Annotated in this window: 54 protein-coding genes and 1 tRNA gene (1 of these 55 running past the window's edge); 21 read left to right on the top strand and 34 right to left on the bottom strand. The window is 33.0% G+C overall.

Annotation, left to right across the window (positions count from 1 at the left end):
* Window positions 1-133: the final stretch of a thioredoxin-disulfide reductase gene (trxB, locus tag BOW57_RS12455; RefSeq protein WP_089054099.1), read on the top strand. It extends 815 nt beyond the left edge of the window; only the last 133 of its 948 coding nucleotides appear in the window; its start codon lies off the left edge, out of view; the stop codon is at window positions 131-133.
* A 128-nt stretch (window positions 134-261) separates the two neighbouring features.
* Here the strand turns inward: trxB and BOW57_RS12450 are convergent, their stop codons facing one another.
* The 5 genes from BOW57_RS12450 to BOW57_RS12430 form a co-directional block, all read right to left on the bottom strand.
* Window positions 262-1,122 carry a GIN domain-containing protein gene (locus BOW57_RS12450; protein WP_164973703.1) on the bottom strand — a complete coding sequence of 287 codons (861 nt, stop codon included), beginning with the start codon at window positions 1,120-1,122 and terminating at the stop codon, window positions 262-264.
* Window positions 1,123-1,208: 86 nt separating this feature from the next.
* Window positions 1,209-1,943, bottom strand: a complete 735-nt coding sequence (locus BOW57_RS12445) for a head GIN domain-containing protein (RefSeq protein WP_129054657.1) — start codon at window positions 1,941-1,943, stop codon at window positions 1,209-1,211.
* Window positions 1,944-1,946: 3 nt separating this feature from the next.
* A complete protein-coding gene (locus tag BOW57_RS12440) occupies window positions 1,947-3,668 on the bottom strand; it encodes a PspC domain-containing protein (protein WP_129054655.1) in 1,722 nt (573 codons plus the stop codon).
* 3 nt (window positions 3,669-3,671) lie between these two features.
* The gene (locus BOW57_RS12435) at window positions 3,672-4,004 is read right to left on the bottom strand and encodes a PadR family transcriptional regulator (protein WP_008464689.1); all 333 of its coding nucleotides are present in this window, start codon (window positions 4,002-4,004) and stop codon (window positions 3,672-3,674) included.
* Window positions 4,005-4,132: 128 nt separating this feature from the next.
* Window positions 4,133-4,588, bottom strand: coding sequence for a DUF4870 domain-containing protein (locus BOW57_RS12430; protein WP_164973702.1), 456 nt, complete (start codon window positions 4,586-4,588; stop codon window positions 4,133-4,135).
* A 254-nt stretch (window positions 4,589-4,842) separates the two neighbouring features.
* Between BOW57_RS12430 and BOW57_RS12425 the strand changes: the two genes are divergently transcribed.
* A complete protein-coding gene (locus BOW57_RS12425) occupies window positions 4,843-5,295 on the top strand; it encodes a DUF4442 domain-containing protein (protein WP_129054651.1) in 453 nt (150 codons plus the stop codon).
* A 325-nt stretch (window positions 5,296-5,620) separates the two neighbouring features.
* Window positions 5,621-9,016, top strand: coding sequence for a polysaccharide deacetylase family protein (locus BOW57_RS12420; RefSeq protein WP_129054649.1), 3,396 nt, complete (start codon window positions 5,621-5,623; stop codon window positions 9,014-9,016).
* A gap of 213 nt (window positions 9,017-9,229) precedes the next feature.
* Here the strand turns inward: BOW57_RS12420 and BOW57_RS20635 are convergent, their stop codons facing one another.
* The 7 genes from BOW57_RS20635 to BOW57_RS12395 form a co-directional block, all read right to left on the bottom strand.
* On the bottom strand, window positions 9,230-9,388 hold the full coding sequence (locus tag BOW57_RS20635; RefSeq protein WP_164973701.1) for a hypothetical protein: 159 nt from the start codon (window positions 9,386-9,388) through the stop codon (window positions 9,230-9,232).
* Window positions 9,389-9,519: 131 nt separating this feature from the next.
* Complete coding sequence (locus tag BOW57_RS12415) at window positions 9,520-11,757, bottom strand: multicopper oxidase family protein (RefSeq protein ID WP_129054647.1); 2,238 nt, start codon at window positions 11,755-11,757, stop codon at window positions 9,520-9,522.
* A 9-nt stretch (window positions 11,758-11,766) separates the two neighbouring features.
* Complete coding sequence (locus BOW57_RS20990; RefSeq protein ID WP_256371873.1) at window positions 11,767-11,892, bottom strand: hypothetical protein; 126 nt, start codon at window positions 11,890-11,892, stop codon at window positions 11,767-11,769.
* A 265-nt stretch (window positions 11,893-12,157) separates the two neighbouring features.
* Window positions 12,158-12,718, bottom strand: coding sequence for an AraC family transcriptional regulator (locus tag BOW57_RS12410; RefSeq protein WP_089054107.1), 561 nt, complete (start codon window positions 12,716-12,718; stop codon window positions 12,158-12,160).
* Window positions 12,719-12,720: 2 nt separating this feature from the next.
* The gene (locus BOW57_RS12405; RefSeq protein WP_129054645.1) at window positions 12,721-13,251 is read right to left on the bottom strand and encodes a DUF3347 domain-containing protein; all 531 of its coding nucleotides are present in this window, start codon (window positions 13,249-13,251) and stop codon (window positions 12,721-12,723) included.
* A gap of 153 nt (window positions 13,252-13,404) precedes the next feature.
* Window positions 13,405-13,791 (bottom strand): hypothetical protein, encoded by a 387-nt coding sequence (locus BOW57_RS12400; RefSeq protein ID WP_241687440.1) that lies wholly within the window; start codon window positions 13,789-13,791, stop codon window positions 13,405-13,407.
* A 71-nt stretch (window positions 13,792-13,862) separates the two neighbouring features.
* A complete protein-coding gene (locus BOW57_RS12395) occupies window positions 13,863-14,696 on the bottom strand; it encodes an AraC family transcriptional regulator (RefSeq protein ID WP_089054110.1) in 834 nt (277 codons plus the stop codon).
* Window positions 14,697-14,798: 102 nt separating this feature from the next.
* On the opposite strand from BOW57_RS12395, the gene BOW57_RS12390 reads away from it, so the two are divergent.
* The 4 genes from BOW57_RS12390 (at window position 14,799) to BOW57_RS12375 (ending at window position 23,224) form a co-directional block, all read left to right on the top strand.
* Window positions 14,799-15,965: an MFS transporter gene (locus BOW57_RS12390; protein ID WP_129054643.1), complete on the top strand. Its 1,167-nt coding sequence runs from the start codon at window positions 14,799-14,801 to the stop codon at window positions 15,963-15,965.
* A 615-nt stretch (window positions 15,966-16,580) separates the two neighbouring features.
* A complete protein-coding gene (locus BOW57_RS12385) occupies window positions 16,581-19,811 on the top strand; it encodes a TonB-dependent receptor (RefSeq protein ID WP_129054641.1) in 3,231 nt (1,076 codons plus the stop codon).
* Window positions 19,812-19,828: 17 nt separating this feature from the next.
* Complete coding sequence (locus BOW57_RS12380) at window positions 19,829-21,622, top strand: RagB/SusD family nutrient uptake outer membrane protein (RefSeq protein ID WP_129054639.1); 1,794 nt, start codon at window positions 19,829-19,831, stop codon at window positions 21,620-21,622.
* 27 nt (window positions 21,623-21,649) lie between these two features.
* A complete protein-coding gene (locus tag BOW57_RS12375; protein ID WP_129054637.1) occupies window positions 21,650-23,224 on the top strand; it encodes a DUF5123 domain-containing protein in 1,575 nt (524 codons plus the stop codon).
* A 93-nt stretch (window positions 23,225-23,317) separates the two neighbouring features.
* Here the strand turns inward: BOW57_RS12375 and BOW57_RS12370 are convergent, their stop codons facing one another.
* The 5 genes from BOW57_RS12370 to BOW57_RS12350 form a co-directional block, all read right to left on the bottom strand.
* Window positions 23,318-23,890, bottom strand: a complete 573-nt coding sequence (locus BOW57_RS12370) for a pentapeptide repeat-containing protein (RefSeq protein ID WP_129054635.1) — start codon at window positions 23,888-23,890, stop codon at window positions 23,318-23,320.
* 33 nt (window positions 23,891-23,923) lie between these two features.
* Window positions 23,924-24,124, bottom strand: a complete 201-nt coding sequence (locus BOW57_RS12365; protein WP_164973700.1) for a hypothetical protein — start codon at window positions 24,122-24,124, stop codon at window positions 23,924-23,926.
* A 71-nt stretch (window positions 24,125-24,195) separates the two neighbouring features.
* Window positions 24,196-25,116 carry an AraC family transcriptional regulator gene (locus BOW57_RS12360; protein ID WP_129054631.1) on the bottom strand — a complete coding sequence of 307 codons (921 nt, stop codon included), beginning with the start codon at window positions 25,114-25,116 and terminating at the stop codon, window positions 24,196-24,198.
* 2 nt (window positions 25,117-25,118) lie between these two features.
* On the bottom strand, window positions 25,119-25,682 hold the full coding sequence (locus tag BOW57_RS12355) for a DUF6642 family protein (protein ID WP_089054118.1): 564 nt from the start codon (window positions 25,680-25,682) through the stop codon (window positions 25,119-25,121).
* Window positions 25,683-25,883: 201 nt separating this feature from the next.
* Entirely contained in the window at window positions 25,884-26,342 is a 459-nt protein-coding gene (locus BOW57_RS12350) for an Lrp/AsnC family transcriptional regulator (RefSeq protein ID WP_089058378.1), read from the bottom strand.
* Window positions 26,343-26,505: 163 nt separating this feature from the next.
* On the opposite strand from BOW57_RS12350, the gene BOW57_RS12345 reads away from it, so the two are divergent.
* On the top strand, window positions 26,506-27,414 hold the full coding sequence (locus BOW57_RS12345) for a DMT family transporter (protein ID WP_164973699.1): 909 nt from the start codon (window positions 26,506-26,508) through the stop codon (window positions 27,412-27,414).
* A gap of 61 nt (window positions 27,415-27,475) precedes the next feature.
* On the opposite strand, the gene BOW57_RS12340 is transcribed toward BOW57_RS12345, so the two are convergent.
* From BOW57_RS12340 to BOW57_RS12320, 5 genes are all read right to left on the bottom strand, one after another.
* Window positions 27,476-27,802: a multidrug efflux SMR transporter gene (locus BOW57_RS12340; RefSeq protein ID WP_089058376.1), complete on the bottom strand. Its 327-nt coding sequence runs from the start codon at window positions 27,800-27,802 to the stop codon at window positions 27,476-27,478.
* Between the two features lie 67 nt (window positions 27,803-27,869).
* On the bottom strand, window positions 27,870-28,433 hold the full coding sequence (locus tag BOW57_RS12335) for a Crp/Fnr family transcriptional regulator (RefSeq protein WP_099720517.1): 564 nt from the start codon (window positions 28,431-28,433) through the stop codon (window positions 27,870-27,872).
* Window positions 28,434-28,579: 146 nt separating this feature from the next.
* Entirely contained in the window at window positions 28,580-30,049 is a 1,470-nt protein-coding gene (locus BOW57_RS12330) for a glycoside hydrolase family 130 protein (RefSeq protein ID WP_089054123.1), read from the bottom strand.
* Between the two features lie 359 nt (window positions 30,050-30,408).
* Window positions 30,409-30,666 carry a hypothetical protein gene (locus tag BOW57_RS12325; protein ID WP_089054124.1) on the bottom strand — a complete coding sequence of 86 codons (258 nt, stop codon included), beginning with the start codon at window positions 30,664-30,666 and terminating at the stop codon, window positions 30,409-30,411.
* 134 nt (window positions 30,667-30,800) lie between these two features.
* A tRNA-Met gene (locus BOW57_RS12320) sits at window positions 30,801-30,874 on the bottom strand.
* A 150-nt stretch (window positions 30,875-31,024) separates the two neighbouring features.
* On the opposite strand from BOW57_RS12320, the gene BOW57_RS12315 reads away from it, so the two are divergent.
* Both BOW57_RS12315 and BOW57_RS12310 read left to right on the top strand, forming a co-directional pair.
* Window positions 31,025-31,417: an START-like domain-containing protein gene (locus BOW57_RS12315; RefSeq protein WP_026984135.1), complete on the top strand. Its 393-nt coding sequence runs from the start codon at window positions 31,025-31,027 to the stop codon at window positions 31,415-31,417.
* Window positions 31,418-31,471: 54 nt separating this feature from the next.
* Entirely contained in the window at window positions 31,472-32,308 is an 837-nt protein-coding gene (locus tag BOW57_RS12310) for an aminotransferase class IV (protein ID WP_129054627.1), read from the top strand.
* Here BOW57_RS12310 and BOW57_RS12305 read toward each other — a convergent pair.
* The 6 genes from BOW57_RS12305 to BOW57_RS12280 all read right to left on the bottom strand — a co-directional run bounded on the left by BOW57_RS12305 (window position 32,305) and on the right by BOW57_RS12280 (window position 38,267).
* Entirely contained in the window at window positions 32,305-32,865 is a 561-nt protein-coding gene (locus tag BOW57_RS12305) for a YqgE/AlgH family protein (protein WP_089058371.1), read from the bottom strand. The two genes, BOW57_RS12310 and BOW57_RS12305, sit on opposite strands and share 4 nt — an antisense overlap.
* A gap of 128 nt (window positions 32,866-32,993) precedes the next feature.
* Entirely contained in the window at window positions 32,994-33,266 is a 273-nt protein-coding gene (locus tag BOW57_RS12300; RefSeq protein ID WP_042567273.1) for an HU family DNA-binding protein, read from the bottom strand.
* A gap of 180 nt (window positions 33,267-33,446) precedes the next feature.
* Window positions 33,447-34,394 (bottom strand): methionyl-tRNA formyltransferase, encoded by a 948-nt coding sequence (fmt, locus tag BOW57_RS12295; protein WP_129054625.1) that lies wholly within the window; start codon window positions 34,392-34,394, stop codon window positions 33,447-33,449.
* A complete protein-coding gene (locus tag BOW57_RS12290; RefSeq protein WP_089054128.1) occupies window positions 34,394-36,289 on the bottom strand; it encodes an ATP-dependent DNA helicase RecQ in 1,896 nt (631 codons plus the stop codon). Before BOW57_RS12290 ends, fmt begins: the two co-directional genes overlap by 1 nt.
* A 64-nt stretch (window positions 36,290-36,353) precedes the next feature.
* The gene (locus tag BOW57_RS12285; RefSeq protein WP_129054623.1) at window positions 36,354-36,887 is read right to left on the bottom strand and encodes an AAA family ATPase; all 534 of its coding nucleotides are present in this window, start codon (window positions 36,885-36,887) and stop codon (window positions 36,354-36,356) included.
* Between the two features lie 462 nt (window positions 36,888-37,349).
* The gene (locus tag BOW57_RS12280; protein WP_129054621.1) at window positions 37,350-38,267 is read right to left on the bottom strand and encodes a S9 family peptidase; all 918 of its coding nucleotides are present in this window, start codon (window positions 38,265-38,267) and stop codon (window positions 37,350-37,352) included.
* A 286-nt stretch (window positions 38,268-38,553) separates the two neighbouring features.
* Between BOW57_RS12280 and BOW57_RS12275 the strand changes: the two genes are divergently transcribed.
* The 4 genes from BOW57_RS12275 (at window position 38,554) to BOW57_RS12260 (ending at window position 41,962) form a co-directional block, all read left to right on the top strand.
* Window positions 38,554-38,850, top strand: coding sequence for a DUF493 family protein (locus BOW57_RS12275; protein WP_129023575.1), 297 nt, complete (start codon window positions 38,554-38,556; stop codon window positions 38,848-38,850).
* 3 nt (window positions 38,851-38,853) lie between these two features.
* Window positions 38,854-39,573, top strand: a complete 720-nt coding sequence (locus BOW57_RS12270; protein ID WP_089058366.1) for a DUF4290 domain-containing protein — start codon at window positions 38,854-38,856, stop codon at window positions 39,571-39,573.
* Between the two features lie 90 nt (window positions 39,574-39,663).
* A complete protein-coding gene (gene murA, locus BOW57_RS12265) occupies window positions 39,664-40,974 on the top strand; it encodes a UDP-N-acetylglucosamine 1-carboxyvinyltransferase (protein WP_089054134.1) in 1,311 nt (436 codons plus the stop codon).
* Between the two features lie 112 nt (window positions 40,975-41,086).
* Window positions 41,087-41,962 carry a cation diffusion facilitator family transporter gene (locus tag BOW57_RS12260; RefSeq protein ID WP_129054619.1) on the top strand — a complete coding sequence of 292 codons (876 nt, stop codon included), beginning with the start codon at window positions 41,087-41,089 and terminating at the stop codon, window positions 41,960-41,962.
* Window positions 41,963-42,045: 83 nt separating this feature from the next.
* Here the strand turns inward: BOW57_RS12260 and BOW57_RS12255 are convergent, their stop codons facing one another.
* The 3 genes from BOW57_RS12255 to BOW57_RS12245 form a co-directional block, all read right to left on the bottom strand.
* Window positions 42,046-44,535: a DUF5686 and carboxypeptidase regulatory-like domain-containing protein gene (locus BOW57_RS12255; RefSeq protein ID WP_129054617.1), complete on the bottom strand. Its 2,490-nt coding sequence runs from the start codon at window positions 44,533-44,535 to the stop codon at window positions 42,046-42,048.
* Between the two features lie 70 nt (window positions 44,536-44,605).
* Window positions 44,606-45,019, bottom strand: coding sequence for a type II 3-dehydroquinate dehydratase (aroQ, locus tag BOW57_RS12250; RefSeq protein ID WP_129054615.1), 414 nt, complete (start codon window positions 45,017-45,019; stop codon window positions 44,606-44,608).
* 130 nt (window positions 45,020-45,149) lie between these two features.
* On the bottom strand, window positions 45,150-45,716 hold the full coding sequence (locus BOW57_RS12245) for a porin family protein (RefSeq protein ID WP_129054613.1): 567 nt from the start codon (window positions 45,714-45,716) through the stop codon (window positions 45,150-45,152).
* 283 nt (window positions 45,717-45,999) lie between these two features.
* Here BOW57_RS12245 and BOW57_RS12240 point away from each other — a divergent pair, with 283 nt between their 5' ends.
* The 4 genes from BOW57_RS12240 (at window position 46,000) to BOW57_RS12225 (ending at window position 49,968) form a co-directional block, all read left to right on the top strand.
* Entirely contained in the window at window positions 46,000-46,554 is a 555-nt protein-coding gene (locus BOW57_RS12240; RefSeq protein ID WP_129054611.1) for an outer membrane beta-barrel protein, read from the top strand.
* Between the two features lie 200 nt (window positions 46,555-46,754).
* On the top strand, window positions 46,755-47,324 hold the full coding sequence (locus BOW57_RS12235; protein ID WP_129054609.1) for a porin family protein: 570 nt from the start codon (window positions 46,755-46,757) through the stop codon (window positions 47,322-47,324).
* Between the two features lie 84 nt (window positions 47,325-47,408).
* A complete protein-coding gene (gene xerD, locus BOW57_RS12230; protein WP_089054141.1) occupies window positions 47,409-48,305 on the top strand; it encodes a site-specific tyrosine recombinase XerD in 897 nt (298 codons plus the stop codon).
* Between the two features lie 142 nt (window positions 48,306-48,447).
* Entirely contained in the window at window positions 48,448-49,968 is a 1,521-nt protein-coding gene (locus BOW57_RS12225; RefSeq protein WP_129054607.1) for a PAS domain-containing protein, read from the top strand.
* 76 nt (window positions 49,969-50,044) lie between these two features.
* Here BOW57_RS12225 and rny read toward each other — a convergent pair whose 3' ends face one another.
* From rny to BOW57_RS12210, 3 genes are all read right to left on the bottom strand, one after another.
* Window positions 50,045-51,604 (bottom strand): ribonuclease Y, encoded by a 1,560-nt coding sequence (rny, locus tag BOW57_RS12220; RefSeq protein ID WP_089054143.1) that lies wholly within the window; start codon window positions 51,602-51,604, stop codon window positions 50,045-50,047.
* A gap of 210 nt (window positions 51,605-51,814) precedes the next feature.
* On the bottom strand, window positions 51,815-52,108 hold the full coding sequence (locus BOW57_RS12215; RefSeq protein WP_089058357.1) for a cell division protein ZapA: 294 nt from the start codon (window positions 52,106-52,108) through the stop codon (window positions 51,815-51,817).
* A gap of 5 nt (window positions 52,109-52,113) precedes the next feature.
* Window positions 52,114-52,404, bottom strand: coding sequence for a hypothetical protein (locus tag BOW57_RS12210; protein ID WP_089054145.1), 291 nt, complete (start codon window positions 52,402-52,404; stop codon window positions 52,114-52,116).
* A gap of 179 nt (window positions 52,405-52,583) precedes the next feature.
* Here BOW57_RS12210 and BOW57_RS12205 point away from each other — a divergent pair, with 179 nt between their 5' ends.
* The 3 genes from BOW57_RS12205 to BOW57_RS12195 all read left to right on the top strand — a co-directional run bounded on the left by BOW57_RS12205 (window position 52,584) and on the right by BOW57_RS12195 (window position 57,614).
* Window positions 52,584-54,278: a M23 family metallopeptidase gene (locus BOW57_RS12205; protein WP_129054605.1), complete on the top strand. Its 1,695-nt coding sequence runs from the start codon at window positions 52,584-52,586 to the stop codon at window positions 54,276-54,278.
* A gap of 11 nt (window positions 54,279-54,289) precedes the next feature.
* On the top strand, window positions 54,290-56,755 hold the full coding sequence (locus tag BOW57_RS12200; RefSeq protein WP_129054603.1) for a TonB-dependent receptor plug domain-containing protein: 2,466 nt from the start codon (window positions 54,290-54,292) through the stop codon (window positions 56,753-56,755).
* Between the two features lie 133 nt (window positions 56,756-56,888).
* Complete coding sequence (locus tag BOW57_RS12195; RefSeq protein ID WP_129054601.1) at window positions 56,889-57,614, top strand: hypothetical protein; 726 nt, start codon at window positions 56,889-56,891, stop codon at window positions 57,612-57,614.
* Window positions 57,615-57,671: the final 57 nt, after the last annotated feature.

The raw sequence follows: 57,671 nt of genomic DNA, 5'->3' as shown, positions 1-57,671 counted from the left end.
TAAAACAAATGTTGAAGGTGTTTTTGTTGCTGGAGATGCTGCAGACCATGTATATCGTCAAGCAATTACTGCTGCTGGTACGGGTTGTATGGCTGCGCTTGATGCTGAAAGATATTTGGCTTCAAAGGAATAAACTAAAAGGATTATCTTTCATGTTCTTTGAATATGAAAAATGCAAATATGAAAAAAGTCCCATTCTTAATTGAATGGGACTTTTTTGTTTATTGGTTTCTTCTAAATTTTAGTGGTTTAGAAAGCTATTTACAATGTTGTTGTTTTTGCTTTTGGTGCACCCGGTTTTTTAATCAGTTTTGCTTCTTCGCTAAAGCGGGTAAGTTCTATTTTTGGATCTCCCAATAATGAGATTTCAGATTTGTCTCCAGCTGCTATTGCGATACTCGTTTCTGCTAAAATAGAAGCAATGGCAGAGCCTTCAGTTGTAACATTTGCTTCTTTTAAAGTGAATTTTGTTCCTGTAAAAACAGAATTGTTGTCTAAACGAATCGCAGCTTTTTCGGCAATTCCTTCAATTGTGGCATTGGCTTTTTGATACAAATCGCATTTAAATTTCATAGCAGAAACTAAGGTTTTTATTGAGGCATATTTGCTTAATTGTAAACTAGCTTCATCTGATTTTAAATTTAGTTCTGTTTTTGATCTGTCATCCGCAATTAAACTGAATTTTTTTGAGTTTACATTCAGCAATAATTTTGAAAAATCTATGCTCTTAAAAGTAATATCATCTAATTGAACTTCTTGAATTGCATATACAATTGCATCATTTTTAACACTGACTTTAGTCAGTGAATTTGTGTATATAACATGTACAGCAAGTTTTTTAAAAATGGTACTTTCTTTTGTAGTGAATAAACGCAGAGTTTTTTCCTTTAAATCTGTTCCAATGATATCATGAATATTATCATCAGCTTCAATTTTAATTTCGTTTTTTTCTCCTTTTTCAAGGTAAACTTCTATATTGTCTTCTACTTCGATGGCATCAAAACTTCCTACTTCTTTAATTGATGTAGTAACAATTTTAGAACCTTTTATTTTTTCTTTTTTTTGAGCAAAAGTTAATGTTGTAACTAAAAGCAATAGCAGCAGTGCAGTATTTTTTTTCATTAATTCTAGATTTGATTTTAGCAAATATAAAAAAATCATCCACTTTCGATGAATGATTTCTTTTATATTTAACAGTTAAGGGCAGCTTAACGCTGGCTTACACTTCCGCCTGAGCTTACATTTTTTTCGATTGTTTTAGGAGCAATATCATAATCAATATCACCTCCGCTCGATGCGTCTGCTTTTAAACTCACGATTGGGTGTGCAGTTATGCTTCCGCCGCTTGAAGCTTTTGCCTGCACCTCGTTTGCAAGTAATTTCTTCGCGTCAATGCTTGAACCGCTCGAAGCTTTTGTTTGAACTCGCAATGCTTTTCCTTCTATCTTAACATCACTTCCGCTGCTGCAGTTTATAATGATGTTGTCTGATTCTATATTAAGATTCATGTTTGCAGCACTTGAAGTTTCAAGCTCGATGTTTTCTCCCTGAATGATATTTTTACCTATTACAGATGATGCACTGGAAGCCTCTAATTTATTAATAACAGGCATTTTTACAGTCACCTTTTTCATCGTAATGTTTCGGAAAGAATTGAATTTGCAGTGAATAACTAAAGTTCCATTCTCAACCTTTGTGATGATTTCTTTCTGTAAATTATCATCGGCTTCTACTACAATTTCTGTAGCATCAGATTGTTCGATTACCAAGTCAATAGCATTGCTGACTTTTACGTTCTGAAAATCCCCTTGAACAATTCTTTTTTCGATGGTTACGTGTCCGCTTCCTTCAATTGTCTTCATGTTAAAATTACAAGAGGCAAATAATAATGCGGTGATAGTCGCAACAATAAATTTTGTAATATGAATGATTATTTTGATCATGGCTTAGTTAATTTTAATTACAACTCCGTTTTTATCAGTGGTTAGCTTTCCATTAGTTTTTTTTCCGTTAAGAACTTCTTTTCCATTTATTTTAATAGAAACTTCTTTTACTGTATCATTATCAATTTGGTTAACTTCCTCTACATCGTCATATTCATTTTCGTCAGCTGGGCAGTTTAAACATTTAATTTTTGATCCTTCAACTTTGTAGTTGTAGTTTCCGCTAAAATGCAGATTAAAAAAATCATCTTCAGAATCATCATAATCTTGTACAGATGCGTCTGGTTTAAATAACTGCCCTTCTGGTAAGTATAAGTATACGTCAACTTCTTGGCCTCTAAATTTGTTCTTTACATCTGTAAGAAAATAGTTGTCCAAAATTAAAGAATTTCCTTTAACTTGAAATTTATAGTCAATTTTTTCTGCTCTTTGTTTTGCTGCAATAAATGAGTTACCTCTTGCGCTTTTTTCTATTTGAATATATGGAGCAGCTTCATCAGTGTGTAAAACATGTAAGCGAACATCATTAGAATAGATTAATTGATTGTTTGCTGAATCTTGTACAAATTCAAATTCGCTGCGGTGATTCAGATCTTTTGCATAATAATCATTGTATCTGAATTTTACAAACAAAGTATCTTTTGTACTAATGTTAAGTGCTTTTTTCTCTACGGTTTTATTGTCGTATGAAATTTCAGTAGCTTGTTTAATTCCAATGCTGATTGCGATTGCAACAGCAATAATCCAAATTGCCAGCAAAGTGTATTTTGTGATGTTTCCGATTGATTTTAAACTTGGAGACAATAGTTTGAATCCTAATAAAGTCAAAAAGAAAAACGGAATCCCAACTGCAAAGAACATTAATAAACCAAACGACCATATAGGATAATCTGTAAAGTTCCCAGCGTCGACGAAGTTTTGCCAAGGAAAGTCAACAAAAACATTAGTTCCAAGAGTAAAAACTCCAATCAGTAACATAATCAAAACACTAATTCCAGACATGATTAAAATTACGCCTAAAAATTTAGCGAAGATTTTAAAGATGGTCATGACAAAGTCTCCAAATGAACTACTTATTCTCTCAGCTCCCGACTTTACTTGGTTTCCCATTTTGTCATAATCTGCATTTTTAAATTTATCAGATAATGAATCAATTTCTTCACGTACTTTTTTTTCGATGTTTGAAATGGTTACCGGCTCACCTGTCATCTCCAATTTTTCCGAAGTTGTTACCGCTTCAGGAGTTACAACCCATAGTACGAAGTACGCTAGAATTCCAGTTCCAAAACCTGCAAAAACAAATACTAAGAATAAGATTTTGATCCATACAGCATCAATTCCAAAATAATGTCCTAATCCAGTTGCTACACCGCCAATCATACCTTTTTCTTTATCACGGTATAATTTTTTGTGTTTTCTTGCACCGTAATTATTAAAAGATTGAGATGATTTTTCTTCGTCTTCAATGATGTAGTCTTCAGGTTGTCCCATTACCGTAATCACTTCGTCAACATCTTTTAGTCCTACAACATGTTTTTCGCTTTTTTGTTTTTCTGTTAATAATTCAGAAACGCGCATTTCGATGTCTTTGATGATTTCATCTTGACCAGACGAATTATTAAGAGATCTTTTTATAGCGTCAAAATAGCGTGTCAATTTTAAATATGCATCTTCATCGATGTGAAAAAACATACCGCCTAAGTTAATATTTACTGTTTTGTTCATGACTTATTGATTTTGATTGGTGATTAGATTTACAGCATCAGATAATTCTGTCCAGGTGCCGCTAAGTTCGTTTAAAAATGTTTGTCCTATCTCGGTTAATCCATAATATTTTCGAGGCGGCCCTGAGGTCGATTCTTCCCAGCGATAATTTAGTAAACCGTCATTTTTCAGCCTAGTTAAAAGTGGATATACAGTTCCTTCAACAACTAGTAATTTTGCGTTTTTTAAAGTGTCTAATATTTCAGATGTATATGCGTCTTTTTCTTTTAATACTGATAAGATGCAAAACTCAAGAACACCTTTGCGCATCTGTGCTTTTGTGTTTTCAATGTTCATAATTTCATTTTGTTTTTTTTAGATTGAACAATTCGTTTTTTGATTGATGATGATTGATTGATGATTGAATTCGAAACCATTCTTGTTGATTGCTTGTAAAGTTTCGACTATAACTTTTAATTTGTTGATTACTTTATAAAAGGAATCGTGAGCGGATATTTATATAATTCTCCGTTTGAAGCTTTTATTGAAGCATAAATCACTAAAAAGAATTCAACAAATTTTAAAACTCCAAAAAGTAAAACTGCTGTTAAACCAATACTTATTAATCCAATGTTTCCTTCGAAGTTGAAATTTCTGATGACAAAATTGTCGTCATTAAAAACTGCTTGCATTGGAATGTTCTGCAGGATAACGGCAAAGAAAATTGGAATTGCAATTAAAGCTAAAACTAAAGTGTAAAGCAATAAACTCAATTGAAAATTCAATGTCTGCTTTCCGTGGTGATTTACAAATTCTGATTTGTCTTTGTAACTCGTCCAGATTAATATTGGAAAAATGTAATTTCCAAATGGAATAATGTACTGAGTTAACGTACTTAAATGTGTGAACGTTGCAGTGTTCTTTTCTGATGTTGTTTCCATGATGAGTGGTGTTGTTGTTTCCATGATTAAAAGTATATAGTAATTTCTTATACAAATATATGGCTAAAAGACAGTATCTTGTTTTGCATAGTACCAAATATTAACAAAATTTTAACAAGTTTCGGATTTTAAAAATACCTATAAAAGACTGAAAACCATTCGTAAGTCCTGTTTTTACTGCTGATTTAGGAAAGTAAAAGCAATTTATTGTGCGCGCATAGTTTTTTTGTATTTTTACAAAAAAAATAAATTCTATGGCTGTATCAGTTTCTAAACTCAACAAATTTGTATTATTCAAATTACCATCTGCATACATTTGTGGTGTACGTGTAAAGGCAATCGACAAAGACAGATGTATAGTAAGTGTTAAACACCGTTGGATAAACCAAAATCCTTTCAATTCAATGTATTTTGCAGTTCAAGCAATGGCTGCCGAATTAACAACGGGAGCTATGGTAATTTCTCAAATACAAGAAAGCGGTAAAAAAATCTCAATGCTTGTTGCTAATAATAAAGGAAACTTCACCAAAAAAGCAACTGGCCGAATTACTTTTGTTTGTAATGACGGGCACTTAATTGCCGATGCAATCCAAAGAACAATAGAAACAGGCGAGGGACAAACGTTTTGGATGAAATCTATAGGAACAAATGAAGATGGAGTTCAGGTTTCGGAAATGGATTTTGAATGGAGTGTTCGACTTAAATAAAATAGCAATAAAGAAATATTATATATGACCTGTTCTAAACAGGTCATTTTTTTTGCGTAATGTTTTGTAAGATGCTGAATTTTATTGTTTTAGTTTGTTTTTTGCAGGATTTACTTTTGTAATTTTATTCGAAATTACTGCTGTATATAAAATTAGTTTATTAATGCGATCTTCATTTAGTAATAATAATTTTATAATTTAAAGAATTGTCTTTATGTCGTAAGTGTTTCATTTATAATAAGATATAGGATTTTATTGATGTTGTTGAAGGCTTTAAAGATTTCAGATTAATTTTTTAATGGCATTTATCTAAAAAGAAAAGTTTATGGATGGTAAAAAGCAAGTATTTCAGACCGTAACTCAAAAACGCTGGAAAACTTTTCAATGGTCAAGTCGGCTTATTTTGTTTATTCTTATTTTAATGGTTCCCATCTTTTTTATCACTTTAAAAAGAGGATTAAAGCCGCCATTACCGCTTTTAGCCAATAGCAGTCGGGCAGGACATAGTTTAGAAAATCCTGTTACGCCTAAAAATCTGACAGATAAAGAACTTAAAAAATTTAAAGGTTTTGATTATTTCTTACGAGCAAAAAGCAAAATAGATAAATTAAAAAAACAGTCTGCTGTTGCAAAAACAGCTTCAGAAGTTAGAGCTGCTTTTTATGTAGACTGGGATCCGCAAAGTTTATTTTCGCTTCAAAAAAATATTGACAAACTCAATATGGTCATTCCTGAATGGTTTTTTATTGATCCTAAAACGGATTTATTGCGAACAGAAATTGATACAGCAGCATTAAAAGTAATGAAAAAAGGGAAGGTTAAAATTCTTCCTCTAATTAATAATATAAATGAATCTTTAGGCGAAGGTGAATTTGACGGGGATCTTATTCATCGCATTCTTCATGATACAAACAAAAGGGAAAGACTTATTAATGACATTGTAAAGGCTTTGAAAAAATATGATTTGCAAGGAATAAATATCGATTTTGAAGAATTTAAGGAAAATGCAGACGAACCAATAATTGCTTTTCAAAAAGCATTATATGAAAAACTGCATCCAATGGGATATCTTGTCACGCAGGATATTATGGCAGGTGATGATGATTTTAATGTAAAAGCATTGTCAAAATACAATGACTATATGTTTCTTATGGCTTATGATGAGCATTATGCTAATAGTATTCCCGGAGCTGTAAGCAGTCAAAAATGGATAGAACGAATTGTAGATAAAACGGCAAAAGAAATTCCGTCAGAAAAAATCATTTTATGTTTTGCGGGTTATGGATACGATTGGCAGGAAAAAGAGGAGGGAGAAACCATCACGTATGATCAAGCAATTGCAATTGCCAAACAATATAATGCCACGATAAAGTTTGATAATAACAGTTACAATAACTCCTTTAAATACACAGACAGCAACGGAAAAAAACATGAAGTAGATTTTGAAGATGCCGCGACAAATTTTAACACGATCAGGTTTAGTGACGAATACGGTTTGGCAGGAACTGCTTTATGGCGTTTAGGCAGCGAAGATCAACGTTTATGGACTTATTATCATCGAAGTTTAACAAACGAAAGTCTTAAGAATAAGCCTTTTGATTTTAAAGTGATGAAACGTGTCAATACACGAATAGAAAGTCCTGCCTATATTGGCGATGGAGAAATATTAAATGTTATTGCTGATCCCGCGCCTGGAAAAATTGAATTGGAAATCAATAAAGAGGAAACAATCATTACCGAACAGAGATATGTAGAATTACCAACTAAATACGTAATCAGCAAATTTGGAAACGTAAACAAACAAGTTATTTTAACTTTTGATGACGGACCTGATCCTATTTATACACCAGAGATTTTAGATATTTTAAAGAGAGAAAAAGTACCAGCCGTTTTTTTTGTCATTGGTATTCAAGGAGAAAACAATATTCCGTTGTTGCAAAGAATTTACAAAGAGGGGCACGAAATAGGGAATCATACTTTTACTCATCCCAATATTGCTTTGGTAAGTCCGGAAAGGGCTGCTAAAGAAATGGAAACAACACGATTGTTAATCGAAGCAGTTACCGGAAGAAGTACGGTTCTTTTTAGAGCGCCTTATAATGCAGATGCTGAGCCAACCACAGAAGCTGAACTCAAACCAATTGCTTTAAGTAAAGCTCAAAATTATTATACAGTCGGCGAAAGTATAGATCCTAACGATTGGGAAAAAGGTGTCAGTGCTGATTCTATTTATAAGAGAACAATATCGCAATATGAGGCAAATCCTGATAAAGGTATTATTTTGCTTCATGACGCCGGCGGAAACAGAGAGGCTACTGTTACCGCTTTGCCGCGAATCATTAAATATTTTAAAGACAGAAATATTCAGTTTACAACAGTTTCTCATTTGCTGGGTAAAACTAAAGAGGAGATTATGCCGGAAGCAAAGGGGCCGTTTATTTCATTGGATAATTTTATTTTCGATTTTGGATATTGGTTTGGACATTTTATTACAGCGACATTTTGGGTTGCCATTTTTCTTGGGTTCTTAAGAATTGCGTTAATGGCTGTCATGGCTTTTATAAAAAAATGGAAAGATCACAAATATCCGCCAGTTTATAAAGACTTCGAAGGTGAGCTTCCAAAGGTAAGCATTATTGTTCCTGCCTATAATGAAGAAATAAATGCTGTAAAAACAATCGAAAATTTATTGGGTCAGGATTATCCTTTCTTTGATATTGTTTTTGTTGATGATGGTTCTAAAGACAAAACTTTTGCAATGATCAAAGAAGCTTTTGCTAATAACCCGAAAGTAAAAGTACAGACGAAACCAAACGGAGGAAAAGCATCGGCATTAAATTACGGAATTGCGTTAACTCAAAATGATTATGTAATTTGTATTGATGCTGATACACAACTAAAAACGGATGCTGTTTCGCAATTAATGAAAGGATTTAGAATTCAGTTAAAAAACAATGAAGAAATTGGCGCTATTGCAGGAAATGTAAAAGTAGGAAATGAAAATACAATGCTTACGAAATGGCAGAGTATTGAATATACGACGGCACAAAATTTTGATAGAAGAGCTTTTGATTTAATCAACGGAATTACGGTTGTTCCTGGAGCAATTGGTGCGTTTAAAAAAGAAGCGATAGAAAAAGCCGGAGGATTTACAACTGATACTCTTGCAGAAGACTGCGATTTAACGATTCGTATTTTAAGAAACGACTACCATATTATAAATTGTATTGAAGCGGTAGCGGTAACAGAAGCTCCCGAAAGTTTGAAGGAGTTTATGAAACAGCGTTTTCGCTGGAGTTATGGTATTATGCAGGCTTTTTGGAAAAATAGAGATGCTTGTTTTAATCCAAGATATAAAGGGTTAGGAATGGTCGCTTTGCCTAATATTCTGCTTTTTCAAATTGTGCTGCCTATTTTTGCACCTTTGGCAGATTTAGTTCTTATTTTAAGTTTATTTTGGAATTATAATGATCCTGACAGTCTTCATAAAATACTAATTTACTATATAGCATTTATGTTGGTTGATATGCTGGTTAGTGTAATAGCTTTTATTTTTGAGAAAGAAAAGCTGACCAAATTAATATGGTTAATTCCACAGCGATTTGTGTACAGACAATTGATGTATGTAATTTTATTTAAAGCATTACGAAGAGCAATAAAAGGCGAAAGTCAAAGCTGGGGAGTTCTCACACGAACAGGAAATGTGGCAATGGTAAAATAGTTTTTGAAGTTTTTTGCCACAGATTAAAAGGATTTCTTTATCAAAGTTGGTTACGAGTTTTCTCGCCGCGAATTTCACGAATTAGCACGAATTCTTTGTGACAATTTAAGCGTACTTTAAATTAGTGTCAATTCGTGAAATTCGCGGCGAAAAAAAAAACATAAAAAAAGGCCTCAAATATTTGAGGCCTTTTGCTTTTAATAAATGCTGCAATTATTTTTTAGAGCAGCATTTTTTGTCTTTTTTATCATCTGCTTTTTTAGAACAAGATTCTTTTTTAGCTTTTTCTTTTTTCGGAGCTGGTTTTGTGTCTTGTGCTTGTGCACCAATTGTAAATAAGGCGATTGCTAAAAGGGTAAATAATTTTTTCATTTTTTGTGTAATTTAATTGTTAGGTAATATTCTTTTTTTGATTGAAAAATGTTAAGTCAAATATAACACGATTTAGTTTTGAAAATTGTCAACAATAAGTTAATGAGAGAAAAAAAGCATTAAAATTAGTGTTAATAATTCAAATTAATTCCAAAACCAATTCCCATATCGCTGTCATAGTGCGTTGTGATCCCAAAGTTTCTGCCCGCTACATATTTTAAACCCGCCATATATTCCTTGTCCGTATTCCACATTAGATTCATTCGCAAGCGTCTTGAAAGAGGAATATCTTTTCGTTCAAACTGTATTCTCACATTACCATCAGTGTAAACCTCAACTTGTGCTTTTACAAGCATTGGTAAAGTATATTCGATACCAGCGCTAAGAACCGAACGATTGTCTTTGGTATTCTTTTGACCAAACATATTTTGTTCCTGTTCATCCATTCCCATTTTTCGGTATCGCCAGTCAAAACCTATAAAAGGCATAAACCATTGCATTTTTCCAATGTATCGGCCAATGTGTGTTTCGGTTTCATAACCATGTTTGTCATTATAACCTAATCTCCATTCTGTTCCAATGCTCCATCTTGTGTTGCCAAGCATTGCTTCTCCATCGTTTCCATTTGAAGCAAAATCATTTTCGGCCATAAAATGAAACATACGATCGTCCATTTTTAGCATTTTGTCCGCCATTTTAGGATCATGAATCAACGGATTTGGAGCTGAATTTTCATAAGTAAAAATACGTCCCATTCCTGCCATCATATGATACAAAATGTGGCAATGAAAAAACCAATCGCCATCAGTATTTGCCTGAAATTCGATTGTGTCTGTTTCCATTGGCATAATGTCGATAACATTTTTCAGCGGAGAATAATCGCCGTGTTCATTCAAAATTCTAAAATCATGTCCGTGTAAGTGCATTGGGTGGCGCATCATTGATCCGTTGTACAATACAATACGTACGTTTTCGCCTTTTTTGATTAAGATTTTATCTGTTTCAGAAATTACTTTGTTGTCTAAACTCCAAACATAGCGATTCATATTTCCAGATAACTCAAAACGTAATTCTTTTACAGGAGCATCTTTGGGCAGCGTTGTTATTGTTGGAGATTTTAGCATTCCGTAATTTAAAGTTGTGATCTCGGCAGTTTCAGTCGTATCACTTGACATTTTCATGCCGCTCATATCATGTTTCGAATGATCTACTTTTTTCATTGATTCCTCTTCTCCAGAAATTTCAGGATACATCACAGCATTCATGTCCATTTTGTTGAGAGACATTTTCATACCCATATCATTCATTTCGCCGTTCATTTTCATCATGTCATTCATCATTTGCATACCCTCAAAATATTTCAATTTTGGAAGATGTGAAACAGGCTGTTTGGCTCCTGCTCCTAAAAACAAAGAAGCTGATCCAGTTCTGTCTTCGGCTGTAGCCAAAAAAGCAAAAGATTTGTTGTTTTCAGGAATTGTTACAACTACGTCATAAGTTTCAGAAACAGCAATAATCAATCGATCGACTTCTACAGGTTCAACATCATTACCATCGCTGGCTACAACCGTTATTTTCCCGCCGCCATACGTCAGCCAGAAATAACTTGAAGCACCTCCGTTTGCAATTCGCAGTCTCACTTTATCGCCTGCTTTAAATTGCGAAAGCTGATCTTCGTTTTTCCCATTAATCAAAAACTTTTCATAATAAACATCACTCACATCCATGGCATTCATGCGTTTCCATTCGTTGGTGACTTTTGTCGAGAATTTCCCTTTTTGAATTGCCTCGGCATAACTTTGTGTTGTTCCTTTTTTTATAGCAAACCAATCGTTAGCATTGTGCAGCATTCGTTGTACATTCTCTGGTTTTAAATCAGTCCACTCGCTTAAAATTACTGGAATAGTGGGTAAATCATCAATGCCTTTTCTAAAAGTAGGATCGTCTTTCTTTTTGTTGATAATAAAGAGACCATATAGACCTATTTGTTCCTGTAAACCTGAATGGCTGTGATACCAATAAGTTCCGTTCTGGATTATAGGAAAAGTATATTTATGAGTTGTTCCCGGTTTTATAGGCATTTGTGTTAAATAAGGAACACCGTCTTCTTTATTTGGCAAAAATAAACCGTGCCAGTGCATTGCTGTGTTTTCCTTTTTTAAATCATTGTGCACATAAATTTCGGCAATATCACCTTCGGTAAAAGTCAAAGTCGGCATTGGGATTTTTCCATTTACAGTAAGTGCACGTTTTTCTTTTCCTGAGAAATTTACGATCGTGTCGCGAACGTGTAAATCGTACCGAACTACTTTTTGTGCTTGGGCACTAAAGGCGATCAAAAAAGTAATTATAATAGTATATAGTTTCATATTGATTTTTTAAAGATTAAGATTTCGTAATTGTAAATGTTGTACGATTGCAGAAACCGAACTTAAACTCATTGCTGAAGCGGTCTGAATTCCTTCAATAATGTTTAAGGTTTTCTGACTTTTTACGATAATCATTGCATGACATTCTTGAAGTTATATATTGATGAGTCATTGTTTTATCTTTTTTAGTTATTACAATGCAAATGTCCGAAGTAAGGTTTATTTCGGGTTGTATAATTATAAGAATGATTTGTAATATTTAGGAAAAGGTATTTAACCGCAAAGCACGTAAAGAATATCATTTTTTGTATAATTTTCCGTTTCTCGAAATGACAAACGATATGTTTAATTAATTAAAAAAAACAACATGTTTCTTTGCGTGCTTTACGGTTTTAAAAAATTACAAATTCTCAATATGAATACGTTTTTTATCTTTCAATTGTTTAAAATTAGTAGGTGTGTAGCTTGTTACTTTTTTGAACTGATTGCTTAAATGCGCTACATTACTGTAGTTTAGCATATCAGCAATTTCGCTTAGCGAAAGTTCATTGTAAATCAATAACTCCTTTACCTTTTCTATTTTTTGACAGATAAAATATTTTTCAATCGTGGTGTTTTCAATTTCTGAAAATAAATTGCTCAATGAATTATAATCCTGATTTAGATTCTCTGCTAAATAATCAGATAAATTGGTTTTGAGTTCTACATTTTTGTGATGAACTAAATCAATAATAAGATTCTTAATCTTCTCTATTGTTTTACTTTTTTTATCATCGATTAAATCAAAACCTAAAGATTGAAGATTCTTAAGTAAAATTTCTTTTTGATTTTCAGTAATGACGTCTTGTAATTTGACTTCGCCTAATTCTACAGAAATAGTTTGAAGTCCAAGTTTTTCAAGCTCAGACTTCACAACCATATTACAACGAGCGCACACCATGTTTTTGATGTAGAGCGTCATATTTATTTGATAGTTTCTACTACGTTTCCGCAAGTTAGCATTGAAGAGCCATAATATGGATTTTTAACCGCTTTTTCTTTGCTCAACCAATCAGCATCAGCCATTGGGCAATGTTGTTTGTAAACAACTTCATTAGATTTTGAAACTTTGATTAAATCATAAGTGTTTTTAGTCAACGATTTAAAAGTTTCACGTTGTTTTTTAAGGTCGCTGGTTGTAGAAATGCTTTTTGCATCAGCAGTCATTTTTTTTACTGCTTTCATCCAAACATTATGTTCTTCATTTTTCAGTTTGTCCATTTTAACTTCTGTAATTGCAGCCAATAAATCTTTTGCTTTCGCCGAAGTTAATTTGGCATCACTTTTTATTAAAGCGTCTTTTACTGCAAAATAAGCGTCATAAACAGATTGTAATTGATTTGAATCAGCAATCTCTGTTGCAGTTGATTCTGTTGCGATTGTATTGGCTTGCGCAAAATTTACAGAAAATAATAATGCGATTGCTAGTGCTATTGTAGATGTGAAATTTTTCATTTTTTCTAAATTTGATAAAAAGGATTTTAATTTTTCCTTTTAAATTTAATATGTTTTTTTTTAAGTCTCGATATTAAGTTATTTGCGTCTTTTGTATGAAAAACCATATATTGGAGGCTGGTTTAGATCCAATTATGGCTGTCGCAAATACAATTATTTTATTTTGGGCAGGAGCCAAATAGAAGTAAAACCATCTGAAATAGCAGCGGTTTTGTGAAACGAGATTGATTTCTCGGTAGAGAAATTAAACAAATCAGTGTCAAATTCAAATTCATTAAAAGCGATCAAGCTAAACGATAAAGCAGTTGGTGTGCATCCAGAGTGATCACATTTTCCGTTACAGCCATGTTGATCTTTTTTAGGACTTTGATCTTTTTTACAGCACTCTTTCTTGCAAGTATCAAGGTTTTCCTTTTTTGAAGAAGTACTTTTTTCATGTGAAGTTTTTTCAGAAGAGCGTCCACAAGCATAACTCTCAGCTGACATCAAAAAGACACCAAGAGTTAAAAATAGATATAATATGTGGATTTTTTTCGTCAATTAGAATTGTTTTATAAGTACAAATTTAAAGAAATTTTTTAAGAGCACCTATATATTTAAGATTTTGAATGTTACGTTTTTTTAAAATCTGTGGGATTCATGTTTTTTCTCTTTTTGAAATAATTCGATAAATGACTTTCATCTGTAAAACCGAATTCGTAGGCAATTTGTTTAATAGGTAATTGATTATTGTGAATTCTTTTTTCTATTAAAGTAGTTCTCAGATTATGTATATAATCTCTGTAACTTATAGAAAAGGTTCTTTTAAAATAAGCACTGAAATAGGTTTGCGCTATATTAAAATGATCCGCTATAACTTTAATTTGAACAAGTTTTGGCTGGTAAATATTTTGATGTATATAAGTTGCTATTTGTTCATTGTCGATATGAGCCGATTTCATTTGCAAGTTCATTCCTCTGATTGTTTCTTTAATCAAACCAAATATGGAAAGAATTTGATAAAAGACAATAGGCGAAGTAGTAACATCTATCTTGCAGTTGTAAGCCGTAATGTTTTCGACTGTATTTTTTAGAATCGTTTTGCAAGGATCATCTAATTTTAAAACAGTTTCTTTTAGGAGTTTATCCCGCATAAAATCCTCCGGCGTATGTAGGAGCAAATCATCGCAAAAAAGATTTTTATTTGAGTTGAAATAATTATCGGTAAACTTGATATAAACAAATCGAGTTGTTTTTTTTATATCAAAGTAATGCTTGTCTTCTGGCGAAATTACAAATAGATCACCTGATTTATAAGGAAGCAGGTTATTGTTCAAATGATGAACTCCGTTTCCTTTTTTGATATAAATGATTTCGTAGTAAGTATGCGTATGTGGAGGCAGGTGAAATTTGTCATCTTCAAATTCATCAATAACCAAAGTTTTGAATTGATTTAATTTTGGCATAACTTAAATTTACAAGTTTATATCGCAAATGTACAATTTTCATTCAAACGTATAGTGTTAAATTTGCAACATAGAAAATCTATTCCTTTCTTATAAAAACAAATGAAAAAAAGTCTTATTGCGCTCTCATTTGGAGGCTTAACTATTGGTATTACAGAATTTGTAATGATGGGTCTGCTTCCAGATATTGCTTCAAATATGAAAGTGTCGATTCCGGTTGCTGGATATCTTATTTCGGCATATGCACTTGGTGTTGTTATTGGAGCACCATTACTAGTAATTCTTGGAAGAAACTTTCCGCCCAAAAAAATGCTCTTAATTTTGGCATTAATGTTAACTGTTTTTAATGCGCTTTCAATTATTGCTCCAACCTATAACTTTTTGTTTGCTTCGCGATTTTTGTCTGGTTTACCGCACGGTGCCTTTTTTGGTGTTGGTGCTGTAGTAGCAAGTCGTTTGGCTGATAAAGGAAAAGAAGCTCAGGCAATTGCTATTATGTTTTCGGGTTTAACTTTGGCTAATTTAATTGGAGTTCCAATAGGAACTTATATAGGACATCACTTTTTATGGCGCTATACCTTTGTATTGATTACAATTGTTGGACTGCTCACTTTTTTATTCATTTATTTATGGATGCCGAGTTTAGAAAAAGGAGAGACTGTTAATATGAAAAAACAATTGGAGTTTTTCAAGAAAACTGAAGCTTGGCTGATTATTGGAATTACAGCAATTGGTTTTGGAGGATTGTTTGCTTGGATTAGTTATATTGCTCCCTTGTTGATTAATGTTTCTAAATTCTCTGAAGGTGATGTTTCTTCTATTTTAGTTTTGGCGGGGCTTGGAATGGTGGTCGGAAATTTTGCAGGTGGTAAACTGGCTGATAAATTTTCACCCGCGCCAACCACATTGGCTTTACTGTTTGTTATGTCAATCGATTTGATTTTGGTTTACTTTTTCTCTTCAAATCAATACGTGTCGTTGTTTTTGACATTTTTAACTGGATGTATTTCTTTTTCGGTAATAGCGCCAATTCAAATGCTTATGATACGAACTGCGAAAGGTGCTGAGATGATTGCTTCTGCTGCGCTTCAAGGAAGTTTTAATATTGGAAATGCTTTGGGAGCGTTTTTAGGCGGACTGCCTTTGACGGCCGGTTATAGTTATGCTTCACCAAATTTAATAGGAGTAGGAATGTCTATTGTGGGAATGCTTATAACGATTACTTTAATAAGAGCACATAGGAACAACTTGAAACTTCAAAGAATCTAATTGTTTCTTTCTTTTTAAATTTTATTTAAACCCTTAGATATTTTCTGAGGGTTTTTTTATGGCTTTATATTATTTGTTGAGGTCGAAAAGTGTTTAATGTTTTAAAAGTTTATCTCGAGTATTTTACTGCTGTCTTTTTGTAAAGAAAAACTTTGTAAAAAAAGGAGAGCGATATAAAGTTTGGTTTTGTGCTTTTTGTTTTTTAAATGTTAAAAATACACTTAAAAATATCTTAAATTGTAAACGTGTAATCGATTGTTTTTTTTGGAAAATCGCAATGAATTCTAAAATTACAATAATATATTTAATATTTATACATCGATTAAATTACACATATTGTATAAAAAGTCGATTTTATTTTGCTTATATAATTTTTATTATGAAATTTTTATGAATTTTAATTTTTTGTATAAAAAAAATATCTATGTTTGTGCAATCGATTACAATTTTTTCAAACTGTTAAAAATACTTTGGTTTTTAATAGCAATAAAATGGATAAAACCTCTGATTTTATTGAAAGAAAAAGAAAAAACGTTTGCAAAAGCTGTAATTGTAAATTAAAAAAAAACCACAAAAAACCACTTTTAAAACAATTAATAACTTAAACAATCAACCATGAATTTTAATGATTTATTAAACAAAGGAACAAATCGTTGCTTTGCTGTTGTTTTCTTATTGTGCTTACTGATGGGCAATCGAGCGCATGCTCAGACTGTGACATTAGAGGGAACTGTTAAGGATGCGGCAGGACTTTCTCTGCCGGGAGTTAATGTTCTTGAAAAAGGGACAAAGAATGGAACTTCGACAGATTTTGATGGACACTACAAGATTAAATTAACAAATCCGAAAGCAGTTTTGACTTTTTCTTTCATAGGATTTGTAACTAAAGAAGTTTCGGCGGCAGGTAAGACTAAGGTTGATGTATCGTTAGTTGAATATGCTAATAATTTAAATGAAGTTGTGGTGATAGGTTATGGTACTGCAAAAAAATCTGATTTAACAGGTGCAGTTGCTTCAATTTCAGGAAATGAGTTGAAAAAAGTGCCTGTTTCTAATATCGCAGAAGCTTTAACAGGACGAATTGCTGGGGTTCAGGTTGTTTCAACTGAAGGTTCTCCAGATGCGGATATTAAAATTAGAGTGCGTGGAGGCGGATCTTTAACGCAAGATGCTTCGCCTTTAATAATTGTTGATGGTTTTCCTGTAAACAGCATGAGTGACATTGCGGCTTCAAATGTTGAGTCGATGACCGTATTGAAAGATGCTTCTTCTACAGCAATTTATGGATCAAGAGGAGCAAATGGTGTTATTATCGTAACTACTAAAACTGGTAAAGACGGGAAAATGGCAGTAAGCTATAATATGTTTTATGGTATGAAAACAATGGCTAATGATATTGATGTACTGCCTACAGAAGATTTTGTAAAATGGCAGTATGAATATGCTTTACTAAGTCAAACTGATAAAACTATTTTAAGTAATCCAACATCTTACACTAAATATTTTGGAAACTGGCAAGATCGCGATTTATATAACGGCGTAAAAGGAACAGACTGGCAAAAGCAAATTTATGGTCGTCGCGGCGAAGTAAACAGTCGTGATTTAGGAATTCGCGGAGGTACTGAAAAATTGAGTTATAATTTTAACTATGCATATTACGATGAGAAAGCCATTATGGTTGGCTCTGATTATAAAAGAAACAACTTGTCGCTTGCATTAAAGAACAAGGCAAGTGATAAAATCGATCTTGGGTTTACAGTACGATATTCTGATACAAAAATAAATGGCGGAGGAGCTAATGAGCAAAATGAAGTTTCATCTCTTGACAGCCGTTTGCGTCATAGTGTTGGGTATTCACCAATTCCAATGCCGGGATTAACAACAGATAATGATGATCAAAGTGTTAACAGTTATTTAGTGAATCCATTTTTAGCGATCTCAGATAATAACCGTCAACAATTTAGAAAAAACTATAATTTATTAGGAAGCTTTGGTTGGAAGCTTGCTCAAAACCTAAAATTTCAAAGTGATTTAGGATTAGACAATTTTAATAATACAGATTATCGTTTTTACGGTTCTTCTACTTATTTTTCAAGTACTGCTAAAGTTGGAGCAGGAAAACCAGGAATGGTGATGAGCGATCGTAAAGATGTTCGTTTTAGAAATGCGAATACATTAAATTATGACTTTAAAAACATCTTAGGAGCAAACCACCATTTGACAGCGCTTTTAGGAGAAGAAATGATTACTACTACTTCAAATACAGTAACTACAACAATTTTAAACTATCCTAAATTCTTTAATTTAGATCAAGCAAAAAAATTAACAACTCAAGGAACGCCTTTTTCAGTTGATAATTTTTATAGCCCTGATGATAAATTACTTTCGTTTTTTGGACGTTTAAATTATGATTATAAAGATCGTTATTTATTGACGGCTTCTTTCCGTGCAGATGGTTCTAGCCGATTTTTAAACAGCAACCGTTGGGGGTATTTCCCAGCAGCAGCAGCAGCTTGGAAAATTTCTGAAGAAGATTTCTTAAAAAATGCTTCTTGGTTAAGCCTTCTTAAATTAAGACTGAGTTATGGTGAAGCAGGAAATAACAATATTCCTGTAGGGCAAACAGTTCAAAGTTATCAATCTAACACAAACTCTTATATAAATGGTTTTGATAGCTATTGGGCGCCATCAAGTGTTTTGGCAAATCCAGACTTGAAATGGGAAACTACTGTTACGCAAAATATTGGTCTTGATTTCGGATTTTTCAAAAATCGCTTAAACGGTACTTTCGATGTTTACAAAAACGTAACTAAAGATCTATTAATTGAGTTTCCAGTAGGAGGTACAGGGTATAAAACGCAGTACAGAAATATGGGGGAAACACAAAATACAGGTTTTGAAGCTACAGTAAACTTCATAGCAATTGAAAAGAAAAATTATGGTTTAAACTTTTCTGTAAATGTTGGGGTTAACAAAAATAGAATTAACTCTCTTGGAGTAATGGACAATTTTGGAGTAAATACCGGCTGGGCATCTACAGATATAGGTAATGATTATGCTGTAAATGTAGGTTCGCCAATGGGATTAATGTATGGTTATCAAAGTGCTGGACGCTATGAAGTTTCAGATTTTGATTATGTTGGAGGAAAATACACTTTAAAATCAGGTGTTGCTGATGCTACTAGTGTTCTTGGTGCTTTACAACCCGGAATGATGAAGTTGAAAAATACTGATGGTTCTGCTGATAATAAAGTTACAGCATCAGATCAAACTATTATTGGTAATTCTAATCCAAAAAGTACAGGAGGTTTGGTAATTAATGCAAACGCTTATGGTTTTGATCTTTCCGCTGCTTTTAACTGGACAATTGGAAATGATATTTATAACGCTAATAAAGCTGAGTTTTCTACATCAAACAGAAACGGGCAATATAAAAACTTAAGCACTGAAATGGCTGATGGTGTAAGATGGACAAACTTAGATCCAGCTTCAGGACAATTGGTTACAGATCCAGCACAATTAGAAGCGCTTAACGCTAATACAACAATGTGGTCTCCTTACATGCAGAAATTTATGTTTACTGACTGGGCGGTAGAAGATGGTTCTTTCTTTAGATTGAATACGCTGACTTTAGGATACAGCACTCCAGAATCGTTCACATCTAAACTTGGAGTGAGTAAATTAAGATTTTATTTTACAGCAACAAATGTTTTTATAATTACAAATTATTCTGGTCCAGATCCTGAGGTGTCAACAAAAAGAAAAACACCACTAACACCGGGAGTTGATTATTCAGCATACCCGAGAAGCAGACAATTGGTTTTTGGTTTAAACCTTAATTTCTAATTTTAAAATTTATCAAAATGAAACATAAAATAATAATAGCAGGTTTAATTATCTCAGGTTTATTGACGTCTTGTCAGGATTCTGCCGATGATTTTTTTGATACTCCTGCACAGTCAACATTAGATGAGCAGCTTATTTTTTCTACACCAGGATTAGCACAAGGAGCAGTTGATGGAATAAAAGTGTCGTTTGGAGAAGAGCAATCTTATAGAGGGAGACTTTTAGCTTATCAAGGATTAAATACAGATAGTGAGTGGCTTTTAGCATCTTCAAGTGATAATGCTAAATCTGATTTAGTAGTTTATGACGCTAAGGCTGATAACACTGAAATGAATTCGCCAAAAAATGCGTGGGCAATGATGTATGAAGGAATTGAGCGCGCCAATTTATGTATCAGAGGAATTCGTGCCTACGGTAATCCTTCTACAAATGCTGAAATGGGGCAGTTGTTGGGAGAAGCATTAACGTTACGTGCTATTTACTATGCAGATTTAGTTAGAAACTGGGGAGATGTTCCTGTGCGTTTCGAACCTGTTTCTACTAATACTATTTATATCCCTAAAACGGGTCGTGATGAAATTTATAAGCAATTGATCGCTGATTTAGGAGAAGCTTCAACTTTGGTAGCTTGGCCTAATGCAACTTCTGCAACTGCTAGTACAGAACGTATAAATAAAGCTTTTGTAAAAGGATTTAGAGCTCGATTGGCTATGATGGCAAGCGGTTATCAGCAATATCCTGACGGAGTTAGAAGAAGTAATGATCCAGAACTTTCAGTAGCTGCAATGTACAGGTTAGCATTAGATGAATGTCGTTCGGTTATTACAAGTGGAACTGCACGTTTAGAACCAACTTTTGAGGGGCTGTGGAGAAAATACAATCAAGAAAATACAACTGCTGGAGGAGAATCTCTTTGGGAAATTCCTTTTGCTGATTCTAGAGGAAGAATGCTGTTTACTTTTGCGGTTAGACACGATGCTGTTGATCAATTTCAAGCTATGGGAACCAATAAAGGAGGAGTTAACGGACCATTGCCATTTGTTTTTTATGATTATGATCAAGTTGATACAAGAAGAGATGTAACTTGTGTTCCTTATAAATGGGGCGCTGCAGTAAACGGTAGATCAAAACAAGAACTTACAGATTTACAGACTTGGTATTTTGGTAAATATCGTTTTGAATGGATGAAACGTATTGCCAGCGCACCAAATGACGATGGTGTAAACAAAATTTACATGCGTTATGCAGAAGTACTTTTAATTGCGGCCGAAGCTGCTAACGAATTAGAAGGAGCAGGATCTGCTGCAGTTTACCTAAAAGAAATTCGCCGCAGAGCATTTGCTCCAGCAAATCAGGCTGTAAAAGTGGATGCTTATGTAGATGCATTGACAAGTAAAGATGCAATGATGAATGCTATTATTGAGGAAAATAAATTAGAATTTACAGGAGAATTGGAACGTAAATATGCATTGATCCGTTGGAATTTGCTAAAAACAAAATTAGACGAAGCTAAAGTTAAAATGGCAGATCTGAAAGCGCGTACTGGTAAATATCAAGATGTGCCTAAAACTTTGTATTACAAATATCAAGATGATGGATTTACATTGGATATTTATGGTTTAAATCGTGGCGAAACTCAAGCCCCGGTAGGTTATACTTCAAAAAGCTGGGATAAGCTGGAGGATAATAAAATAACCACTTTATACAAAGCAGGAGTAAATCCAGATAAAAGACAATTTTGGCCAATCTGGCAGACATTTATTGATGGAAGCAATGGGAAATTAGTAAATGACTGGGTTTTTGGAAATTAATAATAATTAATTTATAGTAATATAATTATGAAAGCAAAATATATATTTAAGGGCTTGCTGACTATGTTTTTATTAGCAGTACTAAGCGCCGGCTGCGAAAGTTACAATGAAGCAGTCTTGCAGGACATCGGAGCTGATAGAGCATTTTCTCCGGTAGGACTTACAACAACAATTAGAAATCAAACTACAGTCGAATTGAATTGGACGGTAAAAGAGGATGCAGATCATTATGTAGTTGAATTTAGTGCAGATGATGTCAACTTCACTACAATTTATAAAACCGTAAATGTAGCACCAAAAGAACTGCCGGTTCAAGTTGCATTAGAAGGAGAAACAGTTTATTCTATTAGAGTGAAAGCTGTAAGTTCAGCAGGAGTGGCAGATTCTAAATGGACAGTTACAAGTGCGACAACATTAACCGAGCAAATTTTATTTCCAGTTGCTGATGCTGATATTGAAGCAAAAGAAGTGACTTTAAGATGGACGCCTAATAGTTCTGTTACACAAATTTCTGTTATGCCAGGCAATATTACACATGCTATTACGCCGGCAGAAAAGGCAGCTGGAGTTGCTAAAGTAACAGGTTTAACAGGTGAAACTAATTATACAGCAACTTTATTAAATGGAACAAAGAAAAGAGGTGTTAGAACGTTTACTACTGGAATCGATATTGGAACTGGAATTTTAGTGAAACCAGAAGACGATTTAAATGCAAAAATAAGCGAAGCAGCTTCTGGGGCAATTCTAGTTTTAATGCCGGGAGATTATAATGTGTACAAAGGAGATATAATTGTGAATAAAGCGATTACCATAAGAGGATTACGTCCTGCTGATAAGCCAAAGCTGCACGTTAAATTTACATTGAACTCTGGAACAGCTGATTTTTCATTAATTGATTTAGAGTTGGATGGCGCAGGAGTTGGAGATTTTAGCTTTATTACTATCAATACAGCATCTGCAATATATGAAGATATCTTAATAAGCGGTTGTTATGTTCATGATTATCTAAGAGCTTTAGTTTACGGAAGTGTTAATGCAGCAAAAGTAGCTTCGTTTACAGTAGAGAATAGTATAATTAAAAACGTAAGTACCAACCAGCAAGCTGAAACAATAGATTTTAGAAATACATATGTGGCAAGTGTAGTAGTTAAAAACAGCACATTTGACTCTTGTTCAATCGGACGTGAATTTATTCGTGTCGATAATGCTGGATTAACAGGTACAGGTTTAACGTCAAATGTATTAATCGACAGCAGTACGTTGTATAATGTTTCAAGTAATGTAGCATCAAAAAGAATTTTATATCTTCGATTTGGAGCGAATACTTCTACGGTGAAAAATACAATAATTGCAGGAACAACAGCAATTTATTCAAACCAAAACGGAACAACGACGCCTACAGCTCCGCCAACGTTTGCATCAAATAACTACTTTAATGCTAGTTTGTTGTATACAGTTGGAGCAGCAGCAATAACGGTTGATAAATCTGCAACATACACAACGTTAGACCCGCAATTTACAAGTGCGGCAACAGGGAATTTTACAGTTAAGAATCAAACATTAATTGATAATAAAATAGGAGATCCACGTTGGAGACCTTAGTTTGTATTTAAGTTTTAGTTAGAAAAGGGATGCGATTTTATTTAGCATCCCTTTTTTTATTTAGACAATGATATATGCATAAATGACGAAAAATTATTCAATTTCCAAATCAAATTTTTCTAATAATCCGGCAAGCGCAGCGTGCGAAACTTTAGTTTTTTTGATCTTATTTTCAGATGGATCAAAAGCATAATTCTTAGACGTTCTGAAATCTGTTTTTTCTAAAATGCAATCCTGAAAAGTAGCATTGGCTAGATCACAATTTTTAAAAAGAGACAAAGACAAATCGGTATTTGAGAAATCGACATCTTTAAGCGAGCAGTCAACGAAATTAGTTTTCTTTAGTTTTTTGTAAATGAAAGTCGAATAATCTAAAAGACAATCTTGAAAATTCATTGAAAACAAAAAGCTGTTGCTGGCGCTAAAATCCAATCCCATTAATTTACAGCCAATGAAATTGATGTTTTTTAATCCCGTATTTTTAAGAATCGCCAGCGAAAGATTACAGTTTTTAAAAGTAGAATCCAGAAAATCATTATGACTTAAATCGCTTTTAGAAAAGTTGCAATTGATGAATTCGCAGTTTACAAATTCAGTATTCGATAAACTTTGATCAGAGTAATCGACAGTATCAAAAGTTCGGTTTTGGTATAATTTAGATTCCATAAAATAAGTGAAGGCGTTATAAAGATTTAAGTTTTATTCTAATTCAATGCAGTCAAAAACAGCATTATTAAGAATCAAATTGGGAATGTCGAGTTCGCTGTCAATTCTCAAAATATTATCACAGTCTTCTAGGTCAAAATTCCATAAAGTATCAGGCAGCAATTCGTGAAGCAATGCAGAAGCCGACTCAAATTTTGAAGCGCTGTCTACAGAAGTTTTAAATACATAAATCATAATTTGCATTTTTTGAAGAGGCAAATTTCTGAAAAAAGCAACCGTGTTTAATAGGATTCAATAATCAATAATTAGGACTTATCAATCATTTTTCGGTATTGAATAGGTGTAATTCCTTCATGTTTTTTAAAGAAACGACTAAAGTACGATTGGTCTTCGTGACCTACTTGTATAGCGATTTCACTTACAGAAAGTGTCGTTTGAAAAAGCAGATATTTAGCCTCAAGCAATATGGTTTCATCAATCCATTTGGCTGCAGATTTGCCTGTAACAGTTTTTACTGATTTGTTTAAATGGTTTGGAGTAACATTAAGCAATGATGCATAATAATGAACCAAATGCTGTGTTTTAATGTTTTGGTGAATCAGTTCCTTGAACTTATTTGTAATAATCTCAGCAGCCGAAATGTTTTTGGAAACTTTAATCGAATTTTTGTTCATTTCATGAAACAAGGCAATTAAATACGACTGTACAATATTTAAATTTGCGGTTGTCGTTTCAGAATATTCTTTTTGAAGTCGGTTTAAAATGGTCTCGATATCAGGTACATCCTCTGGAGTCAAAGTAACTTTAGGGTTGCCGGAAATTTTCAAAAAATCAAAATCATTCAACATTTCCCGATTGCCGTATTTACCAATTAAAATATCAGGATGAAATTGGCAGATATAGCCATTATGCGCATTATTGATGTTTTTTATTGAAAAAACTTGACCCGCAGGAACGACAATAATTTCATTAGAAACCGTTTGGTATTCTTCGTATCCCGACTTCATAATATGCGAGCCGGAGCTTACAAAAATTAAAGTATGACAGCTGTGTTTGGAAGGTGGAACAGGATACCGCAAACGCATCATTTCTTCCATTTTTAAACAGAAAAAATGATCCGAGTTTGATCTGAAAAGAACATGCATCGGATTATCCTCGCCTAAAAATTTCTCTCTAAACCCCTTTGCTTCGTATGTTTTTACATTTTCACCTGCCTTTGTTTTCATACTTAATAATACAATCTAAAATCTAGTAATTTGCAAAGTGCATAGTGTTTTTGGTATAAATCTTCGACCACTTCAGTAAGATCGTCGTTTTCTTGATATAAACTGAAAAAAGCCTTGTCAATAGTACTGCAGCTGGCAATTTTATTATAAGAAGAACCATAGCCCGAGATGGCACGAGCACCAGTAATATCAAGAAAATATTGCGCTTCATCATCATTAAGATCCAATCTTTTTTTATTGGCAAAATGAATAATTTTTCCTTTCATTTTTCCTTCAAAAAGTTCTGCTATTTCTTCTAAGCTGTAGTAATAATCATGAAGACAGATATTGTTTTCCTGACCAGGCATTACCAGATAAATAATTTCATAATCCTTAAAATTATGATCATCATACAGTAATGTATTTAGGCTTTCTTCTAGACTTTCTATTGTATCGCAGGTTTTGTATATGCTGGCAATACCTTGGTCAAAAGCAATTTCTTCAAGATTTTTGACCACATCAGTTGCTGTAATGTTATCTACATCCTGAACGCCTTCAAGGCAGAAAATAAATTTTTCATTATCCATACTAATGTTTTTTTGCTTCTAAAAAAAGGTCAATAATGTTTTAGACAAATATATTTTTTTATGAAGAAAAATTCTTCTCCACAGTCTATTTTAACGCATTTTTTAGAGTATTGTAAGGTTTTTATTAAGAGCCTAAAGCAAGCTTTACAGTGCTGTGTTTAAGACAAAGTAAAATTTTTAAGCAGATAAGATTTTATTAGATTAAAAATGCAAATTTGTCGACTGCTTTATGTAATTCATCACAAACGAACTCTGCACTTTACTGATATTCGGAATTACCGAAAGTTTTCGAATAAAATCATTAAAAGCTTCAGGATCTTTTACAACCACTTTTAAAACATAATCAAAAATTCCTCCAGTTATATATCCTTCAACCACTTCTTCAAGAGCAGCTACCTGTTTAGTAAATTCTTCTACAAGTTCAAGACGCTGACTATTTAGTGAAACATTTATAATTACGGTAAAATTCAATCCTACTTTTTTCGGATCAATTATCGCAACATAATCTTTTATATAACCTTCGTTCTCCAGTTTTTTTATTCGGTCATAAACAGAAGTTCTCGACATGTTTAATTTCTCAGTTAGATCCGTAATGTCAAATTTTGCATTTTTTTGAAGGATTCTTAATAACTCAATTTCTTGTTTGTTTAATTCTTGCATCGGATTTTTTCCAGTTAGATAATAAAAAATATTCTAATTTAGAATAAAAAATGATTATTTGATATTTTTTAAGAATAAAATACATATTTACTTTGCTAATATGGATTATTGTTCGCTGTTGTATACTTTTGTTTGGACAAAAAATAGATTTTTAGTTGTAAAGATGAATAAATATATAATCGTTGTAGCATTGGGAGCATTAAGTTTTGGAATGCTTTCATCATTTGCTAAAATTGCCTACGGACAGGGCTATACCGCTGGAGAAGTCACATTGACTCAGGCTTTAATGGGGACTTTGATTTTGTGGACAATAGTAGTTTTTAAAAGTATAAAAAACAGAAAAAAAATTACTCCAAATTGGAAATTACTCTTGGCAGGAACCTCAATGGGAACCTCGACTTATACTTATTATCTTTCTGTAGCATATATCCCGGCTTCATTGGCAATTGTTTTGCTAATGCAGATCACTTGGCTGAGCATTGCCGTTGAGTGGATCTTTTTTAAGAAAAAACCAAATGCTGTTGAGGTTTGGTGTGCCGTTTTTGTAATCTTAGGAACTGTTTTAGCTGGTAACCTTTTAGATCTGGGGAATTCTAATATTTCAATTATTGGTATTTTGCTAAGTTTATTGTCAGCATTGCTTTATACACTTTATATTGTGTTTACTAGTAAAATAGGAAAAGAAACGCCAATGTTCGAAAAAAGTGCTTTAATGACAAGCGGGTCGGCAATGATAATCTTTTTAATCAACTGCGAAGCGATTGTTACAAGCACACATTTAGATTTTGGATTACTGCAATGGGGAACTTTTTTAGCCATTTTTGGAACAGTGATTCCGCCAATTTGTTTTTCTGTGGGAATGCCAAAAATTGGAGCCGGTTTAAGTTCTGTCTTACTGACTTTAGAATTGCCTGCTGCTGTTTTTTGTGCACATATTATTTTAGGAGAAAAAGTTACTTTTTTGCAGATAATAGGTATAGCCGTGATGCTTGGATCTATAGTTTATCTTAATGTAGTAAAAGTTAAAAAGGCAAAAGCAATTCGAAAACAAACGGCAAACAGCTTAGTCTAACAATTAAGTTTTAAATAGAAAAAGCTGTAAGCAGTTCTTAAAAATGTTGGGGATCATTTTATTAATGTGATAATGATTTCAATCCAATAATTGATCCAATAAGGGTAGTGATAAAGAAAAGTCGCCAGAAGTTAGCAGGATCTTTAAAAACTAAAATCCCAACCAAAACAGTTCCCACCGCGCCAATACCAGTCCATACCGCATAAGCCGTACCTATTGGTAAAGTTTGTGTTGCTTTTATCAGAAGTGCCATACTGATTGTAAGAGAAATCAAGAAACCTGTATACCATAAATACATTTCATTTCCAGTTGATTCTTTAGCTTTTCCTAAACAGGTAGCAAAAGCAACTTCAAATAATCCCGCAATAATTAAAACAATCCAATTCATATCTTTTTTTGTGCAAAGATTAGAAAAGGAAGTCAGAGAGATTTTAACAAATGTTAAAAAATAAAAATTATTTAATTTCAGCGCGGATTCTGCTCAAGCTGACTTGAGAAATGCCAAGATAGGAAGCAATATAACCTAATTGCACACGTTGAATTAATTGCGGATTATTTTGCAAAAGCTCCAAATACCGTTCAGTTGCACTTCGAAATTGGTGTGATATAAGACGTTCTTCTGTTTTTACAAGTTCTTTTTCCGCAAATTTTCTGCCCCAGTTTGCAATATGAATATCAATTTCAAAAAGCTTTTGCAGTTTATTTGATTTCAATTCGTATAGTTCACAATCTTCCAATAGCTCAACATCTTCATATCCCTTTTGATAAACAACATAGCTTTTCATAGATAAAATAGTGTCGCCCTCTTTGCCAAACCAAAACGTTACTTCATTGTCATTCTGATTAGAATATGCTCGTGCAATTCCCTTTTTGATAAAATAAATAGTAGTCTCGATTTTATCAGCTCTCAATAAAATATGACCTTTAGAATAACTTTTTTCTTCAATACAATCTTGAAGAAGCCGTTTTGAAGTTTCTGGTATAGGAAGAATGTTATCCAGAATTTGGTCTAATTTCATTGGACTTTATTTTAAAATTTAAAAGATGAAGATTATCGTTTTGTTATAACGCGGGTCAAAATAAAGAAAAACTTTTTTAAGATTATTTTCTTCCAAATTATATTTTTAGATTTATTTCTAATTCTATGCGATTTCTGTTTCTGTAATTATTGTTTACTTTTCTTTAAAGCACTCAATAATTCAACAAGATCAACAACTGCATAAGTAGAAGAATAATCAGAAACAGCATAAGGTAATATAAGGCTGTTGTTGTGAATGATTGCGCCGCAAGAGTATACAACATTAGGAACATAGCCTTCTCTTTCGTCTTCAAGCGGAGAAAGCAACGGTTCTGCAAGCCTTCCGATTTCTTTAGACGGATCATCAAGATCAAACAACGAAGCGCCAATGCAGTAACGTCTCATAGTGCCAACACCGTGAGTGATAATAAGCCATCCTTCCTCAGTCCATAAAGGTGAGCCGCAATTTCCGATTTGTGTAAATTCCCAAGTATAACGAGGCTCTTGAAGGAGAATAGTTTTGTTCCATTGCGTCACTCTGTCAGAATACATAATGTAGTTGTTTACGCCATCTATTCTGGCAAGCATTGCAAATTTTCCTTTTATTTTTCGTGGAAATAAAGCAAGATTTTTGTTTTGAGCACCTTCACCATTCAAAGGCATTACTCTAAAACTGTAAAAATCTTCAGTAGAAATAAGTTTGGGTAAAATAGTATGACCATTATAAGCCGTATAAGTCGCCATGATGCGTACAGAATCGTCGTCATCAATAAAACGAACAAAACGAGCATCTTCAATGCCACGACTTTCAGAATCAGAAATCGGAAATATAACACGCTCTGTAATATCAGAATCGTGTTTAAATTGCAGATCATAAAATGAATTGGCAAGCCAGAGTATTTCTTCAAGTGCCGTTCTTCTTTCCTCCCGAATAGATGGATCGCTTAAAGCAGTATTCAGCATATTTTTTAAAATAGCAAACTCAAACTCATCTGGTAAATCCTGCATAATTTGAACAATATATTTGTCTTTAGTATGCATTTCATACAGCTTAGTCAAGAAACGTTCTTTATTAAATAAAGTTTTGTGTTCAATTTCGGCTTTGTCAATATTGTGACCAATTTTCATGATCTGCAGATTATTGTGCTTGTCCAATATTCCTCTTCTAAAAACAATTGACGATATATGACCTTCGCCTGTTGCGCGAAAAGAAATGATAACACGTTTTTCACCTGCCTCTAAACCAGATTGATCAAAATCTTCTACAATAGAAGGGTTGAAAATAGCTGCAGATTCGATCGCATATTCCATTGTGCAATACGAGCCAATAAGCATTTTTCGATCCAGAGACATTCCTTCGTAGTCAATTTGCATCGCTTCTATAATGGGGCTTATTTTTTCACAATGTTTAATGAAAATAGATGAGATGTTTCGATGGCGTCTTGCAAATTCGCGAAGAGTCTGTTCTAGAGTCTCTAAAACCTGCTTTTCATTAAGCGTCATTATTCTAGCAACCATTTGCTGCGTTCGTTCTTCGCCATTCATGAAATAGCGTGCAACAACTCTTTTTGAATCGGGGATAAATTTTATGTTTTTTCGGATTACAGAAACTCGCATAGATTTATTCTTTTTTAATTAAAATAAAATAACTGCATGTGGCAGACCGCAAATCCTGTTAACATATACTTGAATTTAGGGATAAAATGATGGAAAATGGCCTGCTTAAAATAAGGTTAAAACTAGTGTAGTTTTAAATTTTACAACAAGTTAATGATTTTGTAAAAGAAAAGAGCTTAAATTTTTATTAAAAATGTTGTTTTTTGTTTTTACAGCTAATAAAAGAGTAAAATGTAATTGACTGAATGTTAGTGTTGTGTGGGTGTAAAAGAAGAGAAGAATTTTGTTTTAAATAATTTGAGGGTTAAAGAAGTTCTTCTTCTTTAACCCTCAAATTATTTAAATCTAAAAAGAGTTGATTATTTTTCCTGCTCTAAATTATCAACAGCAGAAATTTGGTCAAGTATATTCGTCTGATTAGGCGAAATGTAATTTTTTACCTCGCTCACGGCTTCTTTCTTAAAAAGAAGATCTAATGCATTGTATAGCTTTAATAAAACATCTTTGTCTTCTTTTTCAATTTCTAAAGCAGTATTGAAATTAAAAACATAATTATTCGAATTGCGTACTTCTACCTTTATCGTTTTTGATGTGATTTTAAATTTTACTATATCCATGATTTTTAATGAATTACTTAGTTTTTAAAAAGCTGTTTTAGCGATAATTATAAAATGTAAGTTACAAATTTTGCCATAAATAATCACTGTAAATAAAAAAAAGACATCACTTTTAAGTGATGCCTTTTTACCTGTAGCGAGGACGGGAGTTGAACCCGTGACCTCAGGGTTATGAATCCTGCGCTCTAACCAACTGAGCTACCTCGCCTGGACTGCTATCATGAATTCCTGATTGCGGGTGCAAAGATAGAAATAATATTAAAGCGTACAAGCATAAAATGAAGAAAAAAAAATATTTTTAAAAATGCATTGTTTTTGAACATATATTCTTATATTTCGAAAAAATTAAAAGTAGCACATGGATCCAAAAATACGTTACGAGATCGAGTTTCCGATCAATTCTTCGCCGCAATTATTGTATCAATATATATCAACGCCGTCAGGTTTATCAGAATGGTTTGCTGATAATGTTAATTCAAGAGGTGAGTTTTTCACTTTCATTTGGAATGATTCGCAGGAAAAAGCGCGATTAGCTTCAAAAAAAACAGGTGAAAAAGTAAAATTTAAATGGGTTGATGAAAGCAGTAAGGATACTGAGTACTTTTTTGAACTGCATATTTTAGTTGATGAATTGACTAAAGATGTGTCATTAATGGTAGTTGATTTCGCTGAAAAAGAAGAAGTAGGAGAAGCTAAACAATTGTGGGAGAATCAAATCTCAGATTTGAAACATCTTATAGGATCTGTTTAGTAAAAGTCTATTTTATGCCTTATATTTGCCCTGAACAAAATTCAGGGTTTTTTTATGATCAATTTTAACGGAAACATAGCACTAGAAGAAAATATCTTAACTCAAAATCGTGCTTTTTTATATGGAGACGGCGTTTTTGAAACCGTAAAAATAATCAATAATAAAATCTTGTTTCTTGAAGATCACTATTTTAGATTAATGGCTTCAATGCGAGTGGTGAGAATGGAAATTCCAATGAACTTTACAATGGAATATTTCGAAGAGCAAATTTTAAATCTGCTTAAAGAAAAGAATATTTCTGCATCTGCAAGAGCTCGAATTACCGTTTTTAGAAAAGATGGCGGTCTGTATCTTCCAAAAAGCAATGAAGTTTCTTTTTTGATTCACGCAGTTGCACTCGAAAGCACTTTGTATGCTTTAAATACCGCTGAATATGAAGTTGATTTGTATAAAGACTTCTATATAACAAAGCAGTTATTATCGTCGATTAAAACGACTAATAAAATGATTAATGTTACGGGAAGTATTTTTGCACATGAAAACGGACTTGCAAATTGCATTTTACTAAATGATGCTAAAAATGTTGTCGAAGCTTTGCAAGGAAATTTGTTTATGCTTGTAGGTAAAAAACTTATTACACCGCCAGTTTCTGAAGGTTGTTTAAATGGAATTATGCGTAAACAGATTTTAGCTTTAGCTAAAAAAATTGAGGGCATAGAAATAACTGAGGAAATAATCTCGCCATTTGATCTTCAAAAAGCAGATGAATTATTTCTCACAAATGTAATCACGGGAATACAACCGATAACTAAATATCGAAAAAAAGAATTTACAAGTAATTTGGCTTATTTGCTAGTGCAAAAACTAAATGAATCCATATCTGAAAACTAATTCAGATATGGGTTTTCAGGTGCATTTGACCAAATGAGATAGTCGCCGCCAAGCTCAATAATTTGTTCTTTCCAAAAGTGAGTGGTCGACTTTCCAATAATTTTATTTTTGTAATTATTATCAGCAATAATCCAGGAGTTTCCCTGCATTTCATTCTCAAGCTGATTTTCGTCCCAACCGGTATAGCCTAAGAAAAAACGGATATTGTTTTTGTTGATTGATCCATTGTTTATTAAGTCTTTGGTCGATTCAAAATCACCTCCCCAGTATATTCCATTAGAAATCTCGACACTATTCGGGATTAACTCAGGAATATTGTGAATGAAGTACAAATTGTCTTGCTCAACTGGGCCTCCATTATATATTTTGAAGGTCGCATCAATTTCTGGGATAAGATCATTAATCGTGTATTTTAACGGTTTATTAATGATAAATCCTATTGATCCTTCTTTGTTATGGTCTGCTAATAAAATTACCGATCTGTTAAAAGATAAATCTCCAATTATTGAAGGCTCGGCAATAAGCAGGTGTCCTTTTTTTAATTTTTCTGAAATCATACGGCTACAATTTTTATTAAATTTACTCATAAAAAAATTAAAATCACAAATAAAATCGTTAAACCGCATAAAAAAACCCTCCACGAGGAGGGTTTTAATTATATTATTTAGATTAGAGAACTTTCTTATTAGTTCACTGCTCCTTCTAATTCAGCACCAGCTTTAAATTTTACTACATTTTTTGCAGCAATTTTGATAGTTTTTCCTGTTTGAGGGTTTCTACCGTCTCTAGCAGCTCTCGCAGATACTGACCAAGATCCAAAACCTACTAATGAAATTCTTCCGCCTTTTTTCAAAGTAGATCCTACATTTCCTAAAAATGACTCTAAAGCTAATTTAGCCGCAGCTTTTGTAATTCCTGCATCAGCAGCGATAGCATCGATTAATTCTGATTTGTTCATAATAATTAGTTATTAATTGTTGGTTAAAAAAAATTGTTAATACACAAATTTAGTAGGAAATCCGTTGCGTGCAAGTGTTTTCTTTAATTTTAGCTAGAATTGTTGATAACTTGCTTTTTTTGTTCATAAAGGGTGTTGTTTATCGATCAAAAACAGGTACAAACCCCTGTTTTACTGATGTTAATAGACCTTTGCGCTATCAGAAAAAGTTATTCCATTTAATAATTCTGCTACTTGCATTCGCTTTTTTCCGGGTAATTGTAAACTCAAAAGCTGAATGAACCCTTCTTTAATTGCAATTTTGATTTCTTTTTTGCTGCTGATTAAACTTCCAATTTCATATGAATGTGCTTCTACAGTTAGTTTAGCTTCGTATATTTTGATGCTTAATTCTTCGTTTTTATCCTTCAAAAAACACCACGCAGCTGGATATGGACTTAATCCTCGAATTAAATTATTGATCTCAGTTCCAGATTTCCTCCAGTCAATTTTACAATTCTCCTTATTTAGCTTGTATGCTGTTTTTATTTCGTCATTGTCTTCCTGAATTGTTGTGGTAACATTCCCGTTTTCAATAACTTTTAAAGTGTCAATTACAGTTTGGCTTCCTAGTAACATTAATCGATCGTGCAATTGTCCAGCATTTTCTTCTGGCTCAATAGCGATTTCCGAATTTAAAATCATAGCTCCGGTATCGATCTTGTCATCAATAAAGAAAGTTGTAACTCCAGTTTTTGTTTCTCCATTAATAATTGCCCAGTTAATAGGTGCTGCGCCTCTATAATTTGGAAGTAAGGAAGCATGAAGATTAAAAGTTCCTAAACTTGGCATTTCCCAAACTACTCTTGGCAGCATTCTAAAGGCAACTACTATTTGTAAATTAGCATTTAAAGCTTTTAATTCGGTTAAAAAACTTTCGTCTTTTAAATTAGTTGGCTGCAACAAAGTGAGATTGTTTGCCAATGCATATTCTTTTACTGCCGAATATTTTATTTTTTGTCCGCGGCCGGCCGGTTTATCTGCAGCTGTGATAACGCCCACAACGTCGTAATTGTTTTTTATAATAGTATCTAGAATGCCAACAGCAAACTCTGGCGTTCCCATAAATATAATTCGTAATTTTTCCATTATGATTTTAAAGTGTATTTATTGTTCGCTAATATAACGATATGATTGTTTTCTAATAATTCTTGAAGAACAAGTATTATATCTGATGCATCTAGTTTTATCTGATTTTGAATTTCTCGCGAAGTCAAAGATGCTGTTTTTAATAAAGACAGGATTTTGTCAGCAATAGAATCGGCCTCCGTGATTTTTCCTTTTTGCGTAATACAATAGGAGCAAACCCCGCAATTCGAATTAGTTTCTTCTCCAAAATAATCCAAAACCAATCTGTTTTTGCAGGTTTTGTTTTCCTTTATATAATATAGAACAGATGAAAGCTGTTCTTGTTTAAGTTGATTTTGTTTTTCCAGATACTTTGAAACCCTATTTATAGTCAAATCATCTTCGCGAACTTCATTGAATAATATAGTAGCATCGTTATTTTTAGATTTATATTCGATAATCTCTTTCTCTCTCAATTTTTCTAAAAGAGAAGTAACCTGTTCTTCAGTATGATTTGATTTTTTTGCAATCAGGGAAAGATTAATCGGTGTTTTCATTTCGTGAACTCCTGGATAAGTTCTCAAAATTGCCAAAATAATTTCTTCGTCTTTCTGATTTAAACTTGTGTATCGAATAACTTCTTTTGATTCAATTAAAAACTGCATTGTAACCTTCTCTGAAAATTCTTGAGACATTGTAATGATTCCCTGTTGATTTAAAAACTGTAACGCATTATATGTTTTTAAAGTAGGGAAGTCATATTTGTTGCAAAAGTGATTCAGTTTAAAAGAGAAAGTATCGTCTAAGCCTTCGCCGTAAGCTATTTGAAAATAGTTGCAGAGTTTGACATACATCGTTTTTAGGAATTTTTTGTCAGGCAGAATACTTAAAAACTGTTGTTCAGTTTGGTTCGCATCTGAATTATTGTATAATAAAACCGAAAAGGCTTTTTCGCCATTTCGCCCCGCTCTTCCAGATTCCTGATAATAATTTTCTAGATTTTCTGGCAATTGCGTATGAATGACCGTTTTTACATTGTCTTTGTCAATTCCCATTCCAAACGCATTTGTGGCAACAATAACTTGTGCTTGTTCCGACATCCACAACTGCATATTTTTATCTTTTTCTTTTGTCGAAAGACCTCCGTGATAATAAGTAGCTCTAAAACCCAGCGATTGTAATTGTGTTGAGATATTTAAACACGATTTTCTATTTCGTACATATATAATAGAAGGCTGTGGATTTTTCTTTAAAATTTGCTCAACACGATACAGTTTGTCTTCAACTTCAAAAACCATGTATGCGATATTCTTTCTTTCAAAAGACTGTTGAAAAAGTTTGGTGTCCTTTAATCCTAATTCAGTTTTAATATCTTCAACAACTCTTGGTGTTGCAGTTGCAGTCAGAGCTAAAAAAGGAATTTTAGGAAAGTGTTTTTTGAGTTCAGAAATTTTTAAATAAGCCGGTCTAAAATCATGTCCCCATTGCGAAACACAATGCGCTTCATCAATGGCGATAAAACTTATGGGAAGATTTTTGATGCGCTCTAATATCCAGTCTGATTGTAAACGCTCCGGCGAAAGATAAAGAAATTTGTAATTTCCAAACTGGCAGTTGTCTAGAAGATCAATAATTTCTTCCGTATGAATTCCGCCCGTAAGAGCAATTGCTTTAATTTCTCTTTTTTGAAGATTCGCTACTTGGTCTTTCATCAAAGCAATCAATGGTGAAATAACCAAGCAGATTCCTTCGCGCATCATAGTTGGAACCTGAAAACAAATTGATTTTCCACCTCCAGTTGGCAGCAGTGCAAAAGTATCATGACCTTCTAAAACCGAATCAATAATTTCTTTTTGCAGCGGTCTGAAACTTTCGTGTTTCCAGTATTTTAAAAGAATATCTTGTGCTTCCTGCATGGCCAAAGTGTTAAAGTTAAAAATTTAGAAATCAGTTTCTAGTTTTGCAACTTTAAACCCGCCGCTAAATTTTATCTAATATATAAAGAATTCTGTTTTCAACCGTATCTTTAGGAACTTCAATTAAATCATATCCGTATTTTTTATACGTTTCGATTAAGTGGTTCTGAATTGTTAGTGCCTGTTCAAAATTCTCATAACGCTCAGTGTCGCTCTGATAAATTTCTTCCCAAGGCGGTAAAATAAAAGTTTTAGAATATTTATAATCTTCGCAAGCTTTTGCAAAATGCTCAGGGTATTCATCGCCAATATAGTCCATATAGGCTGTAACATCAGGAATTCCGCGATCAATAAAAACTACAGTATCAGTCTCCTTTTTTGCATTTTCGTATTGTTTAACACGTCCTTCCAAGAGCATTTCGCTGAATAATAAAGGTTGTTCTAAGAACAATTGTTCGATACCTCTTTTTTGAGCTTCGAGTGTAACTTCTCTAGAAATTTCGGGGTAACAGCAATAGCCGCGAGCGACTAATTCGTTTATAAGTGTAGATTTTCCTGTACCAGGACCTCCAATAAGGACTATAATTTGTTTTTGCACTATTCTAAAAATAAAGCGCAAATTTACCTAAACTTATTCGTAATTAAAAAGAATATTTACGCGAAGCGAAAGATTTGGCATTTTTTGGAGATATGGGTTCCTGCTGTCCGCTTCAATCTTTTGCTTTTTAAAGGAAAAAGCAAAAGGATTTTCACTTCCATCAGGGTTGGATAGGAGAAATGGTTTTGTTTTTGGAACTCTAAAAAAATAATAATTTTATAAAAGGAGAAAGTCCCAGCGGGACGGCATATTTATAGAAAAAAATATACGAAATAAATAAAAGCTCCAGCGGAGCGACATGTTTTTTAATAGTTTATATGTCGCTCCGCTGGAGCTTTTGATAGGAGAGAAATTGAATTTGCTGTAAAGATTCTGCTCCGCTGGAGCAATTTTTATTGGAATTGCCGTTGGTTTTAATCAATGGATTTTATAGTGTTCAGAATTTTGACTTCAGCCAAATATTTACTCACAAAATAAATACTTTCTTGAACCTTTTTCTTTTTTATTTGAAGGTATAATCAAATGCGATTGAAACTTTTTGCCGTTCAAAACATCATTTACAAAATCTAAAACATATTGCTGTCCTTCATGAAAAAGGTAACCCGAGAATTCATGTCCGCCGCCGCAAAAAGTAATCAGTTCAATGTCTTTATGTAAATCCTGCATATGATTGTAAACTGCGTAAGATCCAAACAAAATCAGCCAGCCCGAAGCATTTGTTGGGCACGAACGGTGCGAACCTGCGTTGTAAGGAACCGTGTCGTCATTGCTTCCGTGGGCCAATAACATCGGAATTGCTTTTTCTTTGGTAATCAAATTAATATCCTGAATTGCGCCTGAACCACCAATGAAACCTGCATATTTAAAGTTTTCGGGCAAATTACGTTTGTATAAATTCATAAGTTTATAATCCCAAAACGACGCATGAAAACCAATTTCGGCACCGGCACTAATTCCAGAAATAAAGATTTTTGAAGTATCAAGATTATATTTCTCGGCATTTTCAATTAAATAAGAAGTTGCCTGCCACATATCGCTCACCCCAATTTGAATTGCTTTTATTTTTTCGGTTAAAACACCTTTGCATCCAAAATCTTTTCCTTTCATATATAAACTGTATGAAATGCTCGCAACTGCGTAGCCGTTTTTAGCCATAAACATTCCAAAGTCTTTTTCGCTTGTGCGTTCACCGCCAGAAAATCCGCCGCCAAATGCAAACAGAATTACAGGAGTTTTTTCATTTGCTTTTTTCTTTGGGAGATATAAATCTAAATCAAGTTTTAAAGTGTCATTCTGAAAATAAGTTAAGGTTTTGATTTCTTGTGCTTGAGTGTTATGAAAAGCGAAGATTGTAAAAAGGAATAAAATGATTTTTTTCATTGCAATGTGTTTTAATTTCGCAATTCCGATACTTATCGGGAGTAGAGTTGCGAAGTATTTCAAATATAAAGGTTTGCCGCGAATTTTACGAACTTTCACAAATTTTAATTTTAAAATGAATCAAAGGCGAACAAAATCCATGCAGATATTTATAAGGATGTAATCAGTGTAAATTAGTGAAAATCCTGGCAAAAAAACAGTTGTCTTTTCAATAGAAAAAATCTAAAATTTAAACTCAAAATTCTAAATTCAAAAATCGTATATTTGCGTTTATTTTTAATTACAAATGGAGAACGATAAAGAAAAAAAAACAGCCGAATTTTACGAAAGATTAAAAGTAGAACTTGATAACGCAAATACTTGGCCTGCAGAATATTTGTATAAATTTATTGTGCCAACTGTAGCAGACAATGTTGAGCGTGTCGAAAAAGCTTTTGATGATATGGGCGCCGTTATTAAAACAACAAAATCTAAAACAGGTAAGTTTACCAGTGTTTCTGTAGATGTTACGATGCACAGTTCTGATGCTGTAATTGTAAAATACAAAGAAGTTTCTACAATAGAAGGTATAGTTTCATTATAACTTATGAACGAAAAATATAAAAAAGAAGTCGCGAATGATGTTGTTTTTAATTTAGAATACAATTCTGAAAGACAACGATTAATTATTCCAGAATATGGTCGTCATTTACAAAAATTGATTGATCAGGCTACTGCAATTGAAGATGATGAAACGCGCAACAAAGCAGCGAAATATATCATTCAGGTTATGGGAAGCTTAAACCCTCATTTGCGTGATGTGCCGGATTTTCAGCATAAATTATGGGATCAGCTTTTTATTATGTCTGATTTTAAATTGAATGTAGAATCTCCGTATCCAATTCCATCAAGAGATGTATTGCAGTTAAAACCAGATGTTTTGCAATATCCGCAAAACTTCCCGAAATACAGATTTTATGGAAACAACATCAAATATATGATTGATGTAGCCAATAAATGGGAGGAAGGCGAAATGAAAAATGCATTGGTCATGGTAATTGCCAACCACATGAAAAAATCATTTTTGAGCTGGAACAAAGACACTGTAAAAGATGATGTGATTTTTGAGCATTTGTATGAATTGTCAGGAGGAAAAATAAACCTGCTTCACAGTACAGAAGAATTGTTGAACACAACAGATTTGATGCGTACTAATAAACGTGTTTCAAATAAGATTACACCAGCCGGACAGCCAAAAATTCAAAACAACAAAAACAATAAAGGAGGTAAACAAAAGACCTTTCAAAAAAATAATAATCAGAAATAAAAAAGGGGCTAAGATGCTAAGGGACTAAGATGCTAAAACTTTTGGCTTAGAACCTCAGAATCTCAGAACCTGAGAACCTAAAAGAAATCTATGGGAATTTTTAAAATCGAAGGAGGAACTCCTTTAAAAGGAGAAATCACTCCACAAGGAGCAAAGAATGAGGCGTTACAAATTTTATGTGCCGTGCTTCTAACAGGAGAGAAAGTAAAAATTAATAACATTCCTGATATTATAGACATCAATAAATTAATCACATTATTGGGTAATTTAGGGGTGAAAATTCAACGTAACGAACCGGGATCAATCACTTTTCAAGCTGATGAGGTTAATGTTGGGTATTTAGAAACTGAAGCTTTCAAAAAAGAAGGCGGAGCTTTACGTGGTTCTATTATGATTGTTGGTCCACTTTTAGCTCGTTTCGGAAAAGGATATATTCCTAAGCCAGGTGGAGATAAAATTGGCCGTCGTAGATTAGATACACACTTTGAAGGGTTTATCAATCTTGGAGCAAAATTTAGATATAACAGAGAAGACCATTTTTACGGAGTAGAAGCTCCAGAAGGTCTTACTGGAACAGATATGTTATTAGACGAGGCGTCTGTAACAGGAACTGCAAATATTGTAATGGCTGCAGTTTTAGCTAAAGGAACAACTACAGTTTACAATGCAGCATGCGAACCATATTTACAGCAATTGTGTAAAATGTTGAATTCGATGGGAGCTAAAATTACTGGTGTTGGATCTAATTTATTGACTATCGAAGGTGTTGAAAGCCTTGGCGGATGCGAGCATAGAATTTTACCAGATATGATCGAGATTGGTTCTTGGATTGGTCTTGCAGCTATGACAAAAAGCGAGATCACGATTAAAAATGTAAGCTGGGAAAATTTAGGTTTGATTCCAAATACATTCAGAAAACTTGGAATTACAATCGAAAAACGCAATGACGATATTTATATTCCTGCTCACAAAGATGGATATGAAGTAAAAACAGATATCGATGGTTCAATCTTAACAATTGCCGATGCACCTTGGCCAGGATTTACGCCAGACTTGTTAAGTATCGTTTTAGTTGTGGCAACACAAGCAAAAGGAGACGTTTTAATTCATCAAAAAATGTTCGAAAGCCGTTTGTTTTTCGTTGATAAATTAATCGATATGGGAGCAAAAATTATGTTATGTGATCCGCACAGAGCTGTGGTTATGGGACATAATTTCGAATCTCAATTAAAAGCAACAACAATGTCGTCTCCTGATATTCGTGCAGGAATCTCATTGTTGATAGCAGCTCTTTCTGCAAAAGGAACAAGTACAATTCAAAATATCGAACAAATTGATCGCGGATACGAGCGTATCGACGAGCGTTTGAGAGCAATTGGAGCAAAAATCGTGAGAGCGTAAATAAAAGTTAGCCACGACACGAGCGAAAGCGAACTGGCGAAGCAATTCACGAATTATTTTGATAATCTTTGAAGATTTAAATTCGTGAATTCATGGAAAAAAAATAGTCTAAATGACAAACGAACAAAAAGCTGTAAAAGCTACTATCTTTAGTATAGTTGGAAATACCTGCCTGGCCCTTATAAAAGGTCTCGCAGGTTTTTTTGGCAATTCATATGCCTTGATTGCAGATGCGATCGAATCAACAACGGATATATTTTCGTCTTGTTTGGTTTTATTCGGAATTAAGTATTCTAATAAACCTGCAGATGAAAATCATCCATATGGTCATGGTCGTGCCGAACCTTTAATTACATTTTTGGTTGTTGGATTTTTAATTACATCAGCAACTATTATTGGTTACGAAAGCATTGCTAATATTCAAACACCGCATGCCTTGCCTAAATCATGGACTTTGTATGTTTTGGGAGCCATTATTATTTGGAAAGAATATTCGTTTCGATTAGTAATGAAACGCAGTAAACAAACAAATAGTTCGTCTTTAGCGGCAGATGCTTGGCATCATCGCAGTGACGCCATTACTTCTGTAGCGGCATTTATTGGGATTTCGATTGCGCTGTTTATGGGAAAAGGTTACGAATCTGCAGATGACTGGGCGGCACTTTTTGCTGCATTTTTTATACTTTACAACAGTTATAAAATTTTTAGGCCTGCATTAGGTGAAATCATGGATGAGAATTTAAATGATGATTTAGTCGAAGAAATTAGAATAAAATCATTAACCGTTGTTGGAATCTTAGGAACCGAGAAATGTTTTATTCGTAAAGCAGGAATGAAATATCATGTTGATCTTCATGCTATAGTATCAGCAAAAATCTCTGTTAAGGAAGGTCACGAATTATCTCATAAATTGCAAGATACCTTAAAAGAAAAAATACCTCAATTAGGAAATGTTCTGATTCATATCGAACCAGATGATTATCACTGATTTCTGAGATTGAAAGGGACTAAGGTTCTAAGATGCTAAGTTTTTTCTCAGCATCTTAGAACCTTAGTATCTTAGAACCTTTTTTAATCCAACACATTCAAAATCTTCAGCCCGAAGACAACTCCGTTTTGCTGAATTCCTCCTTGATAAGAATGTACATAATCTACTCTGAATATCTTGAATTTTCCAAAACCTAGGTTATCCAAACCAACTGTAAACTCAGTATAAGGTTTTCTGTCGGGAATTGCCAGAGTATGAAATCCTAGATTCATAGTTGATTTTAATAAATTAATCAACGGAATTTTATTGGTCACAAAACCCATGTCATTGTGCTCTAAGTGCATTTCAAAATAACTGTCGTTTGTACTGTTAGTGTAATATGGCATTAAATTAAAAACATTCAAATATCGGTCGTTTGTTCCAATATGTGTTTGATTTCCGTTAAAATGTCTGTAATCTATAAAAGAGATATTTTCGGCATTGAAAAATTTACCGGCTCTAAAGTTCATTCCTAAAACCCCTTTATTGTTTAAAGAAAGATCATATTGAACAGAGGCGCCGACTCTTTCAAATTCATATTTTTTTTCGCTTGCCGCAAATGCTTTTTCAAAAGCTAAAAATACAGTTGGATATTTTTCATTTTTAATGTTATATCGTCCATCAGGTCTCGAAATGTATTTGTTTCCAAAGTTAATACGTGCAGTCAAAGCTGTTTTATACAAATGATGCTGATCAAATGCAGGAGTTATAAAATCGTTTGGTGCCAGCGGATTATTTGACGTGTAAATATCATCTCTTTTAAAGAAAGAATAATCAGTAGTATTCAAAAGAGGTTTTCGCTGTTCGTAGCCAATTTTTGCATTTAAGTTTATTCCATTAGCAACATCCTGTCCGTAATTAATTTGAGCAAATTCTAAGTTGTACAATTTCATGTAATTGTCTTTGAAAAACAAGGAACTTATTGAATTGACAATATTACTGATAGGTTCACTACTGTTAAATTGCGTAGTTTTTGTTCCTCCAGAAGCCCAGATTGCCGCATGGTTTATGTTGTTAAAACGATGGCTGAATTGACCTGTAACACGAAAACGTTCATCAGAAAAACCATAGTTAAAGGTTGTACTTATAGAAGTACTAGTTCCTTTTTCTTCATTCCATTTTTTAAATGAAAATCCCGAATCGAGATTAAAACCTTGAACGGTATTAAAACTTAAAGAACTTAAATTCAATAAGCCTTTATATTCAAAAGAATATTTCTTGAAAGTATTTTTATAATCATAACCCATTAAAATATCAAAGATTTTGAACTTATTGTTTTTAGCGTCAACAGAATCAGTGTATTTTTGAGATTTTCTGATGGTTTGTAAACTGTCCTTTTTAATGTAATCATTACTTTCTTCAATCGTCAAAGGAATTGGACGTATTTGATTCCAAAAAGCATCATCTTTTTTATTTGCATCAGCTTCAAAAGCTACGATTTCATTTCCAAAAGTTTTCTTTTGAAAAGAAGCAGGAAATTCATAATTCGAATACACGTAATTGAATTTTCCAGAGAACTTTACGCCAAAAGCACCAGCATTAAAAGAAAGAGTTTGAGCGTTTTTTGACCAGATTTTATTTTTGACATTATAACTGAAACTCTGTTTTAGATTCATTACTTCAGTAAATTCGTTTTTCATTCTATAGCCTTTTATGTCTAAGTCTACAGCATAAATTGCAAAACTATCATCGACTATATAGATGAAGCCTTCAAAAACAGGTTCTTTATCACGTTTTGGCGTTACCTTTATTTTATTAATTTGTTGATTGTTATCGTCAAAAAACGTTCCTTCGAGTTTGTATTTGTAGTAATTGAAAGCATTATCTGCAATAGGAGAAATAAGATTAATGTTGAATTCTAATGTGTTATCATAGAAATCATAAGTAGATAAAGTCGCCGTATTATAACTGAATCCTTTGTTATTTCCTGAAACTTTCGAAGCAATGATTTTCTCTTTTAGTTTTTCAGGTTTTTCAAAAGAAATCTTAGATATAGTTTCTGATAAATATAAAATACCAGTTCCGGTCGAGTCTAAATTTGAAGCCATTTCGTCGCCGATATCGACTTTCATCCCCATTATTTTCTTTGGAAGATCTTTTATTTTAAACATTCCTTTCGAATAAAAATCAGCGGTATAACGAGCTGTTTTTTCAGAATTACTTTTTTTGTTAGCAATAGCACTTTTTATAATAGCATTTGCTGGGTTGTCTTTTGAATTAATTACAACCTCATTAAGTTCAAAATTTTCTTCTTCCATTTTTACATCTAAAATCAAGCTTTTAGAATTAGAAGCAACGGTTTGTTTTTGGGTTTTAAAACCTAGATATTGAAAGGTGATTTTATTTTTACCAATTTCTTTTACATTAAGCTGGTATTTTCCCTGCTCATTTGAAGTGGTACTGGTATAAGTATTCTCTTCAAAAACAGAAACAAAAGGCAAAGGATTTCCTTTTAGATCAGTTATTGTTCCTTTGATTTGTGCAAAATTGGAAATTGAAAAAATTAAAAAGGCGAGTACAGTAAAGTTTTTCATGAGAGTGGTTTCTCTCACAAAAATAGAATAAGTTAAAAACGAGCTTATTAAAAAATTGTTAAAAAAAGACTTACAAGAAAGATTGAATCGCCAGATCGTAACTTTTTAGACCAAAACCTAAAATTACTCCTTTTGCGTTTCCAGACAAATAAGACTGATGTCTGAAACTTTCGCGAGCATAAGTGTTTGAAATATGTACTTCGATTACTGGCGTTGTAACCGCTTTCATCGCATCGCCTAAACCTATAGAAGTATGAGTGTATGCTCCGGCATTTAAAATAATTCCATCAAAAGTAAAACCAACATCCTGAATTTTTCCAATCAGCTCTCCTTCGATATTACTTTGGTAATAAGAAAGTTCAACATTTGGAAATTTTTGTTTCAACGTTTCAAAATAATCTTCAAAAGTTTGACTTCCGTAAACTTCAGGTTCTCTCTTTCCTAAAAGATTTAAATTTGGTCCGTTGATAATGCAGATTTTCATAAATAATTTGATTTTAATTATATAAGTGAAGTAATTTCATTTTACTTAGAAAACATTTCACTAGAGTGTAAAAATAAAAAAACCGTTCTAATTAATAGAACGGTTTTTGTAAAACTATGTGATATTCTTTTTAGAACATAAATCCTGCTGAAAGTTGAACTACAGAATTTTTAACATCTGCATTTGAAGAAGCTTCTGTTAATCCTAGGCTGTAACGACCTTGAACAAAAATACTTTCAGTAATTTTTAAACCTAAACCTGCATTAAGAGCAAAATCAAATGTATTAGCATCGTCAAATCTTACGTCATTTTTTTGACTTAATAGAAAAGAAGCCTGTGGACCAACCTCTAAACTTAATGATTTTGTCATGTAAATTTTTGCCATTACAGGGATCGATAAATAAGCTAATTTATTTTTAAAGTCTTCCTGAGCATCTTTAAATTTATAAGTTGCTCCTTGCGTAGAATATAAAAGTTCTGGTTGAATAGAGAATTTTTCTAGTAATTTAAGTTCTGCAACAAGACCAGCATGATAGCTTGTAATTCCGTCTTTGTCAAACGCTACTCCATTAAGACCTGCATCTCCAGTTTGGCTTGCAAAGTTAACTCCGGCTTTTACTCCCACTTTTAATAATTGTGCTTGAATGGTTGCTGATGTTGCTAAGAACAATACAGCGGCTAAAAGTATTTTTTTCATAAAAATGTTTTTAGGGGTTTCGTGTTTATATGTTATTTATTAAGTCAAAACTACATTATTTTCAATTTATTGCTTTATATCAAGCTTTATAAAATTATTAAAATTCACACTTTTTTTTAAGTTTTAAGTGCTTTTGTATTAGTGTTTTCTTCTAATTGTTTGGAAATCAATTGTTTATTTGTAGTCTAATTCTGTCTTATTTTGTTGCTAAAATACCGTGTTGTGGATTTTTTTTAATAAGTATAATCTTAGTTTTGTACACTGTAATTAAAAAAAAGAAATTATGAAAAAGGTTATTTTAACTGCTATTGCAGTATTAGGTTTTGTATTTGCTAATGCACAAACTGGTGGATTTGCTAAAGGAGATGCTTTTATCTCTGGAGCTTTAACTGTAGGTTCTACAAAAACAGGTGATGCTAAAGCTAGCGGATTTGAAATTGAGCCAAAAGTAGGTTACTTTGTATCTGAAAACATTGCTATTGGTGCAAAATTAGGTTTTGGCTCAAATAAGATTGGTGATGATAAAACTAATGCGTTTACTGCTGGAGCTTTTGGTAGATACTATTTTACTCCTGCTTCTCAGTTCTCAGTTTTTGGTCAAGCTGGTCTTGATTTTACAAATAGTAAATCAGGGGATTTTAAAACTAATCAAATTGGTACAAATGTAGGTTTAGGTTTAAGTTATTTCTTATCAAATCATTTTGCTATCGAAGCAACTTGGGCTGGTTTAGAATATAGTGTAAACAATAATGGAGGTCATGGTGCTGATAAAAGTAACAGCTTTGGTTTTGGTACTGACTTAAGAGATGTAAGTTTTGGAGTAATCTATAAATTCTAAATAAATTATCTTGTTAGTTTTAAAAAGCCTTCCTCTTTTGAGGAGGGCTTTTTTATGGATATAATAGTTGAGTGGTGTGATTTAATTGCTTTTAAATTAATTGGTTAGTTTTTTGCTACTATTTTATTTGTTAAATTCCTAGCGTAGAATTATGAAGAATATTTTTATATTTGAACTATATAACGTAAAAACAAATTGTAATGAAAAGAATTATTTTAGCTGCTATAGCAGTAATGGTATTTGGATTTGCGAATGCGCAAAAAACAAGATTCGGAGTTAAAGGAGGTCTTAACCTTACAACTTTTGCTGGAGGAAATTACTGGGATGCTAAATCTTTGGTTGGTTTTCAAGTAGGAGGCTTTGCCGAAATTAAAGTTATAGAGAGGTTATCGATTCAACCTGAGGTTTTGTTTTCTACACAGGGAGCTAAACTTGATGATCTAGATATCGATAGCAAATTAAACTATATTAATATACCTGTTTTAGCCAAGTTTTATATTACAAAACAGTTTACTGTAGAGGCGGGGCCACAAATTGGGTTTTTAGTATCTGCTAAAAATGATGGTCACGATGCTAAAGATGGTTTTAAATCTGTAGATACAGGATTTAATTTTGGAGCTGGATATAATTTTACGGAAAATGTTTCTGTAGGGCTTCGTTATACCGTAGGTTTGTCAAATATCGGAGATTATAATGCTGAAACTTGGGAAGAGCTTTATGATAGTCCAAAGAATAGCGTTTTGGCATTGACTTTAGCTTATAAATTCTAATATCTTAAAACGATATTTTATAAAAAACCTTTCTAGATTTTAGGAAGGTTTTTTTATGGTTAAAAATGTTTTACTTTGTAAAGTATGAAATGGAATAATTACATAAAAGATTACCAATCGTATTTGCGTATAGAAAGAGGATTGTCTAAAAATACAATTGAGAATTATAGTTTTGATATAGAACGTTTGTGCCTTTTTTTAGAAACCAATCAAATTGATGTTTCGCCTTTAAAAATTACCGATGAAACAATTCAGCAGTTTATATATTCAGTATCTAAGGAAGTAAACCCTAGATCTCAATCTAGAATTATTTCTGGTTTGAAAAGCTTTTTTAATTATTTGGTTTTTGAAGATTATAGAAACGATAGCCCTTTAGAGTTAATTGAGAGTCCTAAAACCGGCAGGAAATTACCTGATACATTGTCTGTGGAAGAAATTGATGCTTTAATTGCTGCTATAGATTTGAGCAGTAACGAAGGGGAGCGAAACCGAGCTATGCTGGAAACTTTGTACGGCTGCGGACTTCGGGTTTCGGAGTTGGTTTCACTCAAAATTTCTGATTTGTTTTTTGATGAAGGTTTTGTGAAGATTACAGGGAAAGGAAATAAAGAACGTTTTGTTCCAATAGGGAAAGTAACTCGAAAATACATAGAGATTTACCAAAATGAAATTCGGGTGCATCTAAATATTAAAAAAGGTTTTGAAGATACTTTATTTTTAAATCGTAGAGGGAATCAGCTTACTCGTGCTATGATTTTTACAATAATAAAAGACTTGGCTGTAAAAATAAAGTTGAGTAAAACAATTAGTCCGCATACATTACGTCATTCTTTTGCGACACATTTATTAGAAAATGGCGCCGATTTAAGGTCGATTCAATTAATGCTGGGACATGAGTCTATTACCACAACTGAAATTTATGTACATCTCGATCGAAGTTTCTTGAAAGAAGTGATGCATTCATTCCATCCAAGGAAATAAATTTTTTACGTGAAACCTGTGTTTTTAAGCAAAAATTAATATATTGTATTTGATTTAATGTTAAAAAGAAAGTATAAAAAGCAATAATAAGACTTTTGAATTTGATTTTGATAAAGTAATTATTTACTTAAAATGACGGCGTATGGTTTTTGATTTTTTTAATAGTGAAGATTGCTTAGAAGTTAATAATTTTTACAAAAAGCTGCTTGCAGAAGTTCCGGACTTGATTTTTCAGTTTGTGATAGATGCAGATAATCAGTATTCATTTCCTCTTGTAAGCAGATCTGTTGATGAAATTTTTGAACTTGCGATAGATAAATTTACAGATGATATAAAATTGATTATCTACGAAAGAATCTTGCCGCAAGACCGCGAAATGTTTTTTCAAACCTTGGTTAAGGCACGCAAAGAAATTAAGCCTTGGGAGATTGAGTTTAGAGCAGTTTTACCAAAAAAAGGACTTCGCTGGTTTAGGATTTCGGCTAAAACTGAATTGTCTGACGGTGATAAAGTAAGCTTTTTTGGACATGTTTCAGATATAACAGAGCTCAAGGATAAAGAAGAGAAACTTCGTATTTCTGAAGAGCGTTTTCAGTTTGCTCTAGATGCTTCTACAGTTGGAATTTGGGATTGGGATATGGTGACTAATAATGTTTTTTATTCGTCATTATCATTAAAAATCTTAGAATTAGAGTCAGCTGATATTTTTGACGATCCGGAGCGTTGGGATAAAATTGTACATCCTGATGATCTTCCAAAATATTATTCAGATATAAAAGAGCATTTTGAAAATAAGATACCCTATTATGAAAATTACCATCGTGTAATGACTTCCAGCGGTAATTATAAATGGATTTTAGATCGAGGTAAGGTTATCAAACGTGATGAAAATGGAAAGCCATTGCGTGTTATAGGTACGCATACTGATATATCATTGCAGAAAGAAAAGGAGCTTGAGCTTTTGAAAACAATGAAATTGTACAGCGATCAAAATAGCCGACTGCTTAATTTTTCGCATATTGTTTCGCATAATTTAAATACTCAGGCAGGGAATATAAAATCAATTTTAGATTTTATTGATGCTGATGGTGATAAGGAAACAGTTACAGAAATGCTGGAACATTTGCGTACGGTTTCTAATGATTTAAATGAAACGATTTCAAATTTAAGTCAGATCGTAAAAACGCAAAGCAATATTAATATAACAGTTGGGCCGTTAAAGCTTTTTGAGTATATAGAAAAAACTATTTCGACAATAAAAGGACATAGCAAACAGAAAAAGGTCACAATTATAAATAATGTGCCTGAGTACTTGATAATAAATTTTAATCCCGCTTATTTAGAAAGTGTTTTGCTGAATTTTACAACTAATGCAATAAAGTATGCGCATCCTGATCGAGATCCAGTTATTGTTTTTGATTATGGTTTAGAAACAGATGGACATAAATCATTGAAGATTACGGATAATGGTTTAGGAATTGATTTGAAGGTATATGGTGATTTGTTGTTTGGGATGTATAAAACATTTCATAAACATGAAGAGGCAAGAGGAATAGGTTTATATATAACAAGAAACCAAATAGAAGCTATGAAAGGAACAGTTTCTGTAGAAAGTGAAGTAGGAGTAGGAACGAGCTTCAAAATCACGTTTAATGATCTTTAAAAGCTTCGTGGTTAGATAAAATCAAAAAAGGCAGTTCGTACGAACTGCCTTTTTTATTTTTATGTATAAGCTGCTGTTATTTTGCAATATTTACAGCTCTTGTTTCTCTAATTACGGTTACTTTAACTTGACCTGGGTAAGTCATTTCAGTTTGAATTTTTTGTGAGATTTCAAATGATAAGTTTGCCGCATTGTCATCAGAAACTTTTTCACTTTCAACAATAACACGAAGTTCTCTACCAGCTTGAATAGCGTAAGCATTTTTTACACCGCTGAATCCGTAAGCTACTTCTTCAAGATCTTTCAAACGTTGAATGTATGAATCTAGAACCTGACGTCTTGCTCCTGGTCTTGCTCCTGATATAGCATCACAAACCTGAACAATTGGCGACAATAATGATTTCATTTCGATTTCGTCGTGGTGAGCACCAATAGCGTTGCAAACTTCCTCTTTTTCTCCGTATTTCTCAGCCCATTGCATACCTAATAACGCGTGAGGCAAATCGCTTTCTGTATCTGGAACTTTACCAATATCGTGTAGTAAACCAGCTCTTTTAGCAAGTTTTACATTCAAGCCTAATTCAGCTGCCATGATACCGCAAAGTTTTGAAACTTCTCTAGAGTGTTGTAATAAGTTTTGACCGTAAGACGAACGGTATTTCATTCTACCAACAACTTTAATCAGTTCTGGATGTAATCCGTGAATTCCTAAGTCGATAACAGTACGTTTACCAACTTCGATAATTTCGTCATCGATTTGTTTAGCTGTTTTAGCTACAACTTCTTCAATTCTAGCTGGGTGAATACGTCCGTCAGTTACCAATTTGTGCAATGACAAACGAGCAATTTCTCTACGAACTGGATCAAAACAAGAAAGAATGATTGCTTCTGGTGTATCATCAACAATGATTTCAACTCCAGTTGCAGCTTCAAGAGCTCTAATATTACGGCCTTCACGACCAATGATTCTACCTTTTACATCGTCAGATTCGATGTTGAATACAGAAACGCAATTTTCAACTGCTTCTTCTGTTCCAACTCTTTGAATAGTGTTGATGATGATTTTTTTAGCTTCTTGTTGTGCAGTAAGTTTTGCCTCTTCAATTGTGTCTTGAATATGAGACATTGCTTTGCTTTTAGCTTCTGCTTTTAAGCCTTCAACTAATTGTTCTTTCGCTTCTTCTGCAGAAAGTCCAGAGATAACTTCAAGCTGTTGTAATTGACTTTTGTGTAACTTGTCAACTTCAGCTTGTTTTTTGTCTAAAACCTCAATTTTATTATTGTATTCAGCTGTTTTAGATTCAAAATCGTCGTTTACTTTTTTAGCTTTTGAAAGCTCGTTAGAAACTTGAGATTCTTTATCGCGCACTCTTTTTTCTACTTCAGCAACTTTTTTATCTCGTGCTAAAATAACTTGTTCGTGTTCTGATTTTAATTCGATAAAACGTTCTTTTGCTTGAAGAATTTTATCCTTTTTAATATTTTCGGCTTCTAAATTAGCGTCTTTTAAAATAGAAGCTGCTTCTTTTTTTGCGTTTTTTATTAGGTTTGAAATATTACTTTTCTCGATAAATTTAGCTATTGCAAAACCTGCTGCAATACCTACTATACCAATAATGATCGTTATGATGTCCATGTTTGTTAAGGTTTATATATAAAAAAAGCCTACATTAATTGCTTGAATAAACTCGTAAAGACAAGTTTTGAGCTAACTCACTGTTCAAGTTTCCTCGCAATAAAGCGTGGCATGCTATAGTAGTGATGATTTGCTCATTCTAAATTGTTAGTGTTGAGTTTACCAATTGTGAACTAATGTAGGCAGTATCTTAGTTTCTGTAAAGAACGTTTAGTTTTCGAGATATTGATCTAAAAGCAAATTTAATTTTTTAATTCTTTCAATAGTTTGCTCGCCATCGATTGCGTTATCAATTTGTTTTTGTTCCACTTGCGATGCAAATTGCAGTGCGCACATGGCTAATACATCTTGTTTATCGCGAACTGCGTAACTTTCTTCGAACTGCTTAATCATGGCATCAATTTTTTTTGAAGCACTTCTAAGTCCTTCTTCTTGAGCTGGATCTACCGTTAATGGGTAAACTCGGTCTGCAATTGATATTTTGATTTTAAGCTTTCCGTCCATGTTATCTAATCTGATAGTTGTGCTATACAGTAATCAATTTCGCGAATTAATGAATTTATTTTAAGCTTTGTCTCTCTCTTGTTGTCGTCGCTGCCAAGCAACGAATTGGCTATCTTAAGTGTGTCATACTGCTTCTTCAAAGCTTCAATCTCCTCAGATTGTTTTCGAATAATTTGCGCAGCTTTGGCTAATTCTAATTGTAATACCTGATTATTCTTTTCCAAGCTTTTTGATTTCTCAAACAGCTTTTCGATTTTATATTCAAGAGTATCAATTATTTCGGCAATTACACTCATTATACATCCTATTCATTACTTAATCATACAAAGTTAATATTCCTTTTTATTAATGCAATTTTTTATCGATTTTTTTGCATTAAAAATAGACAAATAAATGAATTTCAATCAATTGTGTTTTTGTGGCTGTATCCTCGGTTTTTCCCTGTTAATTTTTTATCTTAGCAAAAATGTTATTTATGAGATTTTCTGTATTTGCCCTTTTATGCGGCCACTTTATTTTTGCCCAAACACAATATCCTAAAGATTATTTTCGTCCGCCGTTAGATATTCCGATGCAGCTTTCGGGTAATTTTGGAGAATTAAGACCGAATCATTTTCATGCAGGTTTTGATTTGAAAACCAATCAGAGAGAAGGACTGAATGTGTATGCAATTGCCGATGGTTATGTGTCAAGAATAAAGATTTCGACGTTTGGAAACGGAAAATGTATTTACATTACGCATCCAAATGGGTATACTTCTGTTTATGGACATTTACAAACCACTAAAGGAGCGATTCAAGATTATGTAACAAAAGCGCATTATGCTGAAAAGGCTTATGAAATTGAATTATTCCCGAAACCAGGTGATCTTCCAGTTACAAAAGGACAATTAATTGCACTTTCTGGAAATACAGGTTCATCTGAAGGACCTCATTTGCATTTTGAAATTAGAGATACAAAAACAGAGTTTGTAATTAATCCGATTTTCTTTGGGTTTGATAAAAATATTAAAGATACAAAGAAACCAACTTTGTCTAGTTTGTATGTTTATCCGTTGGATAACGCCTCAGTTAATCAATCAAAACAGCCTTTACTGCTTAATATGACGCTTCAAAAAGACGGAACCTATCTTGCAGGAAAAGTAAAAACGAATGGAAAAATTGGTTTTGGAATTAATGCTGTTGATACTGATGATGTTTCTTTTAATAAAAATGGTGTTTTTAATGTTTCGACATTTTTGAATGGAAATCAAAATTACAACTATCAATTTAATACCTATTCGTTTGATGAAATGCGTTACATCAATGCATTTATTGATTATTCTCGATACAAAAAAACAAGTCAGCGTATTCAGAAGCTTTTCATGAAAACACCTTTTGCGTTAAGCATTATAAAAACAGATGCGTCAAGAGGGATAATTACGGCAGAACCTAATTTGGCGTCAACTTATAGAATTGAAGTTTCAGATTATTATGGAAATCTAAATTCAATCACAGTTCCAATCGAATATGATTCAGCTGTTCCTTTGGTGCCGGCAGAAGCGAGTGCATCTAAGTATTTTGTTAAATACAATAAAGATTCTAATTTCGAAAAAGACAATATGTCCGTTTTCTTTCCTGCAGGAACATTTTACGATGATTTTAATTTAAACTTTGATGTTAAAAACAATCGAATTTATATTCATGATGATACAGTTCCTGTGCATTCTAATTTTACAATAACCATCAAGGATAATACTTACTCTGAAGTCTTGCGTGACAAAGTTTTTATTGGAAGAATAAGTGGAGCAAGCAGCAGTTACAATGGAACGGTTAGAAAAGGAGATGTTTATACGGCAAAATCAAAAGTATTAGGACAATATGGTTTAGTATTAGATACTATAAAGCCCGTTATTAAAATTACAAAGCTGGTTCAGGATAAATGGATCAGCGATCAGAAAAAAATTGAGTTTATTATCAGTGATTCTTCATCAGGAATTAAATCCTATAACGGGTATTTGAACGGAAAATGGGTTTTGTTTGAATATGAAAATAAAAATAAAAAGATTACTCACACTTTTGATCCTCAATTGCTGCTTGAAGGAGCAAATGATTTAAAAATTGAAGTAATTGATAATGTAGGGAATTCTTCTATCTTTGAAACACGTTTCCTTAGAAGTCAACAAAAATAAAACCCAAATAGTTGTATAATAATAGGTTCATATTCGCCTTGTTTTTTCTGTTTTTCACATGTGCTTTGTTTGCTCAAAACGGTCATGTTAAGGGTATTATTGTTGATGATGAAAATAATATTGTTTCTAATGTAAATATCACATCTGGTAAAAGCAGTACACAGTCTGATGCCAATGGTTTCTTTGAAATTGATGTGGTTTCAAACAAAAAGGTTTCAATAATTTTTACCCATATTTCTTTAAAAATGATAAGCTTAACGGTGAATTTAAAGCCAAATGAGTTTTTTGTTTTTAATCCTGTAATGAATAATTCTGAAGAGCAAATGGGAGAAGTTTTTGTGTCTTCCAAAAATAGAAAACGTGTTCAGGGAATTGCAACAATTGATTTAACAGCAATAAAAAAAGTTCCGGGTGCAAATGCAGGTGTAGAAAATATCTTAAAAACGCTTCCGGGCGTAAATTCAAATAATGAACTTAGTACACAATATGCAGTTCGAGGCGGTAATTACGACGAAAATTTAGTTTACGTTAATGAAGTCGAAGTCTATCGTCCGTTTTTAATTCGGTCAGGACAACAGGAAGGATTGAGTTTTACCAATACAGATTTGGTTCAAAATGTTGATTTTTCGGCAGGTGGATTTCAGGCTAAGTTTGGAGATAAATTATCATCTGTTTTAGATATTACTTATAGAAAACCAACTCGGTTTGGAGCTTCCTTAGAAGCCAGTTTTTTAGGAGGAAGCGCTTCTGTTGATGCCGTTTCGAAAAACAAAAAATGGTCAGCAGTTACTGGAGTTCGCTACAGAAATAATAGTTTGCTGGTAAATAGTCAAGATACAAAGACAAATTATACGCCGACTTTTGCAGATTTTCAAACTAATATCAATTATGATATTTCGGAAAAGTGGCAAATGAGCTTTTTAGGAAATGTTTCGCAGAATAAATATTTGTATCAGCCATTAACCAGAGAAACAAAATTTGGAACTATTGATCAGCCAATGGCGCTTAATGTGTATTATGAAGGTCAGGAAAAAGATCAGTACGATACTTACTTTGGAGCTTTGAAAACAACTTATAAAGTTTCTCCATCGCTTACGTTAAAATTGATTGGTTCATTATTTCATACTACAGAAAAAGAGCATTTTGATATTTTGGCGCAATATCGTTTAGGAAATGCAGCAGCAGAGGATGGAACTAACGAGACAGCAGTTGATTTTACTCGTGGAATTGGCTCGCAACTAAATCACGCCAGAAATGATTTGGATGCTTTAATCGCAAATGTTGAAATTAAAGGTTCTAAAGACTGGAAAGAAAGTCAGCTTGAATTTGGATTAAAATATACAAGAGAATCAATTCGAGATAGAGTTGTCGAGTGGGAGGTGATTGATTCGGCTGGGTTTTCTGTAAATCCGCCTTTAGTTCTTCTGCCCAAAAATAATCAGCCTTATACACCTTACGAAGGTCCGCTTTTGCCTTATCAAAACGTTCGAGCAACAAATTTTAATACTATAAACAGATTTTCAGGTTATACGCAATGGAATAAACAATCGGAAATTGGTTCCAATCAAATTTGGTTTCATGTTGGTGCTCGCTTTCAAGGTTGGAATGTTTCGGGCGCAGCGGTTGAAGGAAAAAATCAGTTTGTACTCAGTCCGCGAGCGCAATTTGCAATAAAGCCAGATTGGGATATGGACATGGTTTTTAGAATTTCTGGAGGATTGTATCATCAGCCGCCTTTCTATCGAGAACTCCGTGATTTGGATGGAGTAGTGAATCCTAATGTAAAAGCGCAGGAAGCGGTTCATGTCGTTTTGAGTAACGATTACAATTTTAAAATGTGGAATCGCCCTTTTAAATGGGTTACAGAAGTTTATTATAAGTCACTTTCAGATGTAAATGTCTATTCGATAGACAATGTTCGAATTCGATATGTTGCTAATAATAATGCAAAAGCATATGCGCAAGGTTTAGATTTTAGATTGAATGGGGAATTTGTGCCAGGAACAGAATCTTGGGTTAGTTTTGGATATCTGAAAACCGAAGAGAATTACGAGAACAAAGGTTATATTGCACGTCCGACAGATCAGCGTTTGAAATTTGCAATGATGTTTCAGGATTATATGCCAAATATTCCAAGTGTAAAAGTGTATCTTAATTTAGTCTATAATACTGGTTTGCCTGGAGGCGCTCCAGCGTATTCTGATCCTTATTTGTATCAAAACAGATTGAACGATTATAGAAGAGCGGATATTGGTTTTGCTAAAGTTTTTGTTGACAGCAGTACTCAGAATGCCAAAACAGGCTGGCTTAAAAATTTTAAAGAGTTGTCTGTTGGATTAGAGATTTTTAATATTTTCAACAATCAAAATGCGATTACGAATACTTGGGTTCGCGATGTTTATTCTAAAAACCAATATGCGATTCCGAATTTTATGACTTCAAGAGTTTTTAATATAAAACTGAATGCAAGGTTGTAGATGTTGATTTTGTATTTCTACAATAAGAAATGAGAAAATTGCGTTGAAACTTATGACACTTTTTAGTTTTGAGTAAAAATTCAATAATACAATCAAAAATACTATATTTGATTTTCTAACATAATTTGCAAGCATGAAAAATTCCTTAAAATATATAGCCTTAATAATCATCGGTACATTAATGAGTTGTAAAGATGAAGTACAGCAAAAGCCAAAAGTAATTTATGATGGTTCAAATAAAGTTGGAGCTGTTGCAAAGAGTGATTCGACACAAATTGAAATTGCAGATTTGCCTATTCAGATGGAAGGAACAAATTATTTAATTCATCCTGTTGGTGATTTAAGGGTTTTTGAAAAGGGTTCAAAAGCACGTTACGGTTCTTCGAGTGTGAATGATATAAGCTTTACAATCTCTAATTTGGGAGAATATGAAATTACGGGATATCTTCAGAATTTAAAATTTCAAAAAGTAGATTCAGATTCAATTCGTCCGCTTTCAGATAAACCTGTTTTAATTTTAACCGCGACTTATTTGAAAACGGTTGCAGACAAAACGCAGAATAAAGTGATGGTTTATACTTTAACAGATTCAGATACTAACAAAGATGGTAAAATTGATACAAGCGATATTAAGACCTTGTATTTAAGTGATATCAGCGGGGAAAACTTCACAAAAGTTTCTGCTGATTTGCAAGAGTTGGTAGATTGGAGTTTAATAGAATCTAAAAACCGTTTGTATTTTAGAACTATCGAAGATACTAATCAAAATGGGCAGTTTGATAAAAACGATGTCCTGCATTACAATTATATCGACTTGACCTCGAAAAAATGGGAAGTGAAAAATTATAAGCCTATTTAAAGGAACTAAGGTTCTGAGGTACTAAGAGTCTAAGGTTCTTTCCAAGTAACAAAAAAA

Origin of the sequence: Flavobacterium sp. YO64 (assembly GCF_004119505.1) — a bacterium.
GTDB lineage: Bacteria > Bacteroidota > Bacteroidia > Flavobacteriales > Flavobacteriaceae > Flavobacterium > Flavobacterium oncorhynchi.
Note: the sequence above shows the minus strand (reverse complement) of the source record. Positions and strands in the feature narration are given on the sequence as shown.

Coding starts and splice junctions, on each gene's coding strand:
- BOW57_RS12450 (WP_164973703.1), bottom strand. CDS start 1,122: ATGAAAAAAAATACTGCACTGCTGCTATTGCTTTTAGTTACAACATTA.
- BOW57_RS12445 (WP_129054657.1), bottom strand. CDS start 1,943: ATGATCAAAATAATCATTCATATTACAAAATTTATTGTTGCGACTATC.
- BOW57_RS12440 (WP_129054655.1), bottom strand. CDS start 3,668: ATGAACAAAACAGTAAATATTAACTTAGGCGGTATGTTTTTTCACATC.
- BOW57_RS12435 (WP_008464689.1), bottom strand. CDS start 4,004: ATGAACATTGAAAACACAAAAGCACAGATGCGCAAAGGTGTTCTTGAG.
- BOW57_RS12430 (WP_164973702.1), bottom strand. CDS start 4,588: ATGGAAACAACATCAGAAAAGAACACTGCAACGTTCACACATTTAAGT.
- BOW57_RS12425 (WP_129054651.1), top strand. CDS start 4,843: ATGGCTGTATCAGTTTCTAAACTCAACAAATTTGTATTATTCAAATTA.
- BOW57_RS12420 (WP_129054649.1), top strand. CDS start 5,621: ATGGATGGTAAAAAGCAAGTATTTCAGACCGTAACTCAAAAACGCTGG.
- BOW57_RS20635 (WP_164973701.1), bottom strand. CDS start 9,388: ATGAAAAAATTATTTACCCTTTTAGCAATCGCCTTATTTACAATTGGT.
- BOW57_RS12415 (WP_129054647.1), bottom strand. CDS start 11,757: ATGAAACTATATACTATTATAATTACTTTTTTGATCGCCTTTAGTGCC.
- BOW57_RS20990 (WP_256371873.1), bottom strand. CDS start 11,892: ATGATTATCGTAAAAAGTCAGAAAACCTTAAACATTATTGAAGGAATT.
- BOW57_RS12410 (WP_089054107.1), bottom strand. CDS start 12,718: ATGACGCTCTACATCAAAAACATGGTGTGCGCTCGTTGTAATATGGTT.
- BOW57_RS12405 (WP_129054645.1), bottom strand. CDS start 13,251: ATGAAAAATTTCACATCTACAATAGCACTAGCAATCGCATTATTATTT.
- BOW57_RS12395 (WP_089054110.1), bottom strand. CDS start 14,696: ATGCCAAAATTAAATCAATTCAAAACTTTGGTTATTGATGAATTTGAA.
- BOW57_RS12390 (WP_129054643.1), top strand. CDS start 14,799: ATGAAAAAAAGTCTTATTGCGCTCTCATTTGGAGGCTTAACTATTGGT.
- BOW57_RS12385 (WP_129054641.1), top strand. CDS start 16,581: ATGAATTTTAATGATTTATTAAACAAAGGAACAAATCGTTGCTTTGCT.
- BOW57_RS12380 (WP_129054639.1), top strand. CDS start 19,829: ATGAAACATAAAATAATAATAGCAGGTTTAATTATCTCAGGTTTATTG.
- BOW57_RS12375 (WP_129054637.1), top strand. CDS start 21,650: ATGAAAGCAAAATATATATTTAAGGGCTTGCTGACTATGTTTTTATTA.
- BOW57_RS12370 (WP_129054635.1), bottom strand. CDS start 23,890: ATGGAATCTAAATTATACCAAAACCGAACTTTTGATACTGTCGATTAC.
- BOW57_RS12365 (WP_164973700.1), bottom strand. CDS start 24,124: ATGATTTATGTATTTAAAACTTCTGTAGACAGCGCTTCAAAATTTGAG.
- BOW57_RS12360 (WP_129054631.1), bottom strand. CDS start 25,116: ATGAAAACAAAGGCAGGTGAAAATGTAAAAACATACGAAGCAAAGGGG.
- BOW57_RS12355 (WP_089054118.1), bottom strand. CDS start 25,682: ATGGATAATGAAAAATTTATTTTCTGCCTTGAAGGCGTTCAGGATGTA.
- BOW57_RS12350 (WP_089058378.1), bottom strand. CDS start 26,342: ATGCAAGAATTAAACAAACAAGAAATTGAGTTATTAAGAATCCTTCAA.
- BOW57_RS12345 (WP_164973699.1), top strand. CDS start 26,506: ATGAATAAATATATAATCGTTGTAGCATTGGGAGCATTAAGTTTTGGA.
- BOW57_RS12340 (WP_089058376.1), bottom strand. CDS start 27,802: ATGAATTGGATTGTTTTAATTATTGCGGGATTATTTGAAGTTGCTTTT.
- BOW57_RS12335 (WP_099720517.1), bottom strand. CDS start 28,433: ATGAAATTAGACCAAATTCTGGATAACATTCTTCCTATACCAGAAACT.
- BOW57_RS12330 (WP_089054123.1), bottom strand. CDS start 30,049: ATGCGAGTTTCTGTAATCCGAAAAAACATAAAATTTATCCCCGATTCA.
- BOW57_RS12325 (WP_089054124.1), bottom strand. CDS start 30,666: ATGGATATAGTAAAATTTAAAATCACATCAAAAACGATAAAGGTAGAA.
- BOW57_RS12315 (WP_026984135.1), top strand. CDS start 31,025: ATGGATCCAAAAATACGTTACGAGATCGAGTTTCCGATCAATTCTTCG.
- BOW57_RS12310 (WP_129054627.1), top strand. CDS start 31,472: ATGATCAATTTTAACGGAAACATAGCACTAGAAGAAAATATCTTAACT.
- BOW57_RS12305 (WP_089058371.1), bottom strand. CDS start 32,865: ATGATTTCAGAAAAATTAAAAAAAGGACACCTGCTTATTGCCGAGCCT.
- BOW57_RS12300 (WP_042567273.1), bottom strand. CDS start 33,266: ATGAACAAATCAGAATTAATCGATGCTATCGCTGCTGATGCAGGAATT.
- fmt (WP_129054625.1), bottom strand. CDS start 34,394: ATGGAAAAATTACGAATTATATTTATGGGAACGCCAGAGTTTGCTGTT.
- BOW57_RS12290 (WP_089054128.1), bottom strand. CDS start 36,289: ATGCAGGAAGCACAAGATATTCTTTTAAAATACTGGAAACACGAAAGT.
- BOW57_RS12280 (WP_129054621.1), bottom strand. CDS start 38,267: ATGAAAAAAATCATTTTATTCCTTTTTACAATCTTCGCTTTTCATAAC.
- BOW57_RS12275 (WP_129023575.1), top strand. CDS start 38,554: ATGGAGAACGATAAAGAAAAAAAAACAGCCGAATTTTACGAAAGATTA.
- BOW57_RS12270 (WP_089058366.1), top strand. CDS start 38,854: ATGAACGAAAAATATAAAAAAGAAGTCGCGAATGATGTTGTTTTTAAT.
- murA (WP_089054134.1), top strand. CDS start 39,664: ATGGGAATTTTTAAAATCGAAGGAGGAACTCCTTTAAAAGGAGAAATC.
- BOW57_RS12260 (WP_129054619.1), top strand. CDS start 41,087: ATGACAAACGAACAAAAAGCTGTAAAAGCTACTATCTTTAGTATAGTT.
- BOW57_RS12255 (WP_129054617.1), bottom strand. CDS start 44,535: ATGAAAAACTTTACTGTACTCGCCTTTTTAATTTTTTCAATTTCCAAT.
- aroQ (WP_129054615.1), bottom strand. CDS start 45,019: ATGAAAATCTGCATTATCAACGGACCAAATTTAAATCTTTTAGGAAAG.
- BOW57_RS12245 (WP_129054613.1), bottom strand. CDS start 45,716: ATGAAAAAAATACTTTTAGCCGCTGTATTGTTCTTAGCAACATCAGCA.
- BOW57_RS12240 (WP_129054611.1), top strand. CDS start 46,000: ATGAAAAAGGTTATTTTAACTGCTATTGCAGTATTAGGTTTTGTATTT.
- BOW57_RS12235 (WP_129054609.1), top strand. CDS start 46,755: ATGAAAAGAATTATTTTAGCTGCTATAGCAGTAATGGTATTTGGATTT.
- xerD (WP_089054141.1), top strand. CDS start 47,409: ATGAAATGGAATAATTACATAAAAGATTACCAATCGTATTTGCGTATA.
- BOW57_RS12225 (WP_129054607.1), top strand. CDS start 48,448: ATGGTTTTTGATTTTTTTAATAGTGAAGATTGCTTAGAAGTTAATAAT.
- rny (WP_089054143.1), bottom strand. CDS start 51,604: ATGGACATCATAACGATCATTATTGGTATAGTAGGTATTGCAGCAGGT.
- BOW57_RS12215 (WP_089058357.1), bottom strand. CDS start 52,108: ATGGACGGAAAGCTTAAAATCAAAATATCAATTGCAGACCGAGTTTAC.
- BOW57_RS12210 (WP_089054145.1), bottom strand. CDS start 52,404: ATGAGTGTAATTGCCGAAATAATTGATACTCTTGAATATAAAATCGAA.
- BOW57_RS12205 (WP_129054605.1), top strand. CDS start 52,584: ATGAGATTTTCTGTATTTGCCCTTTTATGCGGCCACTTTATTTTTGCC.
- BOW57_RS12195 (WP_129054601.1), top strand. CDS start 56,889: ATGAAAAATTCCTTAAAATATATAGCCTTAATAATCATCGGTACATTA.